41 protein-coding genes and 4 pseudogenes (1 of these 45 only partly in view) are annotated in these 57,671 nt (G+C 58.8%); 31 read left to right on the top strand and 14 right to left on the bottom strand.

Going from position 1 to position 57,671, the window contains the following annotated elements; all coding sequences use genetic code 11:
* Positions 1 to 465: 465 nt before the first annotated feature.
* Positions 466 to 696, bottom strand: coding sequence for a hypothetical protein (locus tag QA649_RS36300; RefSeq protein WP_283021384.1), 231 nt, complete (start codon positions 694 to 696; stop codon positions 466 to 468).
* Positions 697 to 2,653: 1,957 nt separating this feature from the next.
* On the opposite strand from QA649_RS36300, the gene QA649_RS36295 reads away from it, so the two are divergent.
* From QA649_RS36295 to QA649_RS36260, 8 genes are all read left to right on the top strand, one after another.
* Positions 2,654 to 4,039, top strand: a complete 1,386-nt coding sequence (locus QA649_RS36295) for a sugar ABC transporter substrate-binding protein (protein WP_283021383.1) — start codon at positions 2,654 to 2,656, stop codon at positions 4,037 to 4,039.
* 67 nt (positions 4,040 to 4,106) lie between these two features.
* A complete protein-coding gene (locus QA649_RS36290; protein WP_283021382.1) occupies positions 4,107 to 5,069 on the top strand; it encodes a sugar ABC transporter permease in 963 nt (320 codons plus the stop codon).
* A gap of 11 nt (positions 5,070 to 5,080) precedes the next feature.
* The gene (locus tag QA649_RS36285) at positions 5,081 to 5,941 is read left to right on the top strand and encodes a carbohydrate ABC transporter permease (protein WP_100233421.1); all 861 of its coding nucleotides are present in this window, start codon (positions 5,081 to 5,083) and stop codon (positions 5,939 to 5,941) included.
* A gap of 14 nt (positions 5,942 to 5,955) precedes the next feature.
* Positions 5,956 to 6,879, top strand: coding sequence for a ribokinase (locus tag QA649_RS36280; RefSeq protein ID WP_283021381.1), 924 nt, complete (start codon positions 5,956 to 5,958; stop codon positions 6,877 to 6,879).
* A complete protein-coding gene (locus QA649_RS36275) occupies positions 6,876 to 7,646 on the top strand; it encodes an SDR family oxidoreductase (RefSeq protein WP_283021380.1) in 771 nt (256 codons plus the stop codon). The genes QA649_RS36280 and QA649_RS36275 overlap by 4 nt, the downstream gene beginning before the upstream one ends.
* Positions 7,639 to 8,466, top strand: coding sequence for an HAD-IIA family hydrolase (locus tag QA649_RS36270; RefSeq protein WP_283021379.1), 828 nt, complete (start codon positions 7,639 to 7,641; stop codon positions 8,464 to 8,466). The genes QA649_RS36275 and QA649_RS36270 overlap by 8 nt, the downstream gene beginning before the upstream one ends.
* Complete coding sequence (ugpC, locus tag QA649_RS36265; RefSeq protein ID WP_283021378.1) at positions 8,466 to 9,578, top strand: sn-glycerol-3-phosphate ABC transporter ATP-binding protein UgpC; 1,113 nt, start codon at positions 8,466 to 8,468, stop codon at positions 9,576 to 9,578. The genes QA649_RS36270 and ugpC overlap by 1 nt, the downstream gene beginning before the upstream one ends.
* A 132-nt stretch (positions 9,579 to 9,710) precedes the next feature.
* Positions 9,711 to 11,390: a phosphoenolpyruvate hydrolase family protein gene (locus QA649_RS36260; protein WP_283021377.1), complete on the top strand. Its 1,680-nt coding sequence runs from the start codon at positions 9,711 to 9,713 to the stop codon at positions 11,388 to 11,390.
* A 4-nt stretch (positions 11,391 to 11,394) separates the two neighbouring features.
* Here the strand turns inward: QA649_RS36260 and QA649_RS36255 are convergent, their stop codons facing one another.
* Positions 11,395 to 11,946, bottom strand: a complete 552-nt coding sequence (locus QA649_RS36255; RefSeq protein ID WP_167406915.1) for a hypothetical protein — start codon at positions 11,944 to 11,946, stop codon at positions 11,395 to 11,397.
* 1,025 nt (positions 11,947 to 12,971) lie between these two features.
* Here QA649_RS36255 and QA649_RS36250 point away from each other — a divergent pair.
* A complete protein-coding gene (locus QA649_RS36250; RefSeq protein ID WP_283021376.1) occupies positions 12,972 to 13,286 on the top strand; it encodes a hypothetical protein in 315 nt (104 codons plus the stop codon).
* 24 nt (positions 13,287 to 13,310) lie between these two features.
* On the opposite strand, the pseudogene QA649_RS36245 reads toward QA649_RS36250, so the two are convergent.
* Positions 13,311 to 14,220 (bottom strand): annotated as a pseudogene (locus QA649_RS36245) (DUF2130 domain-containing protein).
* A gap of 529 nt (positions 14,221 to 14,749) precedes the next feature.
* Between QA649_RS36245 and QA649_RS36240 the strand changes: the two are divergent.
* The 13 genes from QA649_RS36240 (at position 14,750) to QA649_RS36180 (ending at position 30,667) form a co-directional block, all read left to right on the top strand.
* Positions 14,750 to 15,028, top strand: a complete 279-nt coding sequence (locus QA649_RS36240) for a helix-turn-helix transcriptional regulator (protein WP_209312059.1) — start codon at positions 14,750 to 14,752, stop codon at positions 15,026 to 15,028.
* Positions 15,018 to 16,361: a HipA domain-containing protein gene (locus QA649_RS36235; RefSeq protein WP_283021375.1), complete on the top strand. Its 1,344-nt coding sequence runs from the start codon at positions 15,018 to 15,020 to the stop codon at positions 16,359 to 16,361. The genes QA649_RS36240 and QA649_RS36235 overlap by 11 nt, the downstream gene beginning before the upstream one ends.
* Positions 16,362 to 16,871: 510 nt before the next feature.
* Entirely contained in the window at positions 16,872 to 17,279 is a 408-nt protein-coding gene (locus QA649_RS36230; protein WP_283021374.1) for a hypothetical protein, read from the top strand.
* A gap of 1,338 nt (positions 17,280 to 18,617) precedes the next feature.
* A complete protein-coding gene (locus QA649_RS36225; RefSeq protein ID WP_283021373.1) occupies positions 18,618 to 19,868 on the top strand; it encodes a Tm-1-like ATP-binding domain-containing protein in 1,251 nt (416 codons plus the stop codon).
* Positions 19,861 to 20,724 (top strand): phosphoenolpyruvate hydrolase family protein, encoded by an 864-nt coding sequence (locus QA649_RS36220; RefSeq protein WP_283026175.1) that lies wholly within the window; start codon positions 19,861 to 19,863, stop codon positions 20,722 to 20,724. The genes QA649_RS36225 and QA649_RS36220 overlap by 8 nt, the downstream gene beginning before the upstream one ends.
* Positions 20,717 to 22,486, top strand: a complete 1,770-nt coding sequence (locus QA649_RS36215) for an FAD-dependent oxidoreductase (RefSeq protein ID WP_283021372.1) — start codon at positions 20,717 to 20,719, stop codon at positions 22,484 to 22,486. The genes QA649_RS36220 and QA649_RS36215 overlap by 8 nt, the downstream gene beginning before the upstream one ends.
* Positions 22,487 to 23,394: 908 nt before the next feature.
* Positions 23,395 to 24,258: a branched-chain amino acid ABC transporter permease gene (locus QA649_RS36210; protein ID WP_283021371.1), complete on the top strand. Its 864-nt coding sequence runs from the start codon at positions 23,395 to 23,397 to the stop codon at positions 24,256 to 24,258.
* Positions 24,255 to 25,475 carry a substrate-binding protein gene (locus tag QA649_RS36205; protein WP_283021370.1) on the top strand — a complete coding sequence of 407 codons (1,221 nt, stop codon included), beginning with the start codon at positions 24,255 to 24,257 and terminating at the stop codon, positions 25,473 to 25,475. The genes QA649_RS36210 and QA649_RS36205 overlap by 4 nt, the downstream gene beginning before the upstream one ends.
* 65 nt (positions 25,476 to 25,540) lie before the next feature.
* Positions 25,541 to 26,551: a branched-chain amino acid ABC transporter permease gene (locus QA649_RS36200; RefSeq protein WP_283026174.1), complete on the top strand. Its 1,011-nt coding sequence runs from the start codon at positions 25,541 to 25,543 to the stop codon at positions 26,549 to 26,551.
* Positions 26,538 to 27,272, top strand: a complete 735-nt coding sequence (locus QA649_RS36195) for an ABC transporter ATP-binding protein (RefSeq protein WP_283021369.1) — start codon at positions 26,538 to 26,540, stop codon at positions 27,270 to 27,272. The genes QA649_RS36200 and QA649_RS36195 overlap by 14 nt, the downstream gene beginning before the upstream one ends.
* Positions 27,265 to 27,960 (top strand): ABC transporter ATP-binding protein, encoded by a 696-nt coding sequence (locus QA649_RS36190; RefSeq protein ID WP_283021368.1) that lies wholly within the window; start codon positions 27,265 to 27,267, stop codon positions 27,958 to 27,960. Before QA649_RS36195 ends, QA649_RS36190 begins: the two co-directional genes overlap by 8 nt.
* A 77-nt stretch (positions 27,961 to 28,037) precedes the next feature.
* Positions 28,038 to 29,294 carry an amidohydrolase family protein gene (locus QA649_RS36185; protein ID WP_283021367.1) on the top strand — a complete coding sequence of 419 codons (1,257 nt, stop codon included), beginning with the start codon at positions 28,038 to 28,040 and terminating at the stop codon, positions 29,292 to 29,294.
* Positions 29,295 to 29,446: 152 nt separating this feature from the next.
* Entirely contained in the window at positions 29,447 to 30,667 is a 1,221-nt protein-coding gene (locus QA649_RS36180; protein WP_283021366.1) for a substrate-binding protein, read from the top strand.
* A 58-nt stretch (positions 30,668 to 30,725) separates the two neighbouring features.
* Here the strand turns inward: QA649_RS36180 and QA649_RS36175 are convergent, their stop codons facing one another.
* Positions 30,726 to 31,508 carry an enoyl-CoA hydratase-related protein gene (locus tag QA649_RS36175; RefSeq protein WP_283021365.1) on the bottom strand — a complete coding sequence of 261 codons (783 nt, stop codon included), beginning with the start codon at positions 31,506 to 31,508 and terminating at the stop codon, positions 30,726 to 30,728.
* A gap of 706 nt (positions 31,509 to 32,214) precedes the next feature.
* On the opposite strand from QA649_RS36175, the gene QA649_RS36170 reads away from it, so the two are divergent.
* Both QA649_RS36170 and QA649_RS36165 read left to right on the top strand, forming a co-directional pair.
* On the top strand, positions 32,215 to 33,540 hold the full coding sequence (locus QA649_RS36170; RefSeq protein ID WP_283021364.1) for an MFS transporter: 1,326 nt from the start codon (positions 32,215 to 32,217) through the stop codon (positions 33,538 to 33,540).
* Between the two features lie 190 nt (positions 33,541 to 33,730).
* Entirely contained in the window at positions 33,731 to 36,364 is a 2,634-nt protein-coding gene (locus tag QA649_RS36165) for a CehA/McbA family metallohydrolase (RefSeq protein ID WP_283021363.1), read from the top strand.
* Positions 36,365 to 36,524: 160 nt separating this feature from the next.
* On the opposite strand, the gene QA649_RS36160 is transcribed toward QA649_RS36165, so the two are convergent.
* A complete protein-coding gene (locus QA649_RS36160) occupies positions 36,525 to 37,616 on the bottom strand; it encodes a LacI family DNA-binding transcriptional regulator (protein ID WP_283021362.1) in 1,092 nt (363 codons plus the stop codon).
* 261 nt (positions 37,617 to 37,877) lie between these two features.
* Here QA649_RS36160 and QA649_RS36155 point away from each other — a divergent pair, with 261 nt between their 5' ends.
* From QA649_RS36155 to QA649_RS36140, 4 genes are all read left to right on the top strand, one after another.
* Positions 37,878 to 39,080: a CoA transferase gene (locus QA649_RS36155; RefSeq protein ID WP_100233380.1), complete on the top strand. Its 1,203-nt coding sequence runs from the start codon at positions 37,878 to 37,880 to the stop codon at positions 39,078 to 39,080.
* A 248-nt stretch (positions 39,081 to 39,328) separates the two neighbouring features.
* Entirely contained in the window at positions 39,329 to 40,480 is a 1,152-nt protein-coding gene (locus tag QA649_RS36150) for a hypothetical protein (RefSeq protein WP_283021361.1), read from the top strand.
* 172 nt (positions 40,481 to 40,652) lie between these two features.
* Positions 40,653 to 41,582, top strand: coding sequence for a dihydrodipicolinate synthase family protein (locus QA649_RS36145; protein WP_283021360.1), 930 nt, complete (start codon positions 40,653 to 40,655; stop codon positions 41,580 to 41,582).
* A gap of 9 nt (positions 41,583 to 41,591) precedes the next feature.
* Positions 41,592 to 43,058: an NAD-dependent succinate-semialdehyde dehydrogenase gene (locus QA649_RS36140; RefSeq protein WP_283021359.1), complete on the top strand. Its 1,467-nt coding sequence runs from the start codon at positions 41,592 to 41,594 to the stop codon at positions 43,056 to 43,058.
* A 183-nt stretch (positions 43,059 to 43,241) separates the two neighbouring features.
* Here the strand turns inward: QA649_RS36140 and QA649_RS36135 are convergent, their stop codons facing one another.
* The 4 genes from QA649_RS36135 to QA649_RS36120 are packed head-to-tail and all read right to left on the bottom strand — an operon-like array spanning position 43,242 to position 46,932.
* Entirely contained in the window at positions 43,242 to 43,751 is a 510-nt protein-coding gene (locus tag QA649_RS36135) for a hypothetical protein (protein WP_283021358.1), read from the bottom strand.
* Positions 43,752 to 43,768: 17 nt separating this feature from the next.
* Entirely contained in the window at positions 43,769 to 44,671 is a 903-nt protein-coding gene (locus tag QA649_RS36130; protein ID WP_157329676.1) for an NAD(P)-dependent oxidoreductase, read from the bottom strand.
* A gap of 3 nt (positions 44,672 to 44,674) precedes the next feature.
* Complete coding sequence (locus QA649_RS36125) at positions 44,675 to 45,355, bottom strand: HAD hydrolase-like protein (RefSeq protein WP_283021357.1); 681 nt, start codon at positions 45,353 to 45,355, stop codon at positions 44,675 to 44,677.
* The gene (locus QA649_RS36120; protein ID WP_283021356.1) at positions 45,352 to 46,932 is read right to left on the bottom strand and encodes a hypothetical protein; all 1,581 of its coding nucleotides are present in this window, start codon (positions 46,930 to 46,932) and stop codon (positions 45,352 to 45,354) included. Before QA649_RS36120 ends, QA649_RS36125 begins: the two co-directional genes overlap by 4 nt.
* Before the next feature lie 1,334 nt (positions 46,933 to 48,266).
* Between QA649_RS36120 and QA649_RS36115 the strand changes: the two genes are divergently transcribed.
* A complete protein-coding gene (locus QA649_RS36115) occupies positions 48,267 to 49,592 on the top strand; it encodes a DUF3422 domain-containing protein (RefSeq protein ID WP_283021355.1) in 1,326 nt (441 codons plus the stop codon).
* A 137-nt stretch (positions 49,593 to 49,729) separates the two neighbouring features.
* On the opposite strand, the pseudogene QA649_RS36110 reads toward QA649_RS36115, so the two are convergent.
* Positions 49,730 to 49,907: pseudogene (locus QA649_RS36110) on the bottom strand (DUF736 family protein); the annotation flags it as partial.
* 22 nt (positions 49,908 to 49,929) lie between these two features.
* Here QA649_RS36110 and QA649_RS36105 point away from each other — a divergent pair.
* Positions 49,930 to 50,097: pseudogene (locus QA649_RS36105) on the top strand (DUF736 domain-containing protein); the annotation flags it as partial.
* Positions 50,098 to 50,994: 897 nt separating this feature from the next.
* Here QA649_RS36105 and QA649_RS36100 read toward each other — a convergent pair.
* Entirely contained in the window at positions 50,995 to 51,570 is a 576-nt protein-coding gene (locus QA649_RS36100; RefSeq protein WP_283021354.1) for an Mpo1-like protein, read from the bottom strand.
* Between the two features lie 328 nt (positions 51,571 to 51,898).
* Positions 51,899 to 52,996 carry a LysR family transcriptional regulator gene (locus QA649_RS36095; RefSeq protein WP_283021353.1) on the bottom strand — a complete coding sequence of 366 codons (1,098 nt, stop codon included), beginning with the start codon at positions 52,994 to 52,996 and terminating at the stop codon, positions 51,899 to 51,901.
* Positions 52,997 to 53,166: 170 nt separating this feature from the next.
* Between QA649_RS36095 and QA649_RS36090 the strand changes: the two are divergent.
* A pseudogene (locus QA649_RS36090) lies at positions 53,167 to 53,490 on the top strand (Rieske 2Fe-2S domain-containing protein); the annotation flags it as partial.
* A gap of 147 nt (positions 53,491 to 53,637) precedes the next feature.
* On the opposite strand, the gene QA649_RS36085 reads toward QA649_RS36090, so the two are convergent.
* Together QA649_RS36085 and QA649_RS36080 are read right to left on the bottom strand one after the other, a co-directional pair.
* Positions 53,638 to 56,286: a PAS domain S-box protein gene (locus QA649_RS36085; RefSeq protein ID WP_283021352.1), complete on the bottom strand. Its 2,649-nt coding sequence runs from the start codon at positions 56,284 to 56,286 to the stop codon at positions 53,638 to 53,640.
* Positions 56,287 to 57,497: 1,211 nt separating this feature from the next.
* A protein-coding gene (locus tag QA649_RS36080) for an IS110 family transposase (protein ID WP_283021351.1) crosses the window boundary here: on the bottom strand, positions 57,498 to 57,671 show its 3' end. 945 nt of this gene lie beyond the right edge of the window; only the last 174 of its 1,119 coding nucleotides appear in the window; its start codon lies beyond the right edge, outside the window; it ends in the stop codon at positions 57,498 to 57,500.

Below are 57,671 nucleotides of genomic sequence, written 5' to 3'. Positions count from 1 at the left end.
GCCCGTTTCACGACCCTCCACTTACGCGAAACAAACTTGGTTTGACGGCTGACGAACGCATCCTCTTGCGGCCGGTGCCCGTCGATATCTTTCACCCTTATTCCGACATGCTTGAAGACGGCATCGAGGTCCTGGCCTACGACTACTTGAGGCGTTCGCGTAAATCTCAGCGCTTTGGCCTAGCGAACGCGCCCGCGCGATCTACGATCTCGTGAATCTTTGTCTAACCGCCGGTCGAGCAGATAGAGTGTTGTCTCGATCGAGCAACCTCCCCTTAAGGGCGCCATTAAATAATCTCAGGCTGATCGCCTGCCTCTTCTATTGTGAGGCAGGGACTTATGGTGGCCGCCTCGCGACGTAACGGAAGGAATCGAACTAGAAGCTTTCACCCGTTCCGTCGGCGTAAGATAATCTGGACTTCGGCCCGCGCTTTCCCAACTGCAAGCGCGTCGAGATCAGATATATTCACTCGACTTCGTGGTATTCGGCCCGGTCGAAATCCGAGCTGAACAGCGCTGCTGCGGCGTCGTAGAGCGCGACGGTATTGACGGTTGACTGCATGGCGTACCAGGCGCGCAATGCCTCGATCGCCGATGCATGGGCTAGCAACTGTCGCGACGGGGTTTGGCAATCGAGCACCTCCAGCTTGGGCGCCTCCCGCTTCGTGCCGCTCTCGATGTTCCGGTCGATTGTCATTTCTCTGCCTTCGCCGTCCTAGTTGGTCCGCCAGACTCTATGCGCTCGCTACCAGGCTGCCAGTCTGCGCCGTGTTGACGGATCATTTCGCGATGGGACCGTTTGACGAAGGCGCGCTCGGCGCAAAAGCCGGCGGTGACTGAAGCGGCTACCGCTAGGCCGCAGGCGACGTAGTCATCCAGCAAACTCCAAATTATGTTACTGCCGGCGACGGTGACAAAAGTGAGTGCCATGACAGTATTGCGAAATGCTTTAAGCATGCTTGTTCCCCAGCCGATCGGCGAGGGATGCTAACATTGCAACCAGGACGTTCTGCGGCGTTTGAGGGGCATGATCGTGCGTATTTCTGCTAGATCAGCTTGTAGTTGCGCGCGATCTCGAGCGCGGCTAGACGGCACTCAGCGGTGCGCCAGTTCGCGAGAGGAGGTCCTTCGCCGGCTTTAACTGCACGACAAAGCCCCGGACGGGACGGAATTGGACAAAACTACAGGCTAATCTGCTGAAATCCTGCAATGTGAAGCTGCTGACCAAACGATCATAGCGCGCGAATCGCGCTAATATCGTGAGAGCGATGATGTTTTCGCGCGGCGTGTAGCGATGATATCGAGGCGCGAACGCAGCGCGGGCGTCCAAAGTTCCCATGAGTCATCAAGGCCGGTGATGATGCGCGAGCAACGAATCCCATTCCGAAGTTTATATGACGGCGAGTGCTTCATCTGCTCTCGAACTGTGAGTGGCATCAGAAAGTTGCGTCAGACGGTTGCTGTCCCTGGGTTTGGCGTCGAGGTGGACTTGGCCGTTTATAGTGAAAACAACGCTCATCCAATCTCGAGCATGGAGAACGCGGCCATCCTTATCGCTATCCAGATGGTTGCGCGCGCCAGCCATGCTCGTATTGCGCGGCGCCGCGCCGCACCAGGCGCATAGTTGTCTTTTGCTATGCTACCGTGCCCGCAATGGTCAAGGGACGCGGCTTTTTCAATCTGCGCGAAGTTGGGCTTGGTATTTTTGAGAGCAACCTAGGCCCAGCCATATTCGTTGTGCATTTCTTTTCCGAAGCGCCCTTCGAGCGCATCGCACCGTGCGGTCATTGCCTTGATTCCTGGGCGGTAAACGGTGTGATGTTCACGCGTGCGGCATGGTCATTCAGCTGCTTGGCAGCACGCAAGGATGCTAACAGAGAGATGGCTGGTTAAGGTGAGAAACCTCTTGATCCTGTGTTGTCATACAAGTCATCCCTGGTGAAACGCCGCACCTTGTCCCATCGAAACGCCGCATGCAGCGCAGCATGAATGTGCAGGGCGTGCGCGCGCCCCGTTAGAAATTCGAAGAAGGGGCTGTCGCTGATTGGGCAGAAAACCTGATGATTGACAAATGGCTGAAGGCGGGGGTGCTCGAAAAGGGCGTCCTGCGCCGCGCGACTGCTGGAACGCTTGCAAAATCCATCTGCACACCGTCCTGCTGAGCTGTTGCTTCGAGGAAAGCAGATCAGACACTTCCCCACGCTGCGGGCGCAGCGCTTATCGCACCGCCGTTCGGCCGATCGAGCGACCAGATCGTCGGTGCGATGGGAGATTGCGAAAGGTTGCGACCATCTGTCGTTATTCTGCAGCGAGTTGTCGTCTCTATTGAGGCTGCCACTCAAGACGCGTCTATGACGAGCGGCGGGATCAATAGAGCATTTGAACCAGTTACTGATGCAAAAGCGCGAGCACTTGGCCAGGATCGATACTCCTTTGGACGGTGGCTTCGCGGGGCCTGAACATGCGCCGGCATTGATTATCTCCCGCTACGGCGCTCATGTGATGCTGCTTTTCTTGACTTACCCAATGTTACCCAACTTCGATCTGAATGGGTGCATATGGGCGGAAAATGGCGGTTAGCGTTTCCAACACTCGCGGCCCTGGAAGAGAAGGGGCACGTGAATTGCGGGTCAAAGAGCCCAGAGGAGGGACTAATGCCAAGGACGCCAGGCGCTTTGCGCGGCCATTCGGCTCATTTCGTCAAAACCGCTCTGATTTGCTCAACGCTCTTGGCCGGTGCGGCCGCATCTTTCGTCCAGGCCAAAGCGGAGGATATCAACTGGCGCCAGTTCGAGGGCTCTTCGCTCGTGTGGGCTTACGACATCCATCCATATGCTGACGCCGTTGCAGCACAGCTGCCTGAGTTCGAGAAGTTGACAGGCATCAAAGTGACGCCCGAACTTTATCCGGACGACGCCTACTGGAATAAGCTGACAATCCAGCTGAGCACGAAGTCGCCCTCGTGGGACGTCGTCGGCACGGGGATTCAGCCGGCTTGGGATCTCGCGCCCAGTCAACTACTCGAGCCGCTCGACCGCTATCTGAACAACCCCAAGCTCACCTCGGCAAGCTATGATTACAAGGACTTCTTCCCCGCGTTGCGTGACGCGCTGACGTGGCAAGTTAATGGCGGGCAAATCGAAGCGGGCCGGGGTCAGGTGTGGGCTATCCCGCACGGGTTCGAAAACATCCAATTATTCTACCGTAAGGACATTCTGGACAAGCACGGTATCAAGGTTCCGACAACCCCGTCGGAGATGTCCGCGGCTTGCGAGAAGCTGAAATCTGCGGATCCGGCGATCACACCTCTGGGCGTGCGGGGAGTCCGCTTTTGGAGCAGCATCCACACGGCCGCAATCTCGATTGCAAAGTCTTACGGTGTGCACGACTTCGTGGTTAAGGACGGCAAATTAGAAACTGGTCTCGATTCGCCTGAGTCGGTCGCCTTCCACAAGGATTATGTGGAGATGATCAAGAAGTGCGCGGCTCCATCCTTTGCCAACGACAACTGGTATCAGGTGGTCGATGGCATCAATTCGGGTCGGACAGCGATGGCGATCGATTCCAACATGTTCGGGTTCTGGAACGATGTCGCCGGCAAGCCCGCTTCGGGCAAGATTGCATTCGCTCCCCCTCTGCGCGCTCCAAACGGCAAGAATTTCGAATCGAACATCTGGATCTGGTCCCTCGCCATGAATGCGGCCTCTCAGAAAAAGGGAGCAGCCTGGCTGTTCATCCAGTGGGCGACGTCAAAGCAGGTCGAGCTCAACGGTGCCGTCGCCGGGAAGCTCGTCAACTCTCCGCGCGCCTCCACCTGGAGCGACAAGGTTTGGCTCGACTACGCGGCTAAACCGGAATTCACGAACTTCGTGGATACCTTCAAAATCGTGCAGGACAGGGCTGCATTGGCCTTTACGCCGCGCGTAGGATTTGCCGAGGCAATGAACGCCTGGGCAATTGCCATGCAGAAAATGGTCAACGGCGCGGACGTGAAGGCGACGTTGACCGACCTCGCCTCCGAGATCCGCTCCTCCATGTAAGGCGGTCGGGGGCGGCATAAGGGTTTGTCGCCCCAACCACGCCCGAGTATCTTTTGAGAAGTGAGCGATGGACCTTCAAGGCATCGACGCAATCGTGACGCTACAATCATCGGCAGACCAGCTGGTCTCGTCCAAAAACGAGCAGGCGCAAAAGGCCGAGCAGAATGCTCTTGACTGGTTGAGCCTCGCTGCGATTGCCCCCGCAATCATCATCCTGCTTGGATTTCTTTTTCTGTTTTTCTATGGGGTCTTTCAATCACTGACCGATCTCAAGTTTGGCCGTCCCGTGGTTCGGTTCATTGGATTCACCAACTATGAAGTGGCAATCAAGAGCCAAGATTTCTGGAATAGCGTGCGGGCAACTATGGCGTATGCCTGCTCCGCCGTGCTCGCCGAAGCGTTCTTTGGCCTTGCGCTCGCCAAACTATTCGCAAGTGGGGTGTTCCTTGCCCGGCTGATGCGGCCCGTCATTCTCCTTCCCCTGGTTCTGCCGCCAATGAGCGTCGCTTTGATGTGGACCACAATGATGGATCCGCAGAATGGGATCCTGAACTATTTGCTTTCGCTCATTGGGATCGGTCGGTTCGCATGGATTTCGGATGCCAGCACGGCGATGTGCTCGCTGGTTCTCATCGACATATGGACTTACACACCATTTTTTGCGCTAATCATCTTCGCCGGCTTGCAGGGCATCAACGATGAGGTCAGAGAAGCCGCGCGGGTCAATGGCGCGCGGGGTTGGGCAACGTTCCTCCATATCGAGCTTCCGCTCATTGCACCGTACATCCTGATCGCCGCGGTATTTCGGCTGATCGAATCGCTCAATCAGTTTGATATCATCTTCGGAACAACCCAGGGGGGGCCGGGTGACAGTACTTCCGTGCTCTCGGTTCGCGCCTACATCACGGCCTTTCAAAATCTCGCCTTCGGGCGTGGTGCCGCGCTCATGGTTGTCAATTGGATGATCGTGCTTCTCGGGACCTTTGTCATGGTGAGATTGTGGCGGTTGGTCCGGCACCGCGTAAGCTAGAGGAGGCTGACATGCGTTTCAGTCGCTCAACGCCTGCAAGCTTGTTCCTTAATCTGCTGGTTGTGGCTTGTACGCTGATCCTGACATTTCCGTTGGTCTGGATCGTGATGATGTCGCTGAAGCAGCAGGCCGAGGTCATGACCTGGCCGCCGCGCTTTATCTTCACTCCAACATTTGAAAACTTCCGCGTTTTGTTCGATGCCGCCCAGGCCGGGGCAACAAGCTACGGCACCATCAAGGTTGATTTCCTGACCCCGGTCACTAATAGCGTCGTGATCTCGCTTGGTGCGGTGCTCGTATCGCTCGTTGCCGGGATACCGGCAGGCTACGTCCTGGCGAGGCGTGATATCCCAATGAAGGAGGACATCGCATTCTTCATTCTGGGCTTCCGCTTCGCGCCGGCTCTACTTGTCGTCATACCTCTGTTCAGCGTGTTTCAGGCAGTCGGCCTTTACGACACCTATTTCGGTATGATCTGGGTCTATCAAGTCGTCACGCTGCCAATGATCATTTGGCTGAGCCGTTCATATATCGAGGACATCCCAAAGGACATTGAGGAGGCGGCCGCCATGGATGGCGCAAAGCCAATCCGGGTTGTCTGGCACATCGTTCTTCCGCTTCTAAAGCCCGGCTTGATAGGCGCTTCTTTGCTTATCTTCCTGCTCGCGTGGCACAACTTCGCGCTCGGCCTGATCCTCAGTTCGACGAAAGCACCAGTCACCGTCGCCCTGCTCAAGCTGCTCAATCCGGGCGTTCAGTTCTATCCGGTGATGGCTGCGGGTCTGGTGGTGACCATGATTGTGCCGGTCGTCCTGATCATCCTTGGCCAGCGTCATCTCGAACGTGGTCTTACCTTCGGGGCAGTGAAATGAGCCCCAGACCATTGATGTTCTTCGGCACGACAAATCTCGACCTCTGCTTCAACGTCGAGCGGATTCCAACGCCGGGTGAAAGCTTGATGGGAAGCTTGAAGCGGAATGCGGGAGGCAAGGGCGCCAATCAGGCGGTCGCCGCCGCTCGATTGGGCCTTCGGCCGAGCTTCTACACCCGACTTGGCGATGACGACGCCGGTCGATCATTGCTGCAAGCGCTGCGTGAGGCAGGCGTCCGTCTCGATGCCATAGCGGTGTGCCCAGGGGAGATATCGGGTTCTGCTCTCGTCCTTGTCGGTGACGACGGCTCCAACATGATCGTCATAGACCCGGGCGCCAATGCAAATGTCACACCAAGCATGGTCGAAAAGGCTGCTGAATTCATTCAGCGGGACGCAATCGTCGTGGCCGAGATGGGCATGCCGATCCCCGCGCTCAATCATCTCTTTGCAATGAAGAGCGTCAAAGGTTTCGATCTCATTTTCAATCCGGCCCCCGTGAGGGCGGGCCTGTCCGCGGCGGCGTGGAGGAGTGTTGATTTCGTCACTCCAAACCAGACGGAAGCTTTCGAGCTCACCGGTGTCGAGGTGCACGACTTCGACAGCGCCGCTCATGCGGCCGGAAAGCTTCTCGATCTCGGGCCAAGAGCCGCCCTGATCACGCTTGGTGCGCAGGGGGCCTACTACGCTGATGCCAGCGCGTCTTTTGCGCTACGGGCATTTCCAGTGAAGGTCGTTGATACGACCGCGGCGGGCGACGCCTTTAATGGAGCCTTCGCAGCCTCTCTTGCCCATCGGTTGCCGATAAGAGAAGCGATCAAAAAGGCGCTCGCGGTTGCCGCGTTATGTGTGACGCGACGCGGCGCCCAAAGCTCGATGCCCAGCGGTTGGGCCGTCGACGAATTTCTGAATTCTCAAACGATCTTGGAGTTGGAATGACCGAAAAGTTCTCAGTTGCAGACAGGACCGTGCTCGTGACCGGTGCGGGTGGGGGCATTGGCTCAGCCATTGCCAATGCTTTTCGTCAAGGCGGCGCGAACGTCCTGGCAACCGACCTAAATGTGGAAAATCTCCGGGACATTCTGACGCGCTTGCCGCACGGCAATGGCATCCTGCCCATGAGCATGGACGTGTCTCGAGAAGACGATGTCGGTAGGGTGCTTGATGAGATCGCCAAGCGCTTCGGCAGGCTCGATGTCCTGATCAACAACGCCGGAATAAAATCGGCTCAGCCGCTTCTAACCGGCGATGCCGGTAGAATCGAAAAAACCATACGGATCAACTCCGTCGCAGTGCTTCGCTGTGCCAAGCAAACGATCGAGCGCTTCATGAAGAGCAAAGGCGGCCGCATCGTCAATGTCGGGTCCTCGTTGTCATCTCAAGGCGCGGTTTTCAACTACCAGGCGGGCGGCGCTGATTATTGCTTGTCAAAGGCCATCGTGCACGACGTGACAAAGCTGCTCGCTTATGAATGTGCTCCGCTCAAGATCAACGTCAACGCGATCGCACCCGGGATTATCGATACACCCATGCACGGGCGCCCGCGGGAGGAGACCGAAGCGCGCCACAGTGGCCGAATTCCGCTGGGCCGGGTCGGATTGCCTGAAGATATCGCAGGGCTCGCGGTGTTCCTGGCGAGCCCCGCTGCGTCCTACATGACCGGACAGATTGTCCATGTGAATGGCGGGATGCTGATGAATGGTTAGCACCGGCTCCAACGTCAACTGGCCGCCGATAGAAGGGATCATCTCCGATCTGGATGGCGTCGTCTATCGTGGCAGCACCGCAATGGCGGATGCCATAGAAGCATTTACGCGATGGCAGAAAGCCGGCCTGCCGTTCTGTTTTGTGACGAACAATTCCACGCATACCCCGGAGGACGTCGTCCGCAAGCTGAGAGGATTTGGTCTTTCCATCGCACCGTCAGAGGTCGTTACAAGCGCCATCACCGCCGCAGAACTCATTCGAGCGAATTATCCGCAGTTGACGCGAATCTATGTCATCGGCGCTCCCTCGCTTGTCACGGCCATGCGCGATGTTGGGCTGGAGGTCACTGACCGAACGCCCGAAGCCGTTGTGATGGGGCTTGACCGGGATATCACGCACGAGAAGATGCGAATTGCCGTTGAGGCGATCCTCAATGGCGCTGTCTTCATCGGAACCAATCCCGATCTTCTGCTGCCGACGGCCAGCGGGTTTGAACCTGGGGCTGGCGCGACGATTGCAGCTGTGGCTGCCGCCACGCAAGTGCAGCCTTCGATCGCCGGAAAGCCGCAAGTGCCGATGATCGAGACAGCGCTCTCACGCCTCGGCACGAACCGCGCTTCGACCATTATGATCGGAGACCAAGTTCCTACTGATATCCAAGCCGGAAAGAGGGCGGGTCTTGCCACGGTGCTTGTCACAACCGGCGTGCCGATGCGTCAGGATCCATTCTTGATGGCCCCCGACTTCATCGTATCGAGCTTGCGCGAAATTGAGGTAAGTGCTGCTCGCGCGGCTCAGGCGCGACAGAGGAGGGCATAATGGCCAACGTTCGCCTGGAGGGCCTCTGGAAGGCCTACGGGACCATCGAGATCCTGCGTAATGTCGACCTGACCATCGATCACGGCGAATTTGTCGTCTTCGTTGGTCCGTCCGGGTCAGGCAAATCCACCCTTCTGCGCATGATTGGCGGGCTCGAGCCCATCAGCGGTGGGAGGCTCCTCATCGACAATGAGCTCGTCAACGACATCGATGCGGCCGATCGTAACCTCGGCATGGTCTTTCAGAGTTACGCTCTCTATCCGCATATGACGGTGAGAGAGAACCTGGCCTTTCCCCTGCGCATGGCCAAAGCCTCGAAGGCCGAGATCGCCGCCAAGATAGCCAAAACAGCGTCGCTATTGCAGATCGACCATCTATTGGATCGCAAGCCTCGACAACTTTCAGGCGGGCAACGCCAGCGCGTCGCAATCGGGCGCGCCATTATGCGAGAACCAAAAGTGTTCCTGTTCGATGAGCCCCTGTCCAACCTGGACACCGAGTTGCGCGTGCAAATGCGGGTTCAAATCGCCAAGCTCCACAAGCAACTCGGAAATACCATGATCTATGTGACGCATGATCAGGTCGAGGCGATGACCATGGCCGACAAGATTGTCGTCCTCAAGGACGGCAACATCGAACAGGTCGGCAGCCCCCACGATCTATATCACAATCCCGCCTCGCGCTTTGTGGCAGGATTCATCGGCTCGCCGAAGATGAACTTCCTGGGCGGCAAGGTCGAGGCAGCTCACGAGCATGGCCTTGACGTCCGACTGGAGGCCGGTTCTACGATCTCCGTTCCGGTCCAGCCGGACCAAATGCTAGTTGGTAAGCCGGTCACTGTCGGAATCCGCCCGGATGACTTCTCCTCGCCGGCACCCAACCAGCAGGAGATCTCCATTGGACTCGACGTGGATTTCGTTGAGCATCTCGGTAGCGTCACGTACATCTACGGCAACGTTGGAGACGAAACGGTCGTCGCCAGGGCCCCAAAATCCGGCTCGCGCAAAAGCGCCGGAAAGCTCGGCCTGACCGCCGCTCCAGCCGATTGCCACTTGTTCATGAGCAACGGAAAGGCGGTACGGCGGTTGCAAGCACCTGCGACTTGGAGCTAGTCTTGACGTCGAGCCGTGCGATGATGCCGGCTCAGGATCGACACGCGGACCACTGAGGTGAAGGGAGCAGGAATCAGGCAGTTCTTCCGGAATTCCCGCTCGTTTGTCCTTGGTGCCGGCATCGGATCGGGCATGACGGCCAGGGCCGCGGAGCGGGCGGGCGCCGATTTTGTGCTCGCACTCAATGCTGGCCGTTTTCGTGCCATGGGCGGGGCCTCGCCCGCCTCCATTCTTCCAATCCGCAATAGTAACGAGTTCGTAGCGGGGTTCGGACGGACCGAGATCCTGCCAAATACGAAGCTGCCGGTCTTCTTCGGCACCTGTACATTCGACCCCGAGCTTGATCTGGATCGATGGCTCGACCGGATCATCAAATGGGGATTTGCTGGCGTGACCAACTTCCCTTCGGTCATACACATCGATGATGACCGCAGGTCGTTGCTCGAGAAGTCGGGCCTTGGCTATTCCCGAGAGATCGAGCTCCTTGTGAAGGCTGCAAAACGCGGCCTGATGACGATTGCCTATACGCGCAGTCAATCTGAAGCGCGTCGAATGGTCGAAGCCGGCGCCGAGGCCATTTGCATCAACTTCAATCTAAATCGCGCGGTTGAAAGCGGGCCCGATCCGTCGATCAGCATGTCTGAACTTGCAGCGCGTACGAATGCCGTTGCGCGCGTAGCTCAATCCGTCAACAAGAGCACCATCTGCTTGCTTGGGGGCGGCCCGATCACAAAGCCAGACGAGCTCTTGGACATCTGCCGCGAAACCGGAATCCAGGGGTTCATCGGAGGCTCTTCGCTAGACCGCGTGCCTCTGGAGATGTCGGTCCTCGAGGTGACGTCGGGCTTCAAGACCATCTACCTGTTGCGCGAGAAGGTGGATCTGCTCGAAAGGAAGCTGCAGTTGAGTGGCTTCAGGCACGGCGTGATCGCGCAGTCCTCGGCAATGAAGCGCGTCCTGGAGATGACCAAACGCCTTGCCGCAACCCCAAGCCCAGTCCTCATCTGGGGAGAGGCCGGCTCCGGCAAGCGTAGAATAGCAAACCTTATTCACGCGTTCAGCGACCGCAGGCACGCCAAGGCAACGCTGTTTCATTGCCGACCAGGTCCGGCGATGGATACACTCGGCCCGTTTTTCGGCGCCGAGCGCCTTGAGAGTGGCAGACGCCAATTGTCGCTCCTGGAGGCGTCGAGCGACGGCGCCGTCTTGCTGCTGCATGTTGACCAGCTTTCGCGCGAAGGCCAGGAACGCCTCGCCGATTACCTGGAGACAGGCGGGTTTACCCCTCTGAACGGGGTCACTGTCATGCGTTCCCACGCCCGGATCATTGCGACCGCGACGGTGGCCCGAGGCGCTGGGCTTGAAACGGTTCTGGGCGCGCGGCTTCTCGACCTTTTTACCGGGCTGGATGTCCAGTTACCTTCGCTACCCGACAGGCTTGAAGATCTGCCGCAACTCGTTCAACACTTCACCGTCGAAGCCAAAGGAGATTCCAGCGCCCAGACGCTCACGATAGAAAACTCTGCATTCCTTGCGCTCGCCGGGCACGATTGGCCAGGCAATTTGCGCGAGTTGCGGCAGATCGTGAACCAGCTCGTGACCCTGCCATCAAGTCACATCACGGGAATGGTGCTAAAGCCGTTGTTGGAGCCACCTTCGGGCGCACGGCCCGCGGCCACGCTGTCCGAGCGAGACTGGATTATCGAGGGCCTGAAGAGAAACCGGCTTCACCGCGGCAAGACTGCTCGCTCTCTCGGGCTTTCGCGCAAAACCCTCTACAACAAAATCAAGAAACTGCGGATCCTCGAATAAGGCCTCATGCCCGTCGGAGCGGCTGCTTGGCCGTGGCGGCCTGCTCCAGGGAGAACTTCGGTACCGACGACGATCCATGAGAGCCAAGGCTTACGAGCCCGATGTCCGATCCAATCGGCAGTGCAAGCGCCTCGGGTCGCAGATAGACGGACCCATCCAGCTGCGAACCTAGCCGTTGCTCCGCTGCTGTCATCTTTGCCTCGTCCGCCGCGACAAACAGGACTTTGAACCCTCGGCTTGCAAACCACTCCATACGGCGAAATTCAAGTTCCTGACCGCGATCTAGCGGCACTCCTGCCGGTGTCCGTTCAATCATGGAGGCCGGCGGAAAGTTCGTCACTCCGGTCATCCTTGCATCTTTCAACAAATCACCAAGATCTTCCCAGCATGCAAACGGGTCGATCATGACGATCGCTGCATAGCAGGAAGGGGGCACTTTGAGTCCCGCTTGCAGGTCCCGCAGGAGACAGTCGTTCCAGTCGATGACGGGAAGCGTGGCCATGACTAGCATGGCGTTCTGTGGAAGGGTCCGCAGTGACGGCGCATAGATCGTCATCTGATCACCGCGAGACGAGGAGAGACTTGCGGCAAGGCGACCCAAAACATTGGCTCTCACGGTTTCTACCCAACCCTACCCAATTGATGCTTCCGCCGATCTTACACGCCGCTTCATCCAGGTCTAGACCACGACGTCGATCGTTATCGGAAGGAATGGTCGGCGCCGTTCCTCCTGGCTGCTTAACTGGGCTCTCCGCGCCATCCTGAGTGCCGGATGCGATTTGCTGCAGGGTACTGAGCGAGCTCGGCTCGCGGTGAAAGACGGCCGTGAAGCGTCTCGGGTAAAAAATTCGGGCGAGCTATCTGCGCCCTACGGATCCGCTAGCAGACCGGCTCGTCTGCTTCCTCCCTGACTGGCGCCGCTGCTGGAAACTCCGGCAGCGGCATCTTTTTGACTCGGACCGCGCCTCGCCGCGCGAGAAAACTGGTGTCGCGGAATTGGACGGCTCGCGACCATGCCGGAGCCTACATTCATCAAATATCCGCCAGCCACGCTTGCCCCGGTCGGTTCATGGGAGGCGGCTTCCAATCCACACGGTGGCGCTCAATCACCTTGTTTCGGAACTGCTGTACCTCATCGGGCGCCTTCATCGAAACGCAGAGGGCCCCGTCAGGTCGCTCCATCGCGAGCGATTCTTTCGATGATGCGGCAGGCCCCGGCACGCTCTTGGCTGGCTAAGGACCTCGGACGCTAATATCCCCCAATGAGCCTACCATGTGTGTAAGTTCAATGGGTTAACCGACCTTCGCCGTGCAATCGAATCCTTGCGCAACCGACAAGTATCGTGTTCGCCTGAGAGAAACTTATTCCCATATCCAGCGTGAGCTTGAAAAATTGTTCGACGACTTCGTGCTCGGGAATGCGGTGCCGTCGGCAAATTGCGATGGCCTTCTTCGCAAGATCGATCCCATCGCTCCCGCTGACCCACTCGGGGTTGTCGACTTCCCGTTCGAATTCGGAAATTGCCCCGGTCGGTAATTCGCATCCGTGCAGAAATATCTAAGATACGGCTTGAAGCGAGGGTGCTCGAAGATCTCTTCAGCTCTGGTGCCGTTTCTTTCGAAGAGGCTTTGCCGAGACCCCTTCAGGCGACCTGGCTTGTACTTGGGATCCGTGAAAAAACTGACGCGATGCTGAGGTATCGCCCCACGATCGATGAGAGATTTCATCAGCGCCAAAATCGGTACGCGATTGCTTTGGTAGACTGCGTGTGGATCGATCGCAACGAGCAAGTCATCCCGAAGATCAATCAAAGCTCTTGTTCTTCGGGTGTTAAAGCAATGTGGTACCTGTTCATGCGGTTGTTTTGGGGCACGCCCAACTCTCCGTTCGACTAAGGCGAATGGCGGGGATAGATATGCTTATCCTACTTTCCAGTCAGGTTCGCCTGCGGCTTCCAACATTGGGACCTCTAGACTGGGAATCTCCGGCATCGCCTTGCCGGCAATCGCTTGCAGGTCACCAACCATGCCGACGGTCGATTCGATCACGGCCAATATTTGCGTTTCGCGCTTGGCCCACTGCCTTCCCAAGAATTTGCGCTCCTTATCCAAATCCTCGCGCATATCGTTAAACTTCTCGACCACGGCATCCACCCGCTGGCGGAATTTTGTGCCGGTCAGGTATTGGTAGACCTGCTCCATCTTGGTCTGCTGTCCTCTCGGCCTTGCGCTTCAACTCTTCGATCGTGCGGGCCATGGATTCGATTGTTTGGTCCTTTTCCGCAACGCGCAAGCGCGCGGCTTCGTCGGCATCCTGCCTTGCCTTAGTCTGGATTCCCCCGATGGATGCGTGCACGCGTTTTTCTATGGTTAAGTCGAGCTCCCGCTTTTCCTCTTCGAGCGCTCGTTGCTGTCGCATCAACTCGGCTTGTTGCTTCTGGGCCTCGGCCAGCTTGAGGTTGTTGTTGGCCAAGCTGGCCCTTAGCTCTGCAGCCTCCGCTTCCTTCGCTTGTAGCTCAGCGGCAGCCGCCTCGCGCGCCTTCCTTCCCTCGCTAGCGGCAAGTTGCGCCCTCTCTATCGCCAATCGTTGTGCGACCCGATCTTCAAGTTGCTCGCGTTCCCTCGTAAGTTGCTCGCGTTCCAGCCGCAGCGCCTCGACTTTTCGAGCCAACTCGGCGTCCTTGCTCGCCAGCTGTTCCTGAAAGCGCTGACGCGTTTCCGCGAGCAGCGGAGCAGCCAATGATTCCGTCAGGTGGATCTCGTGATTGCAGTTGGGGCATTGCAGGGTCGGTTCAGTTGAAGCGCCGGCTGCGATTGCTTTAAAGTTCATGAACTTCCCCATTCCGACCGGTCTGGATTGAAAATCGATCCAAGTGCGATTGGGCCGTCTGCGGCGGCGATGTCTACATGCTGTTCGCCGGTCGCCGCCCTTTTCCACGCAATCCGCACTTTTGAGCCGGGCAGAAATCGCCCGCTCTTTGGCAAAGAACTGGCTTTGCCGCATTGAGGGAGATTGAAAGGGCAGTCTTCGATGTTCCTGTTATGTACTCGCGAGGCCGCCGTCAATTTGTTTCCCATCTGATGCATGTCGGGATCGGGGGTCAGCGGGCCCATGTTGAGGCACAAGTGCGCACGGTAAATTCTCAGCCTTTAGGGAATTATTGGCGTGTTAAGGCGCCAATATGTGGCTTTGCGGTAGCTTAAGGCGCCAAGTAGTTGACATCGCCAGCGAACGGTGCTATATCCCTCGGTGCCATAAGGCGCCAATAAGCCTTTTAAGGGAGCCTTAAGACGCCATGCCTCCTCGCAGTAAGTTTATCAGCGCACCACCCTCTGCCGTTCAGGAGGCGACCAAGCGCTTGGGCAACAACCTCCGGACCGCGCGCCTGCGCCGCAACCTGAGCCATACAGAGCTGGCAACTAAGCTGGGCGTAGATCGGCACGTCATCGCCGATGCTGAGAACGGGAAATTGAGCACCAGTGCCGGCGTGTATCTCGGCATGCTGTGGGCAATGAATCTTCTCCCGTCTCTTGCCGACGTTGCCAACCCGAAGAACGATGAGGAGGGGCTCGCTCTAAGCGGCCTCGATGAGCGCGAGCGTGCGCGACAGGGGGGGGGACCAAGCAATGCCTTCTGAGGAATGTTTCGTCTATATCACGCTGCCAGGCCAGACAGAACCGGTTACGGCCGGGCGGTATCAGCTCGACACGACACGCCAAGGTGCCGCCGTTGGACAATTCGTCTATGGCCGCAGCTACCTCGAGCGAAAGGATCGCGTCGAGTTCGATCCGGTCGAGCTCAAGATTCAAGTTCCGCCATTCCGAACAACGAAGCTGCGGGGCAATTTTGGCGCGTTGCGCGACAGCTCTCCGGACGCCTGGGGACGCAAGCTGATGGAAACTCGTCTGGGCAATCCGTCGCCGAGCGAAATTCAATATCTGCTCAATTCACCCGACGATCGCGCCGGCGCCTTGGGCTTTGGTCTCAACGTGCAACCGCCGGCACCTGTTCGTACGTTCAACAAGACGCTGGACTTGGCGCGTTTAATCGAAGTAGCCGACCAGATCGTTGCCGCCGAGAAGGATCCAGCAGCAGCAGCACCAGCAGGTGCTGACGCTGAACAGGCAGAGGCGTTGATGCGCGCGGGCACTTCGATGGGGGGCGCGCGGCCGAAGGCCACTGTCGAGGACGAGGGTGCGCTTTGGCTCGCGAAATTCCCCCACCGCGACGATCGATGGAATAACCCTCGGGTCGAGCACGCCATACTGACCCTTGCTCGCGGGTGCGGGATCTCGTGCGCAGAGAGCCAGATGACCACGATCGGCGATAAAGATGTCGTCCTGATTAAACGGTTCGATCGGAATAAGACGGAGAAGGGTTACCACCGCAGCAGGATGGTGAGCGCCTTGACGCTGCTCGATGCCGATGACACGCCTGATGCTGCCGATAAGCGTCAAAAATGGTCATATCTCCTGCTGGCTGACGAAATTCGGCGAGCCGCATCCGGAAGTCAGTCGAAAGATCTGCCAGAGCTGTTTCGGCGGGTGTGCTTCAACGCTCTCATCTCCAATACCGACGATCATCCACGTAACCATGCCATCTTGGCAAAGGACCAAGCGTGGTCTCTGTCACCGGCATACGACCTCACCCCGAACCCGATGATTGCCTTGGAGCGCCGGGACCTGGCGATGGCGTTCGGCAACTGGGGGCGTTACGCCAACCGGCTCAATTTGCTCTCGCAGAGTGAACGTTTCCTCTTATCAAAAGAAGAGGCAACGGCAATCGTCGACGGCATGAAAGCGATCATTGGGGAGTCCTGGTATAGGGTCTGCCGACAGGTTGGCGTCAGCGAGCGTGACTGCGAATTGATCCGTAGCGCGTTCGTTTACGAAGGCTTCGGTTACGATTTGGCGGATCCGACGATCGCAACCGACGACGCCGAAGAGCTGCCAACGACCCGTCCGCGTTAAAGCGAACGGGAAATCTGCCGAAGCGCGATGATCGCGCGCTCATCAGGCGGCCGCCAGAAGGCGCCAACCGACAGTGGACGAGACATCTAGGTCGCTAGTCCTGAGCGTGGCCGGAGGAACGCCGCAGATGCCGGATGATATCTGAATAGCGGCCAGCTTTTTCGACGCGTCGGACCAACTGCGCCAGGATCGGTAGCTTGCTTCTGCTGCTCGAAACGCCACATAGGTTTAGGTGACATCGGCATAGGCAGCCAGGCTGCCGAATGCGCGTCGTTCAGATCGCTGCCTTTCCATTGCCATACGAGATAGCCACACGCCTATTCAAAAGCCTCGAATCAACCAAAACGCGACGGACGAGGGAAGATGCAGGCTGCGTCGGCTTTCCAGTCAGACGCGACGCAAGACCTCTCGATGCCTTTGAGTACGCGTTCCTGCTTCGCGGATAATAACCGAGCAGGCGGTATTCAACTCATTTGCTAGCCCTCGGAAACGAAGCACGAGCATAATCCCGTGGGCGATATCCGGTTAGCATCCGGACAAAGCACATCTGATCCCGCGCTCAACCTGCTCGCGACTTGCGCTGCTGAAGCGGACAGGGTTGCGCCCAGTTGGTCTAAGGCGACCCTAAAGCTCGACGTCTCCGCTCTGCTGATCCCTCAATCGTCCGATCCCGCAACAGCACATAGGTTCGTCGCCCTGCAGGTAATTACAATTCGCATAACGCCGCAGATTAAATTCGGGAGTCTACAACTGAGCTTGCGGCACCTGTTCGAAAACGCAGTCGCAGCGCGTATCCTTTCGTCTTTCGCAGATCAACTTATCATCCCTGTGGACCTTCCGGCTGACGTCTCCTTCTCGACCAAAATCGCATCAAGTCAAAATCAGACCTTCAAGGCGGTGAATCCACGCAAATTGTGACGGATTATCACGGCGTAGCCGTCCATGAGCCATTTCCATTCACGGTCGCGTTTCCCACGGAAGACGGTGTCCGGATCCTGGGAGGCTCGCCGCCGAACCCAGCGACTGACCAACAAAGTTCGGAAACACGGTCCGGATCGGCAACCAATCTGACGCATCTGCAAGCTTCGGTAGACACGAAGATCCGCAATTGGCACCGCACGGGAGACAACCTGTACGTGGCACTCTCCGGTGAAGCGTTGCGATCGGCTCTCGCGGATGTGCTACCACGCGAAAGCGTCCGCACGCGTCATCACGGTACGCGCGAAGAACGCGAATGGCGAGATCGACAAAGTTGGCCTCATGCGAGATGACCTTTTGGGCGACATTTCGCTGGACATATCGCCCGACAACGCCGAATTCGCGAGCGCGGATATAACTGTCGGAGATGCCTCAGTCGGCTGGCAAGAAGGCCGAATGCTTCGGTTCCAATAAACGTATCGGCCAAAGCGCAGGCCCATGTGCATTTCAATACGGCGTTCGTGGGCGGTGGCGTTGGGACAAGCGTTGGCCTCAACGGCAGCGCCACGTCCGTTCTTAACGTCTCGGCATCGACTGTTATGCAAAACACGGCAGCCGGCAGCGCGATAGTACTTCAGCCTTTTGTCGAGTGCCGCCGCGTAGACTTGGACCTTGTGACTGACGTCAACTTGACTATCATCAAAGCTGGGACTGCTGGCCTTCAACTGAAGAAGCATATCGGAGGACAGCCGCTGCAACCGATCATCCTTTCCAGCAATATTCCACGAGCCGTGCCGTTTCCTAGCGCGAAAAACTCTGGCAAAGCTGCCGTCAATTGGCCCGCTGCCGTAGCATCGGCACGGGCCTTCACTTCCTCGAAGCGGTTGCGCGCGGCCTGCTCTTCCTGCCGAAGCCGTTACTCGGATCGCTAGCCCCTTGCAGGCGTCGGCCTTGACCTCGAAGCGTTCAGTCCCTTGGGGCGACAATCGTGCGGTGAAGCGGGACATGGGATTCCGGCTCCGGGGTTCGGCGCGCGGTCTCCCGCGGGAAATTTTTGCACCAAGATTGGCTTGATCGTTCCTGTTCTGTTTAAGACGAGCCTGGAGGCGGCGTCAATTAAGGGACCGTTTCAATGGGTTACTTTGATCGCCTTGGACGAGCCCTGACAGTCTCAGAATCTAATTGTTTGGGATTTCGAGTTCTCCGCGAAGCGGCTGCTGCTCATATGGCTGCTTGGCACCTACCCAACTTTACCCAGGTGCGCTCGTATCCGGGCTTATGAGCCATTTTACTTCGATCTAGACCTCCAAATGTCCAGAAACGTCTAGGAGGAAGATCGTGTCTCACCATTGCGAGGGCGACCTGAGGTCGGTCCGGGATGGTCACGCCTCCGATCTTGCGGGCAAGGTCGCGATTATCGCAACCTTGGACACAAAGGGCCGCGAAAGCGCTTATCTCGCGCGCGTCATCGAACAGTGGGGCCGCAAGACTCTTACGATTGATGTAGGCACATCAAACAGGAGGTGCAGAAGCGAGGCGGATAGCAGCGCTGAACGGGTGGCTGCACCCGCTGAGCTCTTACGGGAAATAGCCGCGGGCGCGCGTGAAGAAGTCAAGAAGCTCCTCCGATCAGGTGCGATCGACGCCGCCGTCGGAGTGGCGGGCGGCAAAGGTAGCGCAGTCTTCGGTGAAGTTGTATCGGATTTGCCGTATGGATTCCCAAAGCTGCTGGTGAGCAGCGCGAGGCCAGCCCTCCTGGCCGAACTCGCCCTCCACCATGACATCATCCTCTATCCGACCCTGATCGATCTGTTCGGAATCAACGCGTTCACCGAACGCGTTCTGGACAATGCAGGGCGCGCCATTGCGGCGATGCGCTATGTGCCTGCTCGAGAGCGGCGGAAGAGAAAGACTGTTGCGATCACTGCCTTTGGGGTCACGACGCCGGCGGCAAATCGCTGTGTAGCGCGGCTGGCAGAGGCAGGCGTCGACGCGGTTGTCTTTCCGGCCAATGGCGCTGGGGGCCGCAAGATGGAGCAGCTCGTGTCCGCCGGTGAGTTCGATGCGGTGATCGATTTGACCACAACCGAGCTCGCTGACGAGCTGGTCGGCGGCACGGCCAGTGCAGGTCCGGATCGGCTCAAAGCAGCTTCTCACCGCATGATTCCTCAGCTTATCGCACCGGGAGCTGTCGACATGGTGAACTTTGGCCCTCCCTCGAGCGTGCCTGCCGAGTTCAAGGGGCGCCAATTCTATTCGCATACCCCCTTCACGACGCTCATGCGCACGACCGCCTCGGAGAACGAGCGCATAGGCACGCTCACAGCAGAGCGCCTCTCGCAAGCAAAGGCGCCCGCCCTCGTGTTGTGGCCGGCCAAGGGGGTGTCTGACTATGACCGGGACGGTGGAATCTTTCGAAATCCTGAAGCCGATAGAGCCTGGTTCGATGCTGTCAGGCAAAACCTCCCGCCCTCGATCATCGCTCGCGAGCTGGATTGTCACATCAACGATCCGGAATTTGCGGACGCGGCCGCATCGTGGATCGTTGAACGACTGACACCAGGAGGGTCCTCCCGTGCGGATGTTTGATCGGCCCGAAATACTCGCAAAGATCACAGCTCAAGTTGAGGCGGGAAAGGCAGTGCTTGCCGCGGCGAGCAGTTGCGGGCTCGTCGCAAAATGCGCAGCTCTGGGCGGGGCTGACATGCTCGTGGTCTACAGTACTGGGTTATCGCGGTTGATGGGGCTGCCGACGAGCCGGATCGGCGATTCCAATGCGCGAACGCTTGAGCTGGCGGCGGAGATCCGCAATGTCGTCTCCTCCGTTCCTGTTATAGGCGGTGTCGAGGCGTGGGATCCCCTCCGGCTCGACCTCGATGATCTTCTGGACAAGTTCTGGGCTGCCGGCTTCTCCGGCGTGATCAACTACCCGACCATTTCAACGATGGGTGAGAAATGGCGTGAGCGTCGAGGCCGCGTCGGGCTCGGCTTTGAGCGTGAAGTTGAGATGATCGCGGCCGCTCGCAAGAAGAACATCTTCTCGCTCGCCTACGTCGCAAGCCCGCACGACGCCAAAGCGATGGCAACGGCGGGAGCCGACTGCATCGTCCCACATGTCGGCGCAACGCGCGGCGGGCTTGTGGGGCATGAGGAGGGACAGTCGATTGAAGAGGCCATCAGGCGCATCAACGACATCAATGCTGCAGCTCAAGCTGTCCGCCCGGACGTCACCCTTCTCTGCCATGGGGGGGCAATCGCTGAGCCCCAGGATACCTCGGAAGTCTACCGATCGACCGGATGTGTCGGATTCGTTGGCGCCTCCTCCATCGAACGGATCCCGATCGAGCGGGCGGTGAAGGCTGCTGCCGCTGAATTCAAAGCCGTTCCGCTCACGCGAGAGCGTCAGCATCCACTGCAGAATCTGCACCGAGGCACGAATGAATAGCCCAGTCGCCGAATTGAAACCCAATGCCGCTTCCTTCTCCAAAGCAAGCAAGCCAACGCACGATTTGGAGACGGACGTGCTCGTGATCGGTAGCGGCGCGGCCGGACTGTCCGCAGCGCTCTATGCGGCAAAGGCCGGGCTTCGCGTGACGGTGTGCGAGAAGTCTGACCGGCTCGGTGGCACGACCGCCCTGTCGAACGGCATGATCTGGGTTCCATGCTCAATACAGGCCCGAGCCGCGAAAATCGATGATTCGATTGCGAAAGTGAAGACCTATCTGCAACACGAACTTGGCAATTACTATCGCCCCGAGTTCGTGGACGCTTATCTTGAAGACGGCCCAACGGCGCTCGCCAGCTTGGAGAATGGGAGCGAAGTGAAGTTCACACTGGCCTCCGCTCCAGATTATCATTCCAGCCAAATCGGCGGGGTCGACAAGGGGCGGGCGCTGAGCCCAGCACCTTACGACGGACGGCTTCTCGGCAAGGATTTCGACCTGATAGGTGATCCGATTCGCGTCGTGCTCGGCGGCATGATGATTTCGTCCGGCGAGGTCAGAAGTTTCCTCAACCCCTTCCAGTCGGCTGCCTCGCTCAAACACGTCCTGCGCCGGGTCAGCCGCTACGCAGGCGACCGGCTGCGCTACAGGAGGGGCACTGAACTCAGTGGCGGGAATGCGCTGATTGCGCGGTTATTGGTAAGCCTTCGTAGATATGGCGTTGAAATCCGGCCACGCTGCCCGGCGGTAGATCTGACGAGGGAGGGAGGGAGAGTTACTGGCGCACTCCTCAAGCGGGATGGCAGAGATCTCCGCGTCCGCGCCTCGCACGGAGTGATCCTGGCAACCGGTGGCTTTGCGCGGAACGGGAAATTACGCGCCCAGCTCAGCGGAGCCCACCAGCACAATGATACGCTCGCCCACAGCGATGTCACCGGCGATGGTATTGCGCTCGCAGGCAAGCTCGGAGCTGCGATCGATAATGACGTTGCATCGAGCGGCTTCTGGACGCCCGTCTCGATCCTCAGGAACGGCCGCTCCTTGCAAGTGGTCCCGTACGGCTGGCTCGATCGTGGCCGTCCAGGCGTCATCGCGGTGGGGCCAAATGCCAAGCGCTTCGTCAATGAATCCAATTCGTATCATGATATCTGCCTTGCCATGTTCAACAACGGTTATCCGGCGGACAAGCGGTTCTATTTCATCTGCGACAAGGAATTCGTTCGCCTCAGGGGCATGGGACATCTGCTCCCCTGGCCATGGACATTGAGTATCAACAAGTATGCCCGGTTGGGCTACATCGAGATCGGCCGGACTATTGCGGAGCTTGCAGCGGAATTGGGGCTCGACCCCGACGAGCTCCAAAAGACCGTTGAAGAACACAATGCCCACGCAGCTGAAGGACGCGATCCGCTCTTCAACCGGGGGGAATCGGCTTTCAACCGCACGCTGGGAGATCCGGCGGTCGGAAAGAAAAACCCGAACCTTGGGCCTATCAAGAGCGGCCCATTCATCGCACTCCCAATTGTCCCGGCAACCCTTGGGACGGCGACCGGCCTCTCAACAGATGCAGAGGGACAGGTCCTGAATGGAAATGGGGCGCCGATCGCAGGACTTTATGCCTGCGGCAATGACATGACCTCGCCGATGCGTGGAATCTATCCTGGGGCAGGCATTACAATCGGGCCGGCGATCGTGTTCGCCTACCGCGCGGTCCACAGCATCGTGCGGTCGGCGCGACAGGAGCAGCCCGCGGCGGCATCATGAGCGTAAGCCGAATGTTCTCTCCTGTTCCCCCGCGACGACGGACCAGAAGTAAAGCGAGAGTGCGCATGGCCAACCAGCACCGCTATAAACACGTTATGAGCCCTGCCGGGCTTCATGCAACTATGATCTCATGAACTGGAGGGGCACGATGCGCCGCTCACGCCACGCCAAGATCGTCGCAACCGTCGGCCCGTATGAACGCTCACCGGGAGGCAGTTGCGAGGCCCCGGTAATGCTGAACTGGTCGGTGAAAGAGTTCGCCGACCGAAGCGGGTTGTCATGCGCCGTCGTCAGGCGGCTAGAAGAGTATAATGACACGCCTCCGGCGTCCGACAAGTTGCTTCAAACCTTGTAAAACAGGTTTGCGGGGCGAATTGAATCTACATTTCCGCTGGTTGGCAAGGCAGGCTTCGGCCGCAATGAGCTTTTCAGTACTGAACAAACAGCCTGCGGCATAGTCAAGTGGTGCGTCATTTCACCTGATTTCTTCCAATGGTTCGACATCGTTCGCGGCGGAACGCATTTGCGCCCCCTGCGACTCGGTTAGGACATGCGGGTAGCTCTCCTATCGTTTTGGCTGAATTGAAATTGGCCTGGCGAGAACGTTCGCGGCCCGCCGGCGGCTCTCTTTACGCGGGCGCAATGTCGGTTGCCCGGCGAACATTACCCAACATTACTCAGACCTCCCTACGTTTCTCTAGGCAATCTCGCGCAGCATGTCGTGAATGAAGCGCCGATAGGCGGGCCGACCGAGAAGCCCACCATCGCCTGCAACTCCCATTGCCGGGATGACCTTCTAGGAGCACTCTCGTGCCAGCAGCCCTTCGTTTCCAACGAGTAGCTCACCCCTTCAAACGATCGGGGTGAAGAAGATGTGCTCGCAATCTCAAGGAATCTGAGGCAGCGGCATGGATACGCTACTTATCGCCATGTTCGAAATCTTGAGCTTCGGCGCGATCGTTGTCCTGGTCGTGCTCGGCCTCGGAATCATTGCCAGCATGATGGGTATCTTCAACTTCGCCCAGGGCGAGTTCGTCCTGCTGGGCGCCTACGTCACTTATCTCGTGCACAGCCTCGGTTTGCCGGTCCCGCTCGGCATGCTTGTTGCGCCCGTCGCGGTCGGCGCGCTTGGTTTCGTGCTGGAAAAAGTCGTGGTGCGACGGTTCTACGCCGCTCCAATCGTCGCCATGCTTGGCACCTATGCGCTCGGGCTGATCATTCGTGAAGCCGTGCGCGGCCTGACCGGCGGACTCTATCTCTCCGTGCCGGAGCCAATCAGTGGCTCTATCATGATCGGTGGCCTGCATTTCGCCGCCTGGCGGAGCGTCATCGTCATAATCACTTTGCTGGTGATGGCCGCGAGCCATGCACTGCTTGCCCATACCTCGTTCGGCCTGCGAGTCCGCGCCTCGCTGGAGAACCCACAGCTAGCGCGTGCCTCGGGCATCTCCACGGGCATGATCTACAGCGTCACCTTTGCGTTTGGCGCGGCGCTCGCGGGCCTCGCCGGCGCGCTGATCGTGCCGGTCTTTTCGCTGTTCGCCGATCTCGGCATCCGATTTCTTATCCAGAGTTTTGTTGCCGTGATGGTCGGCGGCGTCGGGTCCTTCGCGGGCCCGGTCGCGGGCGCCAGCGTCATCGGCACGTTCAGTGCCTGGTTGCCTTGGCTGATGTCGCCGGTCATCGCCGACGTTCTGGTGTTCGTGCTCGCCATCATTTTCATCAAGTTCCGGCCGCAAGGCCTAATTTCGGGAAGAGGGGTCAACCGATGATCAACGCCAACCGTCAACTGAGCCGCCGCCGCTTTCTCGGCAATTTTGCCTTCGCTTCTGCGGCCATCGCCGCGGGCCCCGGGAGCTGGGTGATTCGCCCGGACTGGGCGAACGCTGCGGAAGGTCCGATTAGGCTCGGCATTGCGACCGATCTTACGGGGTCACTCGGCTTTGCCGGCAACACCGACGCCAATGTCGCTCGCATGCTGGTCAAGGAGATCAACGACTCCGGCGGCCTGTTGGGACGCCCGATCGAACTCCTGATTGAGGATACTGCCTCCGACGAATCCGTCGCCGTGGGAAATGTGCGCAAGCTGATTCAGCGAGACAAGGTCGACTTGGTGATCGGCGGTATCTCGAGTTCGATGCGCAATGCGATCAAGGACGTCATTATCTCTCGCGGCAAAACGCTCTATATCTATCCGGAAGGTTACGAAGGCAAAGAGTGCACGCCCTCTCTGTTCTGCACCGGGCCGGTACCGGCTCAAAATTGCGACCAGTTCATTCCCTGGTTGATCAAAAATGGTGGCAAACGCTTTGCCCTACCTGGCTCCAATTATGTTTGGCCGCAAACAATTAACGCCTATGCGCGCAAGGTGATCCAGAGCAGTGGTGGCGAAGTCGTCTTTGAAGAATACTACCCGCTCGATCAGATCGACTTTTCCTCTACGGTTAACCGCATCATATCCAACAAAGTAGACGTGGTTTTCAACGCCATTGTCCCGCCCGGCGTTAGCCCGTTTTTCAAACAGCTCTACCAAGCCGGATTCTCCAAAAACGGCGGGCGGCTGGGCTGCGTCTATTACGACGAAAACTTCCTGGAAATGAACCAGGCCCATGAGATTGAAGGGCTTGCGAGCAGCCTCGACTACTACAAGGTGCTCGCGGCGGAGGATCCAGTGAGCGCCAGGATTCAATCGGCTTACGACAAACAATTCCCTGCCAAGTTCCGGTTCTCGGCAGGCAGCGCCGCTACCGGCACCTATCGAGGACTGAAGCTGTGGGAAGCTGCAGTGAAGGAGGCCGGTACAATTGACCGCGACGCGGTAGCCGCCGCCCTCGACCACGCGAAAATTGCGGAAGGGCCGGGCGGGCCTGCCGAGATGGCGCCCGGCAAGCGGCACTGCAGGATGAAGATGTACATCGGAGTGGCGAAGGGCGGCCAGTACGAGATCGTCGCGCGCAGCGCCGGCCTGGTCGATCCGAAGGAGTGCTGATGTCATCGACCGGCACTGGCATACAGCCCCCGCCACGCGTCATTGAAGCTGCTCGTTCGCCCCTCATGGCATCTGCCTTCGCAGGGCGAAAGAAGGTGCTTCCGATTCTCGAACTAGCGTTGCTGATTGCCGCTTCCATCGCACCTCTCGTCTTGCGGGATTACATCACTGTCTATGCGACACGAGTGCTCATTCTGTGCCTCTTCGCGTTATCGTTCGATCTGGTGTGGGGCTATGCGGGTATCTTGAGCTTGGGTCAGTCGCTGTTCTTCGGCATGGCCGGCTACGGTGTGGCGCTGCTTTCTCGCGATTTCGGGGTTGGATCGATCTTTGCCGTTCTTCCGGCCGGAACCCTGATAGGCTTTGTGGCCGCATTGTTGCTGGCGGGCTTCCTGCTGCTCGGCCGTCACCCCTCCAGTGTGGTCTTCGTTTCGCTTGGCACTATGACCGGAGCTTACGCAGCTGACCGCCTGGCGAGAGGTTCACATTATCTTGGCGGTCAGAACGGTATTCCGTCGATCCAACCGATGACAATCGGCTCGCACGAATTGAGCGAGGGCCCAGGTTTCTACTACCTGGTGCTCGCCATTCTAGTTTTAATCTACCTTCTGTCGCGCTTTCTGTTGCGATCCCAGTTCGGCCTCGCGCTGGCGGGATTGCGAGAGAACGAACAGCGGATCGCCTTCTTCGGGTACAAAGTGCAACATTTGAAGGCGATCATATTCGCAATCAGCGGCGCGATTGCAGGTACTGCCGGTAGCCTTTATGCGTTTCACGAGGGGTTCGTCTGGACGAACATGCTGGGCGTGGTCATGTCGACTCAGGTCGTGCTCTACGTCTTGTTCGGCGGCTCCGGGACATTGATCGGTGCGGTCATCGGCACGGCGATTGTCGAGGGACTCAGCTTCTGGCTGTCCGACAACTATCGCGATATTTGGCCGATCATTCTCGGCGTTCTGCTGTTGCTCGTCATTCTGTTCCGGCCCCTCGGCTTGATCAGCCTCGTGTTGGGCGAGCGGGAACGTGTAGGTCATTTCGGCCCGAGCCTCAAGGAGAAGCGCAATGCCGCTCCTTGAAGCCGCCGGCATCTCCAAGGTCTTTGGCAAGCTCACCGCTCTGGACGGAGCGGCGCTCACCGTCGGCGAGAGTGAGTTTCATGGCCTCATCGGGCCGAACGGCTCGGGCAAGAGCACGCTGATGAAGTGTCTTGCAGGTGCGCTCGTGCCGACCCGAGGTAAGGTGACGTTCATCAACACTGACGTCACCTCGTTTACGCCGCCAGAGCGTGCGCGAGCCGGCATGAGCCTGAAATTCCAGATCACCGCCGTGCTACCGACCCTCACGCTTTACGACAACATTCTGCTCGCACTGCAGGCCCGGTCGTCACTGCTTGACCTGGCGTTCTCGCGCACTCGGGGACGACTGCACGAGGAGGTCATGACGCTGCTCCTCCAGTTCCGGCTCGCCGATCGCGCCTTTGATGCTGCGGCGACCCTATCTCACGGGCAGCAGCAATGGTTGGAGATCGCGATGGCGCTCGCATGCCGACCGCGTCTGCTGCTGTTGGACGAGCCCACCGGCGGCATGAGCCTGGAGGAGCGCCGCGTCACCGGCGAATTGCTGCAGCCGGTCAAACCGCATTGCTCGATCGTCATCGTGGAGCACGACCTGGATTTCATCCGCGACATCTGTGACCGCCTGACCGTGCTCGATCAGGGCAAGGTGCTGGCGTCAGGAACGGTTGCCGAGATCCAAGCCAACAGAAGCGTCCAGGAGATTTATTTGCGCCGTGCCTGAATTCCTCAATATCAAGCATCTCGATGCCGGCTATGGACGTAGCCAAGTCTTGTTCGGAGTCAATATGGCCATCCCGCGGCGTGGCGGGGTGGCCGTCCTCGGCCGCAACGGCGCCGGAAAGAGCACGCTCATGAAAGCGATTGTGGGCGAACTGCCGGCATGGAAGGGCTGCCTGCAGTTCAACGGCCAAGACATCGATGGCCGGCGGACCGAAGTGCGGGTGCGGGCCGGCATTGGATATGTGCCGCAAGAGCATTCAGTGTTCGCGCGCCTCTCCGTGCGTGACAATCTCGCCGTCGGATCGCTTTTGCACCGCGATGGATCGGCAGTGGACCGGGTGATGAGGATGTTTCCGAAACTCGGCCAGCGCCTCGATCAGCCGGCCGGAACGCTGTCCGGTGGCGAGCGCAAGATGCTCGCAATCGGGCGCGCGATCCTCGGAAACCCGAAACTCCTCCTGCTGGATGAGCCGACCGAGGGTGTCTGGATCGGCGTCATCGAGGAGATCACCGAGCGCTTGGTCGAGCTAGCCGGAGAGATCGCCATCATCATCGTCGAGCAACATCTCGACCTCGCAATGCGTGTAGCGGAGCAGGCCTATGTGCTCGATCGCGGCCGTGTCGCGCTTTCGGGCCCGGCGCAACAACTGCGCAACGACCCGCGGCTGTTGACGTATCTGGCGCCGTAGAGGCGTTCGCCGGCGGCCACTCCCTGGTGGAAGGTGGCGCATTCGAGTTCCTTGAGATGGCTGAGCAGAGAGGGTCCATGTCCGAAACCATCAGCGATTTTGTCAATGCGTGCCAAGTCGTCGATGTCCATGAACATCACATGCCCGAGGTCGCACACAGCCCGGACGTAAATCTGTTGAAACTGCTCCAACAGAGCTATGCGGCTTGGACGAGCCACGTGCTGCCATCCGAGCCCAAGGCAACGATCGAAGTGATATCTAGCCCTACCGAGCCGACCAACTGGGAGGCCCTTGCTCCGTTCCTCGAGAGGAGCGGATCGAACGCATTCGTCCGTAACCTCGTCCGCGGAGTCGCCGAGCTTTACGGCGTCGCCGACACTGGAATCACGCGCGACAACTGGGAGGCGGTAGACGAGTCAGTGCGCTTGCGTCACAAGGAGGCGACATGGCCAAGTGAAGTGATTGGGCGGGCCGGCATCGGAAGGATCGTAACGGACCCGTTTCTCGATCCGTTGATGGATCCGCGGCCGGTCCTTGGGCAAAGTTACGATGCGGTCCTGCGCATTAACGCATTCGCCCTCGGCTGGCATCCCGAATCTCGCGATCATAATGGAAATTGTGGGCATACGTTGCTGCGGCGCCTCGGCCTGGAGGTGAAAACCTTCGATGATTATTGCGACGCAATCCGTGAGCTCGTAGCCGGCTGCGCCCGGCGCAATCACGTTGCGCTCAAAAACGCACTCGCCTATGACCGGAATCTAAGCTTTGACGAACCGGATGAGGAACTGGCTCGGCAGGCTTGGGGACAAAGATCTCCATCCCCTGCGGCGCGCAAGGCGTTCTGCGACTTTGTCGTCGACTTGTTTTGCCAACTCGCAGGCGAGGCCGACCTGCCAGTCCAAACTCATCTTGGAACGGCAATCATAAGCGGCTCCCACCCCCTGCGCATGACCGGGTTGATTGAGCGTCATCCTCGGACCCGCTTTCTGCTGATGCATTTGGCCTATCCATGGAGCCGGGACCTGTTGGGAATGGCCTTTGTGTACCGAAATGTCTGGCTTGATTTGTGCTGGTCTTTTCTGTTGAGCCCGTCACATTTCAAGCTCGCCCTCAAAGAAGCCATTGAAGTCTTGCCAGATGAATCGCGAATGATGATTGGAGGAGATTGTCTTCACGTTGAGGAGACGTTTGCCGCGATACAGGGCGCGCGCCGGTTGATCGGCGAGGTTCTGAACGAAAAAGTCGCGAACGGTTACTTCCGGTCGCGAGACGCAGAGCGCTTGGCAATCAGAATCCTTGGCGAGAACGCGAAGGAGTTTTTCAGACTGTCCTGAATGCTGCCTTCGTTACGCGATCTTACCCAAACATGAGCTGAAGAGGCTGATTGAAACTCAAAACGAGGGATAGCTTTCAGGCTGCCGCGGCCCGCCGGAAAGAGCAGGGCACGTGGATTTCAGGGCCATGAGCTAAAGGGAGGTCAGTTCCAATGTTGAATGATCACCGACAACTCAGCCGCCGCCGCTTTCTCCGCAATTTCGCCTTTGCGTCTGCGGCCATTGCGGCCGGGCCGGGCAGCTGGGTGATCCGTCCTGACTGGGCCAACGCCGCCGAAGGCCCGATCAGGATAGGCATTGCCACCGACCTTACGGGGGCACTCGGCTTTGCCGGGAATACCGACGCCAATGTCGCTCGCATGGTGGTCAATGAGATCAACGAGACTGGTGGTCTGCTGGGGCGCCCCATCGAGCTCCTGATCGAGGACACTGCGTCCAACGAGTCCATCGCTGTTGGCAATGTCCGCAAGCTGATTCAGCGAGACAAGGTCGACCTGGTGCTCGGTGGCATTGCGAGCTCGATGCGCAACGCCATCAAGGACATCATCATCTCTCGTGGCAAGACGCTCTACATCTATCCGCAGGCCTACGAAGGCAGGGAGTGCACGCCCTATCTGTTCTGCACCGGCCCGGCACCGGCGCAGAATTGCGACCGGTTCATCCCCTGGCTGATCAAGAATGGTGGCACACGCTTCGCGTTGCCTGGCTCCAACTACGTCTGGCCACAAACAATCAACGCCTATGCGCGCAAGGTGATCGAGAGTAGCGGCGGGGAGGTGGTGTTCGAGGAGTACTATCCCCTCGACCAGATCGATTTTTCATCGACCGTGAGCCGCATCACGTCCAACAAAGTAGACGTGGTATTCAACAGCGTCATCCCCCCGGGCGTAGGCTCCTTCTTCAAACAGCTTTATGAAGCGGGCTTTTCGAGGAATGGGGGGCAGCTGGGCTGCGTCTACTACGACGAGAACACGCTCGAAATGAATCAGGCTCACGAGATCGAAGGCCTCGCCAGCAGCCTGGACTATTACAGGGCGTTCGCGGTGGAAGATCCGGTGAGCGCCAAAATTCAGTCGACTTACGAAAAGCAGTTTCCTGGCAAGTTCCGGTTCTCAGCAGGCAGCGCCGCGACCGGCACTTATCGAGGGTTGAAGCTGTGGGAAGCCGCAGTCAAGGAAGCCGGTACAATTGACCGCGACGCGGTCGCCGCCGCGCTCGACCACGCAAAGCTTGCGCAAGGGCCTGGCGGGCCGGCGGAGATGGTGCCGGGCAGGCGCCACTGCAGGATGAACATGTATGTTGGTGTGGCAAGGGCCGGCCAATACGAGATCGTCGCCCGTAGCGCCGGCCTGGTCGACCCGAAGGAGTGTTGAATGCCCCATGTTGCACGGGCCGGCTTCGCTGGGGCCGCATGCGGGCAGATCGCGATACCTAGTTCCCGCGATAGTTCGGCGGCCTCTTCTCGAAGAAGGCGTTCATGCCTTCCTGTTGGTCAGCTGTGCTGAAGGCAAACCGGATCGCTTGGCGCTCAAACTCGAGCCCGGCGTCCAGCGTGGTCTGAAACGCGGCGAGAACGGCGGCTTTGGCAAGTTCAGCCGAACGGGGAGGCTTTTGCGCAATCAGATCGGCTAGTTCGAGCGCACGAATCTGCGCCCTGCCGCTTTCGACAACTTCCGCCACAAGGCCGGCCTGCATCGCGATCCGCGCCGTGATGGATTGGCCGCTCAGGATCATCAGCATGGCCAGCGACTTGCCAGCCACGCGTGTCAGCCTTTGCGTAGCGCCGTCGCCCGGCAATATCCCGATGTTGATCTCAGGCTGCCCAAATACCGCCCCTTCGCCTGCTATCACGATATCCGCGAGCAGTGCCAATTCGTGGCCGCCGCCGAAGCATATGCCCTCGACTGCGGCAATGAGAGGCTTGGGGAAATTGACGACATCCCTCCAGGCAGAACGTCGCGCGGAATTGTCGATTGCCTCAAAGCCGCGCTCTCGCATCTCCTTGATGTCCGCGCCGGCAGAGAAGAACGCATCACTGCCACAAAGCACGACACAGCGGACATCTTCGTCGATTGCGGCATCGCGCAAGGTGGCGCCTAGATCCACGATCATGTCGTTGCTTAAGGCGTTTCGTTTCGATTTCCTGTTCAGCGTCAAAAGGCGCACGTGGGGCGCGACAGATGTCGACAGGATGAGATCGGACGTCTTCGTCATGGAGCGGTTCTCCTGAAGGAATATGGGAGTCAGGCCCTTAAACTGAAATCGATTTCTTAGCAACGACGCTCTTTGAGGGCTATTTTCACGGTATCAGCCGCACGCGGCGCTGACGCCACAAGCTCTAGGCGGGCTGAAGATGGGCCCCATAAGGCGGACCTCAGCCTTGAAAAGCGGCTTGACTCCACGGTTCCGAATTCCTATTGATCGTGAAATCGATTTCAAAGATTGGTGTCAAAATGCCCGATGAATGCGGGAAACCGGAAGCGTGCGGCCGGTGGGTCGCATCTGAAGGATCTCATTGACGCTGCGGCGGTCTTGCGACGCCGCGCTGTCCAACAAGAACATCAGCTTCTTCAGAAGCGCGCTTAGAGCAACAGGAGGAGGGTTAGCCATGGGAATGGCACGGAATGTCGCGCGCGCTTTATGCGAGCCGCCGCGCAAGTCGGAAGCAACGATGGAGGCGTCCTGCGCGATTGTCGTGCAACGGCCACTCGTGAGGCGAGGCCCGCAAATACATGAAGCCAGGCGGGCTTTCCGTCGGCATCCCGGGCACCTTTTTCTCCTGGCTTCCGCGGGTCCGGCCTGCTCAAGGCCGCCGCTCTCGTAGACCCCATCGCGGCGGGCGCAGTTGAGCCGACGAGCGGCTGCTCGTTCTCGCGCGACCCGCAACATCATTAACGTCATCAACAAAGCCCGAGGACCCATGAACATCATTGCTCAGCCCAGCGCTGGACCCATCCAGCTTGACAAGCAAACTGCCAACAAGCGGATGACCGCCGGCCTTGGAGGAGGGGTGGCGCTGGAGTGGTACGACTGGAATGTCTACGGCGTAATGGCAGCGTTTCTCTCGCCGCACTTCTTCCCTTCCGATGATCCCACCACCTCGCTGCTGGCGGGGCTGGCCGTGTATGGGGCGGGCTTTTGCGCACGACCGCTCGGCGCGGTTTTGCTGGGGCCGGTCGCAGATCGCATCAGCCACAAGCGCGTGATGCTGATCTCGGTCACGGCCATGGCGGTTTGCTCGCTTTTGATATCCTTGCTGCCCACTTACAAGGACCTCGGCGTCACGGCGGCCATAGCGCTGCTGATCATGCGTCTAATTCAGGGGCTTGCCACAGGCGCTGAGGCTGGTGTCGCCAACGCCATTGCAATTGAATTGGCGCCACCTGGAAAGGAGGGACACTACCTCGGTCTGATTGGTGGCACGTTCATCCAGTTAGGAAACCTTGGATCCAGCCTGGTTGCCTTCCTGGTGAGCGCCTCCGTCGCACCTGAAGCCATGCGCGAGTGGGCCTGGCGCATACCCTTTGCGGTCGGTGGCGTGCTCGGCCTTTTGATCATCTATCTGCGCACGACGGTGCCGGAAACCTTGATCAATCGAGCCATGCATCGTCAAGACGAGTCTTCGCGCATTCAGGAAACGACTGGCGGTGTGTGGAAAACGCTATGGAGCGTCCGCCTTTCGCTGCTCGCCGTCATCCTGGTGATCGGGTCGGTGCAGATCGCCAACTATGCCTGGAACACCGGTCTGCCGAACATGGCAAACACAGTCTTCAAGGAGAACAGCACGTATGTGTACGGGATCATGACGCTGATGGTCCTGATCTGGATGGTAACGGCGCCTCTTATCGGCGCTTTCGCGGACAAGGTGCGACCCTCGCGTGCGTTCACGATGCTGCGCCTTTTGCTCATCCCATGCTTCTTCCTGACACTGCTCTATTCGGAAAAAGGCATCGTCACGTTCTTCTTTGTCACGGTGTTCGGCGGCGCGATCGTCGGCTTCAACATGGCCCTCTATAACTTCATCGCCACCACGCTGATGCCGCGCGCCGTGCGGACCACCGGAGTGGCTCTCGGCTATGCGCTCGGCGTCTCTTTGTTTGGCGGGACGTCACCCTATCTGCTGGTCTGGTTGCAACGCGAGCACATCGCCTGGATGTTTCCCGTCTACGGATCGTTGATCGCGCTCCTCAGCGTGCTGGTCTACCAGATCGCCAAGAAGCGCGGGCGCCTCTACATCGGTGAATGAACACGCTCTGCCCCTGCGCTTCGCCGTACCCGCGGCAGACGCAAAGTGTCCACGTCAGGTGCAAAACATAAGAGCGCTCGCGCGTATCCCTTTGAGCATGGGGTCGGCGCAAGCGTCCTTGCGAGAGCAGTCATTCAAAACACAAAGACTGCTTACGCGGCACTGAGTTGCTGAAACTGGAGTCCGAAGCATGAAAACACCTTCATCGCCGCACTTCACGCCTGTGGACTTGAACCGACATTTCAACGCCAGCCGCGCAAAAGCCGAAGGGTTCGGCGCTCGCCCGGGTGACACTGGCTGGATCGATTCGCTTCGCGGGCTCCAGACCCATCGTGGCATGCCCTTTCTCTTCGCCAGCGAAACGGGGCCGGATGTGCTGGAGCTGCGCCCCGGGGCCCCTCCTGCCGTAATTGCGTTGCCGCGGGCAATGGCGAGCTATGTGCTGTTCGTGCAAGTGGCGGCAGACCGCCCCGGTACAAGCCCCGAGGGTTTTGGAGAGATCGGCCCGGCTACGCTGCCTGTGGAAGGCAATCTACTTGGCGACCGGATCGCGACATACGGGCTCCGCTACGCCGACGGGACCGAGACCGAAGTGCCGGTGCTGCGCCGCTTCGCGATCCAGCAGAACCACATCTCCTGGAGTGCGAGTGCGTTCGCCGCCCTGCCGCTACGCGCGCCCATCGTGCATGCAAGCACCGGCGAAGACTTTGTACTCGGCAGAGCGCCGGGGGCGAGCTTCTTTCAGGGCGAGGCCCGCACCCAATCGGGACGCATGGATCGACAGGGTGAGAACCTGTGGCTTTACGCGCTCCCGAATCCCTATCCGGACAAGGAGCTTTCGGCGCTAACCTTGCGCGCGGAACAGGAAATCTCGCTCGTGTTCGCGGTGACCACGACAAAGCTCACCCAGCACCCGCTGCGCCTCCAGGGCCGTTGCAAGCTGAAGGTGAGGCTGCCGCCCGGGGTTCATCTCAACAAGCTTGGCGAGCTCGATGTCGACGATCGAGGCGAGCAGATCGGCATGGACCTCGGCACGGTCATCTCGGCCCGCGCAGTGCTCGAGTACTCCAGGGCGGATTGGCTGGGCGCCAAAGGTGATGTGCAGCCCGTGCGCTCCGCCAGCGAAGTCATCGTCGAGTACTCCGCGCATCCGGACGCAAGGCTCTATCTGCGCTCCGAGGATGGCCGCTTGCACATGTACGATCTTCGATCGTTGGAAGATGGCGGTAACGCAGGCGGCGCCTCGCTCACCGTGGCGACAGTCGAACCGGCCACAAGGCCGGTCAAGATTCGCATCGTGGAGAAGGGCAGCGGCGTGCGCGTTGCCGCGCGGCTGCATGTCCACGGTGCGCACGGAGAGTATCTGCCACCCAAGGGACATCACCGCAAGGTCAATACCGGCAGGTTCGAGGACTTCTCGGGCGAATTTGCCAATGGGCTGAACCAGTACGCCTACGTGGACGGCAGTTGCGAGGCGGACTTGCCGCTCGGGCCCGTGTTCGTAGAGATCTGCAGGGGTTTTGAGGTGCGCCCGCTGCGCACCATCGTCGAAATCACTGCAACGACGGACAATCTCACCTTTGAGCTAGATCGTGTACTGCGCTGGCGCGAACAGGGGTGGGTCAGCTCTGATACGCACGTCCATTTCCTGAGCCCGCAGACGGCGCTGCTTGAGGGCAAAGCGGAGGGTGTCAACGTCGTCAACTTGCTCGCTGCACAGTGGGGCGAGCTATTCACCAACGTCGCCGATTTCGACGGACGCACGACGATCGGGGCAAAGGATTTCGGCGGGGACGGAGAATTCCTGGTTCGGGTCGGCACGGAGAACCGGATGCAGGTTCTGGGGCACATATCGCTGCTCGGTTACGAAGGTGAGATGATCAATCCGCTCTCTTGCGGCGGATCCAACGAAGCTGCGATCGGCCATGTTCTGGAAGCGACCATGGCCGACTGGGCGGAGCGCTGCCGTCAGCAAGGGGGACTGGTCGTAATGCCGCATGCGCCGAACCCGCAGGCGGAACGTGCGGCCGACATTGTGCTCGGCCTTGTCGACGCCATCGAAATGATGTCGTTCAACCCGCGGACGGCGCAGATCAGCGCATTTGGTCTTGCCGACTGGTATCGCTACCTCAACATCGGATACCATCTGCCGCTGGTAGCCGGCTCCGACAAGATGGACGCGGCCGCACTCCTCGGGGGCTCGCGGACCTATGTGCGGCTGGGCGAACGCGACTTCACGTATCGCAACTGGATGGATGCCGTACGCAGCGGGGACACGTTCATCACGGTCGGACCTCTGGTTGAGATGACCGTTGAAGGACGTCGCCCTGGAGGCACGGTCGCCCTTCCCCGTTCAGGCGGCACCCTCACGATCGACTGGCGGATCGAATCGGTCAGCGTTCCGCCGGCGCGGGTGGAACTCATATGTAACGGCACGGTCCTCGAGGAGGTTCGATGCGGGGGCTTGTCGTGCAAGGGGCAGCTCTCCCTGTCCATCAGCGAGTCATGTTGGATCGCAGTGCGGGTTCGGGGCAGTGTCGCCGGCCGCGAGGCCGACATTGCGGCGCACACCAGTGCGGTATATGTCAAAGTAGGCGGTATGCCCATCTTTGCCACCGCGGATGCAGTGTCTGTCCTTGCGCAAATCGAGGGATCGATCGCCTATATGGACACGCTCGCTCCCAAGTCCGACGAAGCCCGACACTCGCGGCTGCGAGCTGCCCTGGAACTTGCGCATCATCGCTTGCATCATAGACTGCACGAACTGGGCGCCAGCCACCACCACGCGCCCGTTCACTCCGTCCACGTTGAACGCGAGCATTGAGAAGCCTCTTGTGCACCGACGGTCGGCAGGGGGCGCGTCGTATGGTCAGCCAACTCTACTTACGTTTGATTAGTGAAATGGGACGAGCAGCTTGCGTCACCGGGTCCTCGGATGGGAAGGCCAGGATACGGTCCTGAAATAGTTATCACCCGCGGCCCGATCAATGATCTCGACTGCGCCCGCGGCGGGCGGGACGGACGCTGGGCCGCGGCGGGGCGCTCGATGACCGCATGACCAGCCGGTAGGGCAACACGACGCTTCTCGGGACAGGACTTCCGGCAATGGCATTGATGAGATAATCGGCGGCTCCCCGGCCGATTTCTGCTGCCGGAACACTGACTGTCGTGAGCGGCGGGTCCATTTGCGCCGCCAGCTCCACGTCGTCAAATCCTGTGATGGAAAGCGTGGCCGGTACGGCCAGCCCCATTTTGCGAGCCTCTGCCATTGCACCGATGGCAAGCGTGTCGGTGGTGCAGATTACTGCGGTCGTGTCCGGATGATCGGTGAGGAGTTGACGAAGGGCACTACGGCCCTGAGCCAGCGAATAATCGGCCTTGACGGTCTGGGTTGGCTTGAGCGGGAGACCGGCGTCCGAGAGCGCGCGCTGAATTCCCTCGAGCCTGGCGCGGGATCGGTCATTTGACGCAGCAACAACGTTGGCAATCGCGCCAAAACGGACGTGTCCAAGCCTTAGCAGATACTCCGTCATCTCGCGGGTGGCGCTTTCATTGTCGATCCCGATCGCGGGGATACCGCCGCCGGCCTTGGCAACGTAGGTGGTGATGACGGGTACGCCTGCCTGTTCGATCAGGCTCCTCAGCTCCCGTCCGTGGGAAGCTCCGACCAGCACGATTCCATCGATGCCGCGTTCAATGAGACTTTGCAGTTCCTGAAATTCACGCCGCTGGTCATATTGCGAATTCGCAATGAACAGCGTGTAGCCGCTTTCGCTAAGGCGGTTCTGGAGCGCTTCCACGCCTTCTGCAAAGATACCGAGCGCCAGCGTCGGAACGATGACGCCGACGGTCCGCATACGTCCCGATTTCAATGCTCTGGCTGCGCTATCGCGCGTGTAGGCCAGGTCATTGATATGCCGCATGACCCTGTCGCGAAGCTCCGGCCGGACGATATCGGGATGATTAAGCACGCGCGACACCGTCGCAGGCGATACATTCGCCTTCCGGGCAACGTCCTCGATCTTCACGCGCGGCTGCTGGCGGCCTTTTGGCGCGATTACAGGTTTCTTGTCCATTTGCGTTAGCTACCAGGAGAAGGAGAGGGTCTCCCCTCAAAAGGGTTAAACCATCACGAGCGCCACCTTCTCAAGCCCTGTATGCGGGCCATCGGGGCTATTTCTCGCCCTCTCATGCGCAGATGGAGCGGGACGAAGCGAATCTCATTCGAAAGGGGTTGATTCGCTTGACTCTGGTTCTTGGTCAGCCTAACCCTGAAATCGATTTCAGAAATCGAGAGCAAAGCAGCTCGATCTCAGGTAAACCGAAAGCAGGAATGTATGGTCGATCTCTTGAAGGGCATTCGTGTCCTCAGCCTCAATCACTTTCTGATGGGTCCGGTCGGCGTGCAGTTTCTTGCCGACCTCGGTGCGGACGTGATCGCCGTGGAACCGCCCGGAGGGGCCTTTCAGAGGAAATGGGGAGGGGCGGACAAGCGGGTTGATGGCCAGTCGATGTTGCTTCTGACGGGAAACCGCAACAAGCGCAGCCTCACGCTCGATCTGAAAAAACCCGAAGCCGTGGCCATCGCCAAGCAACTGATCGCGCAATCGGATGTGATCGCAGAGAACTTCCGCCCGGGTGTGCTCGACAAGCTTGGTCTCGGGTACGATGATGCAAGGAAGATCAATCCGCAGATCATCTATGCCGCTGCCTCCGGCTACGGTCCTGACGGGCCCTACGTCGATCGCCCAGGCCAGGATCTCTTGATCCAGGCGTTATCAGGACTTGCGATGATCACAGGAAGCCGCGAGCAGGGGCCGCGGGCTGTCGGCGTTTCCGCCATCGATCATCACGGCGCCGCCTTGTTTGCGGCGGGGATCCTGGCTGCCCTGGTGAGGAAGGCGCGGACGGGGCAGGGCTGCCGCGTCGATGTTAGCCTGCTGTCGGCTGCGCTCGACCTGCAGATGGAATCTTTTACCTGCTACCTGAACGGCCAAAGGCCTGACGACGTCCGTCAGCCGGGCCCCGTGGCCGGCTGGTACTACGGCGCGCCTTACGGCATCTATGCGACGCGCGATGGACACATTGCGATCTCTTTGGGATCGCTGGAGGCGCTCTCAGACGCGCTTGGCCTTCCGGCCGATCAGCGAATTCCTGACGAGGAGGCGTATCGCCGGCGGGACGAGGCCTCAGCCATGATTGCCGCCAACGTCGCTAAACGCTCAACCACGGAATGCATCGTCCTGTTCGAGGCGCGTGGAATTTGGCACGCTGCGGTGAACGATTATGCCGACGTCGTTGCGGATCCGCAGATCGCGCACAACAAAAATTTCCAGGTCGTGACCGGCGCGACCGGAACTCCCATCACCCTTGTCAGCCATCCCGTCCGCTACGACGGCGAGCAGCCGGACGTGCGTTTGCCGCCGCAAAAGCTCGGTGCTCAAACGGAAGAGATTCTGAAGGAGCTGGGCTATGACGCCAGGAAATTGAAGCATCTTTACGATATTGGCGCCATCGGCGCTGCGGTCTCGCATCAATAAACGAACAAAGAGACCTTTCGAAAGTAACACGCTTACGTCAGGAGGGGCATGGTGATCGGCATAAACTTGCGCGCGGCTCTCCTTTCGGTGCTGCTGATGAGACGTGCTCCTCGGCAGCGATGCAACCAAGCAGGCTTGGAAGTCTCGTGAACACTGACCGTTCACGCCAGCCCAGGACTGTTCGTAGAGAACTTCAAGTTGCCGCCAGGCCAAAGCCGCGCGGCGAGTTTTATGTTGGACCAGAAGCCATGTCGGAAAACCAATATCTGCCCGCGCGCGAGCGTATGCTGAAGCGCATTGCAGAGACCAGGGACGCTGCACGCTCGGGCTTGCCGCATTGGGCCAGTGCTGCCGACGGAAAATGGACGTTTACGCCCGATGGTGATTGGACCGGCGGGGCATTTGTCGGTGAGCTTTGGCTCGCGCATCTCGCTGATCCCAGGCAGTTCCCAATCGAAGACGCGCGTGCTGCGCTAGACCGAATGTTGCCGCGTGCCGAGCGCCTGACGGCCTTCAAGGGTTTCGGCTTCTATCATGCTGGGGCCCTGGCCAGCATCCTGTTCAAGGAAGAAAACGCGCGCGCGGTGGCTCTGACAGCTGCTAGGTCGCTTCGTGATATGTTCGATCCGCACCTCGGACTGATACCGTTGGGCAGCGATGCCGAGGAGGCGAACGCAGTCGGAGCCGCCGAGAGCAGCATCGACTCGCTCCAGGCGACAGGCCTGCTCTATTGGGCCGCGGAGGAGCTTTCCGATGCTCGGATGGAGGAGGTCGCCAATGCACATATGCGGCGTGTCCTCGAGATCCACGTACGGCAGGACAATTCAGTCATCCAGTCTTCCACCCTTGATCCACGCACCGGCCAGGTGCTCAGAACGCACACGCACAAGGGATATAGCGATATCAGCACCTGGGGCCGGGCGCAGGGATGGGCGATGCTCTACACCGCTCACGCCGCCATGGTCCGTCCGGAGGAACCGCTGTGGCGCGACTATGCCGTACGCCTTCTCGACTGGTGGATCGACCATGTCCCTGCGGATCTCATTGCCTTCTGGGATTTCGACGATCCGGCGATCCCCAACACCAGCAGGGATACTGCGGCCACTTCTATCGCTGCTGCCGCAGCGCTGCGCCTCGCATCCGCACTTCGTCCTGAGCGCGGCGCCAAATATCGGGCATTTGCAGAGCGCACAGTTACTCAGCTGATCTCGAAATTTCTGACACCGACTGCTCCCGATGATCCGCGCCCGCCTGGAATGCTCACCGGCGGCTGCTTCACCCGAAAGGCGATCGTGCGCGATATCGATGCGGCCCAGAACGTCGAGCTGATCTTCGGAAGCTACTTCCTGTTTGAATGCCTTGCCATCCTGACGGATCTGGTGCCGCCTGGCTGGATCTAATGAGGAGGCGCTAAAGGCTTCCAACGCGAGCAAGCCTCAAACCAATCTGTTTGTGACGCCAGGCCAGTCAATCTGTCCAAAAAGTGCGACGGCATCGGCTCCTCCTTGGATGTTCGCGATGGGCTGATCGAGTTCGACAGCAACTGACTGCCTCCTGTCTGGAAACCTCTACATGAGAAATGCGAAAACTCCCATCTATCGCGGCTTGTTCCCGGTCGCTCCGACGCCGTTTACGGACTCTGGAGATCTCGATCTCGAAGGGCAGCGACGCGTTCTCGATTGCATGATTGATCAAGGTGTGGACGGGATCTGCATTCTGGCGAACTATTCCGAGCAGTTCCTGCTGTCCGATCAGGAACGTGACATTCTGGTCGAACTCTGTCTTTCCCATGTCGCGGGCCGCAAGCCAGTCATGGTGACCTGCAGCCATTTCAGCACCCAGATTGCAGTGCAACGCGCCCGCTATGCGGCTGAACGTGGGGCAAGCCTCCTCATGCTGATGCCGCCTTATCATGGTGCAAGCCTCAAGGCGGATGAAGGCGCTATGATCGACCATTTCGGCCGAGTCGCAGACGCAGCCGGGATCCCAATCATGGTCCAGGACGCGCCGCTCTCCGGCGTGACATTGACGGTCCCGTTTCTCGTCCGGCTCGCTTGCGAGGTGCCGCTCGCCAGATATTTCAAGATCGAGGTGCCGTTTGCGGCTGCCAAGCTGCGCAGTCTGATCGAGCTCGGCGGTGAGGTCATCATTGGTCCTTTTGACGGGGAGGAAGCCATCACCATGATGGCAGACCTCGATGCCGGTGCGATCGGAACAATGTCAAGCGCGCTATTGCCCGATCTGCTCCGCCCAGTGCTCGATCATCATAAAGCGGGCTGCAGGCAGGAAGCCGCTCTTGCGTATGCAAGGGTGCTGCCGCTCATCAATTTCGAAAACCGCCAGTGCGGTCTGCGCGCGGCCAAGAGCGTGATGGCTGAAGGTGGCGTGATCAAATGCGAAACCGTGCGGCATCCGCTCGAGCAGATCCATCCCGCGACGAGAGCCGGACTGATCGAGCTTGCGCGTGAGCTCAATCCGCTGGCTCTTCGCTGGGCACATTGAGGTGAGGGCATGAAGCGCAAGGAGCAAGCGACCCAGGCAGAACCTGTTTACCCCAAGATTAGGATGTTCATTGCCGGCGAATGGACAGAAGGGGAGGCAGATCGCTCCGAAAAGATCCTCAACCCCGCGACCGGACAGCCAATTGGCGAAACTCCTTATGCGTCACACGGCGATCTCGATCGTGCGATCATGGCCGCTAAGGAGGGCTTCGAGATTTGGCGAAAGGTTCCGGCCTTTGACCGATACAGGACGATGCGCAAGGCCGCCGATCTCATACGCTCGCGCGCAACCGACATCGCATCGATCATGACGCTCGAACAGGGTAAGCCGCTCAGCGAGTCGAGTGCTGAAGCGCTCCTTGCTGCCGATATCATCGACTGGCTGGCCGAGGAAGGGCGGCGCGCTTATGGGCGGATCGTGCCGGCGCGCTTTGCCAATATCGCCCAGCTCGTGACCAAGGAGCCGGTCGGGCCGGTTGCGGCATTTACGCCGTGGAATTTTCCGATCAACCAGGCCGTACGGAAGATCTCCGCCAGCCTTGCAGCGGGCTGCTCCATCATCGTCAAGGGACCTGAAGAAACGCCAGCGAGCTGCATGGAGCTGGTGCGTAGTTTCGTGGATGCGGGCTTGCCGGCGGGTGTGATCAATCTCGTCTTCGGGGTGCCATCCGAAGTCTCAGATTATCTCATACGCCATCCTATCGTCCGGAAAGTCTCCTTCACCGGTTCGACCGTGGTCGGAAAGCATCTCGCAGCCCTTGCCGGCGCCCATATGAAGCGCGCCACCATGGAGCTCGGCGGGCATGCGCCTGCCATCGTTTTCCCGGATGCCGACATCGAGAAAGCCGCAAGAATCTTATCGGCGAACAAGTTCCGCAATGCGGGCCAAGTCTGCGTCTCGCCGACGCGGTTTCTGGTGCATGAGAGTATCTATGAAGATTTCGTCAAGAGGTTCGTTGCCGAGGCCAGCGCGATCAAGGTTGGCAATGGCCTTGAAAGAGACAGCCGGATGGGGCCGCTCGCCAATTCGCGGCGGGTCGACGCAATGGAGAGCTTTGTCGCGGACGCTCTCGATTGCGGCGCCCAGTTGTGCACCGGCGGCAAGCGTATCGGCGATGCGGGATACTTCTTTGAGCCGACCGTCCTGACCGATGTTCCACCTCAAGCTCGCATCATGAATGAAGAGCCGTTCGGCCCCGTCGCCCCGATTGCGCGGTTTGAAACCTATGACGAGGTCGTCACGGAGGCCAATCGACTGCCTTACGGGCTCGCCGCCTACGCCTACACGCGATCCGCCGCAACGATGGCCGCGATCGGGGCCGATCTTCAATGCGGCATGGTGTCGATCAATCATCATGGGCTTGGGCTTCCCGAAGTGCCCTTCGGAGGAACGAAGGAATCCGGCTTCGGTTCAGAAGGTGGCCTCGAGGCAATCGAGAGCTATCTGAACACCAAATTTGTGAGCCAAGCGAGCTAGACTCGGAATCCAAATTCCAAACCGGAGCAGAACGACCTCGTTAGTGCGGCCGGATTGCCTCAAGCGCGCCGCTCTTCTCCGCTGGCAGACCGGTATGTCTGCCTTCTCCCCAGACTTCAGCCGCTGTCGGTGCAACCCGGCAGCGGTTCTTTTTCTTTGCTGGACTGACACCTTATTGTTCATTCAGGCGGGAGCAGAAGTAAGATACTTTGGCCGGCAAATCAGCGCGGACGGATAACAGCTGTGTGTGCCAAAGCCCTCAAACCTCCGCGCCAATGATAGCCCGCGAGCACCACGAATATTGGGGCGGCCCAGCATGACCACGCCTGGAAGTTCCCGGCGAGGACCCATCTCGCGCGCATAAGCGCACAGATGCGGAGCAGGAAGATCGTGGAGAACCGACAGGTCCATTTCCAGTAGACCCGGTTCGACCGCATCACCAAAGGCCATATCGATAACGATACGGGCCTTAGCGGTATCGACCAATGCGTCGGCGCTGATCCGCAGGCCGCCATACTCGGATTTCTCGCGAATGCGATTGACCTTGACGCTGTTTGGATCGAACTCCATCCCATCGTTATAAGAAACGCCGCTGTCTTCTTTGAAGATGCGGACCATCTCGCCGTGATCATCGGTCTCGATGCCGAGGGATTCGAGGGGACACCACGGGGTGGTGGAAAAAATGGCCCGCATGGAGTCATACGAAGCGTTTATGGCCGGGCCAAATGTGGTAGGGTCAGTTCACCTTTGCCTGCGACAACCGAGAGCTTGAATTCATGGGCGGCAGCATCCAGGACCGGCACGGAAACGGCACTCTCGCGCGCTAGGCGCACAGCACATTCGATGTCCTTTGCAGCATTTGCAATCGAGATTGCCAGTGCATCTGGTTTCTCTCCCAGCAAAAAGGCGGCGAAGGCTTGGAATATTCCGCTGTTCGTAGAGCCCCGACTGACCAAAGAGCGTAGCGTTACAAGATCTATCTGAAGACCATCCGCGAATTGGCAGACCTCGGCGGCGACCGCAGCTATGCCCATAGTCATGCTGTTGTAAACAAGCTTGAGCTTGTGGCCGTGTCCGACATCTCCAACATGCATAATCGTCTCGCAAAACGCAGCAAGAATGCGTTCGGCGACTGGAAAGAGTGTTGCATCCGATCCAACCATCGCATTGAGAAGGCCGAGCTCTGCTTGCTCGGGGCTTCGTGTTACTGGAGCATCAATAAAGCTTAGACCTCGTCTTTGCGCCGTTTTCGCCAACGCAATGGTCGATGCGGGATACGAGGTCGTACAATCAATTATCAAACCTCCTCGGCACATGTGATCAAACAGTCCGTCGTGATCGAGGCACACCGTCTCAACTTCGCGGCTGGACGGTAAGGACAACACCACCACACTTACATGCTGCGCCAACTCAGCGATCGACGTATGCTCGCGGGCCCCTGCACCTGTCAGGCGATCAGCACCGAAGCGGTTCTTGTTGACTTTGATGTGGAGTTCGCGTTGCTGACGCAGCAGGCTGATGCCTATACCTGTTCCCATGCGCCCCGCTCCGATAAGCCCTACGCTCTGCTTGATCAGTCTGGGAGCCGCGCTTGCTGATGGTCCCTTGCTCATGACTTAGCATTCCGAAAAGTAGCCACGGCTTTGCAGGATGGGCAGCAGCTCGTGATGGTTGTTGATCGTGTAATCTGGACGCGCGGCTTGCAGGCGCGAGGTCGAAACAAATCCTCCGGTAATGGATATGCTTGTCAGACCGAGATTACGTGCAATATCAGTCTCCACGGGCATATCGCCGATGATGAAGGTTGATGCGGGCTTCAGGTCGTAGCTTTGCATATAAAGCCGAAGTCGCTCTCCTTTGCTCATCGATTTGTATTGCGTGGCGCGGCTTTCAAAAGCGAGCACATCGGTGATGTAGTGATCTACTCCAAGCCTCCTCAGCTGGGACTGTAGAGGCGCGACTATGTGGTTGCTGAGGATGATGAGTAGAGCGGATTGTCGTCGCGCTATCTCGAGCACTCTGCGCGCCCCCTCACGTAGATCGGCCTTGTCCGCAAGAGGCTCGTATAAGTCGTGAAACAGTGCGCCATCGTCACGCTCCACTGCCCCAATCTCTTCGCGCGACATTCCAAGGCTAAGGTAGAGACGAGAGAGGGGAACATCACAACGATCTCGAAAGGTCTTTATATCGATGCTCGGACGACCAAAGCGGTCCAGAATGACATTGGTCGTTTCGAGCAGCGCGTACGTGTCATCGAGCAGTGTTCCGTTCCAGTCAAATACGAGCGCGGGCTTCATGATCCTGACCTCAGACGGGGATTGACGGGAAGAGCCGCCAGCAACGCTGCCAAGTTTCTGGCCGCGCGCTGCCGTCCAGCGGGGGTGGGCATCTCCAACGTGAAGGGGGACAAATCGATGCCCTCTAGCCTGTTGGCCAATATGGATACTAGGGCGCGGAAAGGCAGATAAGTTATTGTTGCTGCTTGGATCGCCGTCGCAATGTTGCTTTCAATGAGTCTGAGGGCTGGCGGGTCCATCCTGTGAAAGCGAAGGCACTGGGCGCGCAGTTCGGGCGGCAACCGCTTCAATGCCTGCCAGAATGCGAGCTCATCTAGCGTATCAATACCCATGCCGTAGTAGTTTGGAGCAACTATAGGCGGCGAACCAATCGCCCAATGTACGGCCTTGGCTCCAGCAGCAAGGAGCATCGTTGTGACGGCTTGGCTGGTATCGCCTCGAATGAGGGCCTCGTCGACAACTATTATCGTCCGCTTAGCGACGGCAGGTTCCGACACTCGATACTTCTGAGCAATGCGAGATTGCCGGGCCCTGGGTTTGCCCAGGAGCGTTCGCTCAGGAAATTGCGTTGCCACTGCGTCACGACGCTCGGCTAGCACGCCCTGTTCGGCGAGAGAGTCAAACAGACCGTCGGCGTACGGCCCCCCAGTATTTGGCATGGAGGACACGATTGGCGGCATCAAGAATGGCTCTGCTTGAACTCGCTCCGCAACAAATCTCCCCAAGGCGAGCCCGATGTTGTAACGGGTCTGGCGATGTGAATGGCCTTCGACCGATGTGTTCGGACTTCCCAAATAGAGAGTCTCGTAGGCGCAGAGTTTGGCCTTACATCCTCGGCTGTTCAGGGGGTGGTCAACGCTGCCGCCCGTCTTAGCATCCACGCGCTGTATGCTCCCAGGCGAGAGCTGCTGGATCTTACCTTCCAAGCCAGCGAAGGCACAAGTTTCAGAAGCAAAGAGCAACAATCCATCGTTTGTCCGCATAGTCTCCAATGGTCGCAAGCCGCTTCGATTGCGGTATGCAACAAGATCTCCGTTCTTATCTAGCAAAAGCGCGGTAATGGCACCATCGATACGATCATCAAGCTCGCGAAAGATAGCTTCGTAGTCTGCGGGCAAGCCGTGACGCCAATATTCATGTTCGCAAGATCGTTCAATCCACCTCAGCAAGAGCTCGGTGTCTGTGTTGGGAGCTATCAGTTGGCCCTGAGCCCGTAATTCGCTCCTGAGTTCACGGGCGTTCACCAAGGCGCCATCCAGAGAAATTGCAAAATGGCGACTAGGAATTGACGGCACATCGCCGTCACCCCCAGTTCCATGGGATCTGCTACGGATCTGCGCGATTGCGACATGAGGCCGAAGGCGCGGCTCCTGTTCGATGCAGTCAATGCGCACTGAATTGTCGTTCGATTGAAACGCCCTTCCGCATCGGATCCCACGCTCTTGCATGAAGGCGGAGACCACGACACCTGCTTGCCCACGGAGCGCAAGTGTCGGAATCATTTTCTTTAGCTGATCAACAACGCGCGGCGATGGTTCGCTTGAAGCGCAGAGAAATGCACCGGCGACACCGGACATATAAGTCACCTACTTGTTAAGGAGCCGATCTGGCGGGCCGCCTCGCATGGCAAATCTGCCTATGAAGGCGAAACTTCGGTTCATCCTTAGCAAGCGTTGTACCAGTGCTCTGAGTATACAGGCTGGCATTTCTGGAGCGAGGAGAATTGGAAGACGAGGCATTCTAGCCACTCAGTGCGTCTTGTGCGTCGTTCAGGCCCTCACACGGTGTTCAAGATGCGACGACAGTGTGCGAAAAGCGCCACGGCAAGCCACCAAAGCGGGTCTTTACGGGCTCTAAGCAGGCCAGATAGCGGCGACCTGGTATTTTCGAATTTTGCGAGCAAGAGTCGGCAGATGATGCAGCGCGAGTGCATTGCGCGGTTGCCGAGACGACCCCGCCGGGTCTGGATGGACGAAGTGCGCCCGTCCGTGTGCGGGACCGAGCAACGAATGGACTCAAGCTAACCTGCGTTCTTTGGCCAAGTCACATTTGATGCCGCTGTCCGCACGGGTCCGAACACGGCATGAACGGAATAGGGTCTGCCTCGCTGCGACAACCGGTCGAGCCGCAACGCTTGCGCTGCTCTCAGTGACGCTTCAAAGGCGAGGAGAGGCTCTATGCTTGATCCAGTCAACCTCACGCGACGTGACGTTATCAGCCATCGCCGAGCCTTGCCCGGTGGGCGCGCGGGGTCACTCGCATGGCTCTGCATCGACAAATCCAACCAGAGCGTGGCCGCTCAAACAATGGCAGCGGCCGGGTGAGCGATCACCTTGCCGAAAACAGCCTTCGCTGTGGCCTGTGCCACGTGCGCGTTCTGTGAGAATACAAGCGTCCTCATGTCTGAACCGCCTCCGCCTGTCTTCGAAAGCCACATTGCGCAAAAAAGACGCGAGAGCGCCCCTTCTATCGTGCTGGCCCAAATCCTGCACCGGCTCTCGGCGCCAGGAGGCGTGGCGCCGGCAAAAGATGGGAGCCGAGTTTGGGCCTCGATCCGTCAATCGACAATGCGGTTGCCGCACCGGAAGTCGTTTATCTGTACCACGCTGGGAGAACGGAAGACGTTCCTGCTTGCCACGGCCTCGCGCGGCATCGGTCATCCCACCGGACAACTGCTTTCAGAAGAGCGCCTGGCGTCATTCGAAAGCTGGATGAGGCGGCACCATCTCAATCTGCCTGGCCTGACCTTCCTCCCGCAAGACCTCTTCCCGAGTTCAGGGCGGCCTCGGTAGTGATCATCGACATGACTCGATCAGCAAGCTAGCCGCGCGCAACCGTTTCCCAGCACCGCCATTGCCTCCCGCGTCAAGGCTGACGGTTGCCTGCTCACTCTGAAGCGAGGCGTCAATACATGATCGATGAACTGGATCTGCGAACCTTCACGCCACATCCGCAACGCGACGCTGTGCTCGGCGAAGTGCACGCGCGCCCCTTCACGCGCCTTGTTTCGCCCTTCAGCGTGATCCACTTCGCTTTTCTTGCACAGGGCGAGGCGGCCACAAGCGATCGCTGCCGTTTTATCGATTTTTGCCTGGAGCGCAATCTTACGCCGCCTGAGCAATCGGCGAAACTTCATCAGATTGTCATCGGGCCCGCTACGCTACGCTGGGAGCAGCATTCGGAATTTACAACATTCACGTGGATCTGGACTAACGCAAATTGTTCTGCCGCAGACCATTTTAACAAAGTTGATGGCACCGTCCGATCGCTGATCCGCGCGTTACGTCAGACCGGACAGTTGCTGGTCGCGATCAGGCTAGAAGTGGAGCGGGACGCCTCGCCGACCAGGAGGGCCGAACAGATTTTTGACAAGAACAGCCTGGCCATGGTCGCCACAAAGAGCGGCGCAGCAGTTGCCGCTTCAGACTTCCGCGTAGACGAAAAAGGCTTCACGAAAATCCTCGTCTGCGACCTCGGGTTGACGTCGCACGATCTCGGAGCGCTGGTGCAACGGCTTCTGGAAATCGAGACCTACCGTCCATTGGCGCTGCTTGGCCTGTCGGCGGCCCTTGAGCTTGCACCATCTGTTGATCGCATCGACCGCCGTCTTGTAGAGGCGCTCGAGAAAATGCAAACCGGTGAGGGGCTGCAGTTCAACAACCATCTGCTTGCCGAGCTGACGGCTCTGGCCGCCTCCTTCGAAAGAGGGGCGACTGGCAGCCTGTTTCGATTCGGCGCCAGCAGGGCCTATAACGAGCTGGTCCAATCGCGACTATCCATCATCGAAGGCAACGATGTCTCGGGCTATCCAACCTGGTCGTCGTTTCTGGCACGCCGGATGGCGCCGGCGATGCGAACCTGCGCAACTGTGGAGGATCGCCAGGCAACTTTGTCGGTCAAGCTCGCGCGCGCCGCCGATTTGTTGCGAACCCGGGTCGACGTCGAAATCGAACGACAGAATCGTGACCTGTTGCAGGCTATCAACGAGCGCGCGAGACAGCAACTTCGGCTGCAGTGCACGGTCGAAGGATTGTCGGTTGGGGCGATCGGATATTATGTGGTCAGCCTGTTTAGTTATCTTGCCAAGGGCGCGCATGATGTCGGACTGCGAGTAGAGCCCTCGTTCCTGACCGCAGCCTTCGTGCCGATCGCGGTCGGCGTGATCTGGCTGGTGAGTTACAATGTCCGAAAGCGACACCTCAAGCACGATGACGCGCCCTCGGTTACTTGCGACTAAAACTCCTTGAGGGAATCGGTGCGTCCGTCCTGCGAAGCTCGCATAGTCGGAGTGCGACGCTGCCGCAAGATCGCGGCCGGCTCCTGCGCAAGGTAATGCCCCGCCCGGACGAGCCGGGCGAGGCATTGTGGATCGGGTCAGTCGCCGTTGCGACGGCTGGGACGGGACCAGATCAGGCTGAAGCCCTCATCTTCCTCGTCGGCGAAGAGGTTGGCGAAGATCGGAGCGGTGGAGCTCGGATCGTCGAGGCTTCAGACCGAGATAATCGCGGGCCTCCTTGGAGCGTTTGAATCAGGCGGCCCCGATCTTCGCCTTATGCGGTGCACCGCATAAAGTTGAGATCGGGGCGGCCTGGTCCAAGCGGTCCGAGGAAGGTCGCGATTACCTCTCGCTCAAGCTCGATGACCCCTCGTTCAACGCGCCGATCTACGCGAATCTGTTCGACGACGAAGCCGGCGAAAGCTACACCCTCCTCTGGTCGCGCCCGCGCAAGACCGGCGAGTAGGCCTCGCGCCGAGAACGCCCCGGCCGATCTACTCGGGCGGGGCGACATTGTTCTGAGCCGACAGGCAGAAAAGCGAGATGGGAGAATTATGTTGCAGCGAATAGCGACACCGACTTCGCTGCCTCCGCGATGGGAGACGAGTGTGTCTTCCGGGGGAGCATCTTAGCGTCCATCGTAACAACGAACTCGTGCTGTGGAAGGAAAAGTGGCCGCAGGAGCCGAAGTGCGCGCGACCTATTCCGGTCGGCCTGTTCTCCTGATTTTGGTCAGCTCGTTCGATCGGAACCATGCTGTGTAAGTTGATCCTTAAGCAGCTGCCGGCACCCTGAAGATCTTCAACGCGAAAATCAATGGGGCGAAGGCCAACAAGGCTCCGGTTGGCTCGTGCCATCGCTCCGCTCGACCATGCGCGGTCCTCGCCCTGACCAGGATCGATCGCTGGCGCGATGAGGATGCTGCTGCCATGGACGATGATCACTTCGAAGCTTAATGCTGCGCGCCACGATGTGTCTTGAATATACCACGATACCCAAGATCAAAGCGCAAGCTCACTCACCGGCCAGACCATCATATCGCCAGACGCTCGCGGTCGGCCTCGAGGTGCGAACCGCCTTCCTGGTGGCGCACCGGCTCGACGACATCGAGATCTATGCCCAGATCGATGAGGCGGGTACGCACGCATCGCCGACTCTATGCCGACCTCTTGCGTCATGGATAGATCAGGTCGAGTCGTGGTTGGAGCCCTGGTTGGCTGAACTCATCAAAATAGATTCAACGAGGTACGCAGGCGTCCGTCTGGCAGTCTAGAGGCCGGCATCCCCACCTTCATCGAGCTGCGCACAAAATACAAAACATTTAAATTGACCCTCGCGAAGCGACGGTAGCGAGAAAATATGGTCACCGGAAAGGCGCCTGGCGACGCTTCCCGACGATGACGCCGAGATCGTGCCGAAAGCCGAGCGCGACAACCAACTTCGCCATGACAAACATGGGTCCGACCAATAGATGGCTAGGATTGTCGACCATTGCCGGCCGCCGGCGCTCGAACACCGAGTGCCCAATGATCAGCGATGCAACGCCGAGCACAATCAGGGCGGCAGTAAGCGACCACATCCCGACGGTCGTCACATGCTTGAGGATCACGGCCGCAGCTCCAAGCAATGCGATCACAGCGCCAAGGATCGCGGCGCCAAGCTCGAAGTCGAGCACGAACCAAAGGATGAGCACAGGCGCGAGCGCGATGGCCGCCACGCTGATGTGGATCCCGAACAGTGTGATGACCCAACGGCTGAGCGGAAGACTGACAGCGAGAAACAAGAACAGGATGCCGAAGACGTGCATCGCGCAATTCCAGGGGGCGCGATGATACTCCACGTAATCCGCGAGCAGCCGATGGAAAGAGGAGTTCATGCCGCACTCGCCTTGCTGGCTGTGTCCGCGGCCACGGCACGATTCATCGTCTGCCAAACCCATCTGCTGGCCCACTGTCAAAAAACATTTTCGGTGCTTACGCGCAGGAAAGCCTCATGTCAAATCTACCAAAAACATCATACTTGATAGATTCGCGCAACTTGCTCTTTCAATGACTTGAATATGTTCGATGACGAAGACGGCGAAGGCCACAGGCTCGTTTCGTCGTCGCCGGGCAAGACAAGGAGTAAGCTTGGTGCGCGCGCTCGATCCGCGCGGAAGCAACACTCTTTGAAGCCGACAGCATGGCACCGGCAACCTCGGTTTTCTCGTTCCGATCCGCGTGGCGGGACGGCCAGAGCTCGTCCGATTTGAACTTAACGAAGCCGCCTCATCTGATCGGAATGTCGGAAACCGACTTAGTCGTGCAGGGCCATCGGCAAGTCGGCGGCTTAGTGAGAATAGAGGAGGGGTCGTCAAATTCGAAAGGAGCGGAGAGACCCACGTGCCGGCAGGCAGCCAATTCAAGCTCTGGAATTGGCACCGCCGCGGGTGCGCCCAGACGGCGCGGCGAGAGCGCCTTGTACGGCAGAGCGCCGGCAATTCGGGCCATGAGTTGCCGCAGCCACCGGTGGGCGGCGGAATGATGCGTCCGGGACGTCCAGGTCATCCCGATCTGAAACGGTTCGGGGAAAGGACATGACGTTGCTATGACGGATTTGGCGATGTTCGAAGCGATGCGGCTTGGCACCGTCGAGATCAGATCCGTGCCGGGGAGAATGTGGGTGAGATCTGAGATGCTCGGTACCGTGACTACCCGGTTGAGCGACAGACCGCGTTCATCGAGCTCTCTGAGGTAGCCTGAGCGCCAGGTGCCGCCATAGGTGACGACGGCATGGCTCGCCTTGACATAGTCGTCGACGCGCAGCCTCCTGCCGGCGAGCGGATGGCCGCGGTGCATGACGCACACATAGTGGTCATCCAGCAGATTGCGATGATAGAGGCCGTCCTCCTGCACGTCGTAGGGGCCGAGGAGAAGATCGGCTTCGCCGCGTTTGAGATACGCGATGCCTTTGGCGCGTGCCGCCTTGATCTCCAGCACCAGGCGCGGCGCTAGGCGCCTAATCTCGGCGATTGTACCCGGCAGAATCATCGAGCGTTCGTAATAGTTGCAGGCGATCGTGACCCGCCCGGACGCTCTGGCGGGATCAAAATCCGTCGGCTGCATGAGGCCCTCAAAGCCCTCAAGCAGGCGGCTGGCACACTCGACGATCTCGACGCAGCGGGGCGTTGGCGCGATACCGCCGCGCTGGCGCACGAACAGCTTGTCGTGGAACGCCGCGCGTAGCCGGTCCATCGTGTAGCTGATCGTCGATTGGTTCGTACCGAGCACTTCGGCGGCTTTCGAAAACGAACCCAGTTCCGACACCAAGCGCAAGGTACGGATCGCGGCAAAATCAATCGCGAATGGATCCCAATCTTTTGCCATCTCCTTAAATATCCTCCTCGCGTGGCCCAAGCCGCCATATCGAAAGAGTAGATAAGGGATATCAACTCTGTCCGATTGTCCGATGGCTATTGCCAACGCAATCTGCTCGAAAATGGGAGTTAAGACGGCAAGCCCGCGACCATCGACTAAATCATGGAGATAGCTGCACCGTGAACGCACCAAAACCCTTTCCGCTCAATGCCTGGTACGCGGCTGCATGGTCCCACGAGATCGCCCGCGAGCTTTCCGCTCGCACCATCTGCGGCAAGAACATCGTGCTCTATCGCCGCACGGACGGCGCCATCGCGGCGCTTGAGGATGCGTGTTGGCACCGGCTGCTGCCGTTGTCGCTGGGGCATCTCAAGGGCGATGACGTTATGTGCGGCTATCACGGGCTGGTCTTCAATTCGGCCGGCCGCTGCTCCTACATGCCTGCACAGAAGACGATCAATCCGTCGGCCTGCGTGCGTGCCTATCCGGTCGCTGAGCGGCATTATGGGCCGATCCGAATTGGACGGCATCTGAACCTCCCACTGCAAAAGATTCGCTTCGATGCATCGATGCGTTCGCTTGAAGCATAAAGACATAAACCTGTCGGGCCATCAGCTTTTTGCGATCGCGCCGATACTCAAAGCTCCCAATCAGGGCGCGACCGGCAAGGCAAATCGAAAGGTCGCGCCCGGCTCTTGCTTGCGGACGATCGATAGGCGGCCTCCATGAGCTTCTATGATCGAACGACAGATCGACAGACCCATTCCAAGGCCAGTTGATTTGGTGGTGAAAAACGGATCTAAGATGCGGACCCTATCATCCTCAGCGATTCCGCCCCCGCAATCACTCACAGAGAGCTGCACGCGGCCGTTATTGTCCTTTGATGATTGAACCACCAGTTCGCGCGTACGGTCGTCAACTGCTTGCATCGCCTCGATTCCGTTCATCACCAGATTGATGATCACCTGTTGCAGCTGAACCCGGTCACCGAGGATCGTGGGAAGTGTTGGCGCCAGCTCAGTTCGCAGGGTCACTTGGTGATTAACCAGCTCACGTGTCACCAGCGCGATGGCCTCGTTCACGACCTCATTGATGTCGAGCGCTACCCTCTCGATATCACCTTTCTTCGCAAGCGTGCGGACCCTGCGGATGACCTCACTGGCCCGCATCGCATCGTCGATGATCCACTCTACTGATCGGCGCGCGCCGGCAACATCCGGAGTTTCGCGGCCTATCCAGCCGAGGCACGCATCGGCGTTGCTGATAATGGCCGCAAGCGGCTGGTTTACCTCGTGGGCGATTGAGGCTGTTAGTTCCCCCAGCGTGGTCACGCGCGTAACATGCGCAAGATCTGCCTGTGCCTTCCGCAGCTCTTGTTCTGCCTGATCTGCGCGAATTTTTGCCGTGATGTCGGTGGCGACGCCACGGTAGCCGCGAAAGTTGCCACTTTCATCAAAAAAAGGCTTGCCACTGGTCCGGAAGTAAATTGCCGTCCCAGTCGCGCTGATGGTGCGATAGATCAGATCGCGAAATGGGAGATGTGCGTTGAGTGTCGCCTGATGCTGCCGCCACTTCTCCGGTTCTTCTTCAACGTCGCACGCAATTTCCCAGCGAGGCAGGCCAATGGCCCCTGTGGCCAAGAGGCCCGTAGCGCTCGTGTGCTCCGATAAGGTGAGCCGGTGGTCTTGCCCGGTCTCCCATAGCCAATCGGAAGCAGTTTCCGCGTAGTCACGGAAACGTTGCTCGCTCTCACGTAGCGCAGCAAGGGTGTTTTCTAACCTTTCCCTGGATGCGTGTTGCTCAGTGATATCCATATGCGTTCCGATGAGCTCGACGGTCGAGCCATCGCTTCCCAACACGGCGTGCGCAATGGCATGTATGTGCCGTATCGCGCCATCGGGAAGACAGATCCGAAAATCATATTCGAAGTTCCCTGATTTCTGTTCAATAGCCCGACGTTGCACTTCCTGCTGCAGCGGCAAATCATCTGGATGAATACGGGAACGGATGGCCTCAAGCGTCACGGGCTCTTCCTGATCGAAGCCAAACAAACGACTGACTTCGACGGAGCGATATGCAAAACAGCGACGGTGGCAGTCCCAGGCCCAAGTGCCTGTGCGACTGAGCTGCTGCGCGTCGGCGAGATAGGCCTCGCTACGGAGTAGTCGCCGTTCCGTCTGCTTCGCTGCTGTGATGTCGATCGCCGCCCCGACAAACTCGACATCGCCAGATGCTGTTCTCGTGGCCCGTGCTAGTGCATGAATGTGCTTTATTGATCCGTCGGGCATCAGCAGTCGGTATTCGTGCTCGAAGTCCTCGCCTCGCGATGCTCGATCCAACGTCTCCTGGACGGAAGCCTTATCCTCTGGGTGGGTGCGGTCAAGGACGTGTTGCGGTGTCGGTTTGACGTCTGGATCGTATCCGAAAAGCCGGAAATTCTCCTTCGACCAAAAGACCTCGCCGGCGGCGTTCCAGCCGAAGCTGCCGGTGTGACTCAATTCCTGCGCCTGTGCCAAATGGGCTTCGCTTCGCTGCAGCGCAAGTTCTGTCCGCTTTTGCTCAGTGATATCTTCGCAGGCAATGAGGACGATGGGCTTGTCTTCGGCCCACAGCATGGCTTTGGCGTTTTCGCGTACCCACAGCACCGAGCCATCCTTTCTGATTTTTTGGATGTCCCAGGTGCGCGCCTGGCCGATATCTGTAAGACAACTCCCGATGCATTTGCTAACGAGCTCATGATCGTTTTTCGGAAAGACCTGCAGTACGGATAGGCCGATTAGTTCGACTGGCGTATAACCGAGTTGGGTCGCTCCGAAAGTATTGACGTTCAGGACCGTCCCGGCTTCATCAACCATGAAGTACATGGCCGGGTTATGCTCAAAGATTGCCCGCCACAGTTTCTCGCGAGTATGCAGATCGGCCGCACTGTGCCGTAGCTTGGCTGCGGCCTCACGCGCAAATTCCCCTTCGTGACGAAGTTTTCCTATCAGGTGCGTTCCGACGATTGACGCAGTAAGGAAAGCGACAACCACCAAAAGGTCCTGGGGATCGTCGATCCGAGGACTGAACGTGGGCGTGAACACGTAGGCTAAGGTAGCGACGGAGACGATGGAAAGGACCAGCGATGCGATGAAGCTGCCCATCAGCGCAAACAGCAAGATCACCACCAGATAAGCGAATGCCGTGGCCGCGAAAGGGCTGTGAATATACAAAGAAGCCAGCGTCACCGCCGCTAGAGTAATGCTACCCAAGATAAACTGCGTTCCTGAACGTTCCAACGTGGTAAGCTGGTTAAACATGTTTGTAGCCGTCCGGCCCTTCTGGCGGGATAGATTAATGATCAGACAAAAATACAGTAATTTATCCGACCCGGACAGGTGTTCCTAAGTGCTTTCTACGTCGGCCGCTGAAATAAGCACAGTCGAAACAAGGCATTACAAACCTTCGTATATGCCTTTTAAACATTAGATATCCAACGCTCCCATAGGAAGTTACCTTCGTCTCATGCTTAGCCATCCTCCTTGTAGCGTGCCGCAGCCTTGGGTTGCCGTCCGGTCAATCACAATTTCATCGCTCGCTCCCAAGTTGGTACTCGTGCTGGATGCCGGGCGTGGCTATGCCGGTGTTCAACGGCATGATCTCCGGAAGGGGCTGGCAGCGGTTTGCGGTGCATGCGGATCGATTATCTTGAAATCGATCGGACCGAAGTTCGTAACGATTTTCTTGGTATTCGCTGTTTCGGCTCACTAGAAGCGCCCGCCGTCTTTAGCGATGCAGCAGCGTTATCGAAACACGATAAGAGGTCTCTGTCGTACCGCTCTGATGTCCTTTTGCAAGACCTAATCGCGCATCAATTTACCCGCGCCGATTTCTCGGTCGGTTCTCATCACTGAAGTGCCTATCGGAGGAGACGTGGCCTGGGACGTAGGTGAACAAGCTCTGATGCGCGGGTTGGTTACCGCATGTCCATGTATTCGTCCGGGGCTGGTCCTCTCTTACAACGGGCGTCGGCATTGCCGGCCACAAAGTGTTGCCGGGAATTCCCCATTCAACGCCACGTCCCCACCGATAGACGCGATAACGATACCGGGTGAGCCGTAGGTTAGGTCGTCGCCGGCTGATCGTCTATTCTCGCGATGGCCCACATGAAGGCAGCAAGCTCGCGAGCGACCGCGGTCACCGCCACCGTGCTGCGCTTGCCGCGAGCAACGAGGGCTCGGTAACGCTCTGATGTCCTTTTGCAAGACCTAATCGCGCATCAATTTACCCGCGCCGATTTCTCGGTCGGTTCTCATCACTGAAGTGCCTATCGGAGGAGACGTGGCCTGGGACGTAGGTGAACAAGCTCTGATGCGCGGGTTGGTTACCGCATGTCCATGTATTCGTCCGGGGCTGGTCCTCTCTTACAACGGGCGTCGGCATTGCCGGCCACAAAGTGTTGCCGGGAATTCCCCATTCAACGCCACGTCCCCACCGATAGACGCGATAACGATACCGGGTGAGCCGTAGGTTAGGTCGTCGCCGGCTGATCGTCTATTCTCGCGATGGCCCACATGAAGGCAGCAAGCTCGCGAGCGACCGCGGTCACCGCCACCGTGCTGCGCTTGCCGCGAGCAACGAGGGCTCGGTAACGCTTGGTCAAACGCGCCTGAGCCTTCCATGCGATCTCTCGCACGACCTCAGG

It is taken from the genome of Bradyrhizobium sp. CB1717, assembly GCF_029714325.1.
GTDB lineage: Bacteria > Pseudomonadota > Alphaproteobacteria > Rhizobiales > Xanthobacteraceae > Bradyrhizobium.
This window is presented reverse-complemented; position numbering and strand designations above follow the sequence as displayed.

Coding starts and splice junctions, on each gene's coding strand:
- QA649_RS36300 (WP_283021384.1), bottom strand. CDS start 696: ATGACAATCGACCGGAACATCGAGAGCGGCACGAAGCGGGAGGCGCCC.
- QA649_RS36295 (WP_283021383.1), top strand. CDS start 2,654: ATGCCAAGGACGCCAGGCGCTTTGCGCGGCCATTCGGCTCATTTCGTC.
- QA649_RS36290 (WP_283021382.1), top strand. CDS start 4,107: ATGGACCTTCAAGGCATCGACGCAATCGTGACGCTACAATCATCGGCA.
- QA649_RS36285 (WP_100233421.1), top strand. CDS start 5,081: ATGCGTTTCAGTCGCTCAACGCCTGCAAGCTTGTTCCTTAATCTGCTG.
- QA649_RS36280 (WP_283021381.1), top strand. CDS start 5,956: ATGTTCTTCGGCACGACAAATCTCGACCTCTGCTTCAACGTCGAGCGG.
- QA649_RS36275 (WP_283021380.1), top strand. CDS start 6,876: ATGACCGAAAAGTTCTCAGTTGCAGACAGGACCGTGCTCGTGACCGGT.
- QA649_RS36270 (WP_283021379.1), top strand. CDS start 7,639: ATGGTTAGCACCGGCTCCAACGTCAACTGGCCGCCGATAGAAGGGATC.
- ugpC (WP_283021378.1), top strand. CDS start 8,466: ATGGCCAACGTTCGCCTGGAGGGCCTCTGGAAGGCCTACGGGACCATC.
- QA649_RS36260 (WP_283021377.1), top strand. CDS start 9,711: ATGACGGCCAGGGCCGCGGAGCGGGCGGGCGCCGATTTTGTGCTCGCA.
- QA649_RS36255 (WP_167406915.1), bottom strand. CDS start 11,946: ATGACGATCTATGCGCCGTCACTGCGGACCCTTCCACAGAACGCCATG.
- QA649_RS36235 (WP_283021375.1), top strand. CDS start 15,018: ATGCCTTCTGAGGAATGTTTCGTCTATATCACGCTGCCAGGCCAGACA.
- QA649_RS36220 (WP_283026175.1), top strand. CDS start 19,861: ATGTTTGATCGGCCCGAAATACTCGCAAAGATCACAGCTCAAGTTGAG.
- QA649_RS36215 (WP_283021372.1), top strand. CDS start 20,717: ATGAATAGCCCAGTCGCCGAATTGAAACCCAATGCCGCTTCCTTCTCC.
- QA649_RS36210 (WP_283021371.1), top strand. CDS start 23,395: ATGGATACGCTACTTATCGCCATGTTCGAAATCTTGAGCTTCGGCGCG.
- QA649_RS36205 (WP_283021370.1), top strand. CDS start 24,255: ATGATCAACGCCAACCGTCAACTGAGCCGCCGCCGCTTTCTCGGCAAT.
- QA649_RS36200 (WP_283026174.1), top strand. CDS start 25,541: ATGGCATCTGCCTTCGCAGGGCGAAAGAAGGTGCTTCCGATTCTCGAA.
- QA649_RS36195 (WP_283021369.1), top strand. CDS start 26,538: ATGCCGCTCCTTGAAGCCGCCGGCATCTCCAAGGTCTTTGGCAAGCTC.
- QA649_RS36185 (WP_283021367.1), top strand. CDS start 28,038: ATGTCCGAAACCATCAGCGATTTTGTCAATGCGTGCCAAGTCGTCGAT.
- QA649_RS36180 (WP_283021366.1), top strand. CDS start 29,447: ATGTTGAATGATCACCGACAACTCAGCCGCCGCCGCTTTCTCCGCAAT.
- QA649_RS36175 (WP_283021365.1), bottom strand. CDS start 31,508: ATGACGAAGACGTCCGATCTCATCCTGTCGACATCTGTCGCGCCCCAC.
- QA649_RS36170 (WP_283021364.1), top strand. CDS start 32,215: ATGAACATCATTGCTCAGCCCAGCGCTGGACCCATCCAGCTTGACAAG.
- QA649_RS36165 (WP_283021363.1), top strand. CDS start 33,731: ATGAAAACACCTTCATCGCCGCACTTCACGCCTGTGGACTTGAACCGA.
- QA649_RS36160 (WP_283021362.1), bottom strand. CDS start 37,616: ATGGACAAGAAACCTGTAATCGCGCCAAAAGGCCGCCAGCAGCCGCGC.
- QA649_RS36155 (WP_100233380.1), top strand. CDS start 37,878: ATGGTCGATCTCTTGAAGGGCATTCGTGTCCTCAGCCTCAATCACTTT.
- QA649_RS36150 (WP_283021361.1), top strand. CDS start 39,329: ATGTCGGAAAACCAATATCTGCCCGCGCGCGAGCGTATGCTGAAGCGC.
- QA649_RS36145 (WP_283021360.1), top strand. CDS start 40,653: ATGAGAAATGCGAAAACTCCCATCTATCGCGGCTTGTTCCCGGTCGCT.
- QA649_RS36140 (WP_283021359.1), top strand. CDS start 41,592: ATGAAGCGCAAGGAGCAAGCGACCCAGGCAGAACCTGTTTACCCCAAG.
- QA649_RS36135 (WP_283021358.1), bottom strand. CDS start 43,751: ATGCGGGCCATTTTTTCCACCACCCCGTGGTGTCCCCTCGAATCCCTC.
- QA649_RS36130 (WP_157329676.1), bottom strand. CDS start 44,671: ATGAGCAAGGGACCATCAGCAAGCGCGGCTCCCAGACTGATCAAGCAG.
- QA649_RS36125 (WP_283021357.1), bottom strand. CDS start 45,355: ATGAAGCCCGCGCTCGTATTTGACTGGAACGGAACACTGCTCGATGAC.
- QA649_RS36120 (WP_283021356.1), bottom strand. CDS start 46,932: ATGTCCGGTGTCGCCGGTGCATTTCTCTGCGCTTCAAGCGAACCATCG.
- QA649_RS36115 (WP_283021355.1), top strand. CDS start 48,267: ATGATCGATGAACTGGATCTGCGAACCTTCACGCCACATCCGCAACGC.
- QA649_RS36100 (WP_283021354.1), bottom strand. CDS start 51,570: ATGGGTTTGGCAGACGATGAATCGTGCCGTGGCCGCGGACACAGCCAG.
- QA649_RS36095 (WP_283021353.1), bottom strand. CDS start 52,996: ATGGCAAAAGATTGGGATCCATTCGCGATTGATTTTGCCGCGATCCGT.
- QA649_RS36085 (WP_283021352.1), bottom strand. CDS start 56,286: ATGTTTAACCAGCTTACCACGTTGGAACGTTCAGGAACGCAGTTTATC.